This window comes from Ilumatobacter coccineus YM16-304, from assembly GCF_000348785.1.
Lineage (GTDB): Bacteria > Actinomycetota > Acidimicrobiia > Acidimicrobiales > Ilumatobacteraceae > Ilumatobacter_A > Ilumatobacter_A coccineus.
This window is the reverse complement of sequence record NC_020520.1, coordinates 573,938-631,028: the sequence shown is the minus strand read 5'-3', so window position 1 is coordinate 631,028 and position 57,091 is coordinate 573,938. Positions and strand designations below refer to the sequence as shown.

The 57,091-nt window shown below is 66.8% G+C and carries 53 protein-coding genes and 1 tRNA gene (2 of these 54 cut by a window edge); 21 read left to right on the top strand and 33 right to left on the bottom strand.

The genetic code is table 11. The features are described from left to right. From YM304_RS02865 to YM304_RS02855, 4 genes are all read left to right on the top strand, one after another. Positions 1-735: the 3' portion of an adenylate/guanylate cyclase domain-containing protein gene (locus YM304_RS02865; RefSeq protein ID WP_231897648.1), read on the top strand. It extends 309 nt beyond the left edge of the window; 735 of the gene's 1,044 nt are visible here — the last part of the coding sequence; its start codon lies beyond the left edge, outside the window; the stop codon is at positions 733-735. Between the two features lie 33 nt (positions 736-768). Then, complete coding sequence (locus tag YM304_RS24510; protein WP_154723282.1) at positions 769-909, top strand: hypothetical protein; 141 nt, start codon at positions 769-771, stop codon at positions 907-909. A gap of 63 nt (positions 910-972) precedes the next feature. Then, a complete protein-coding gene (locus tag YM304_RS02860) occupies positions 973-2,190 on the top strand; it encodes an HNH endonuclease signature motif containing protein (RefSeq protein ID WP_015440125.1) in 1,218 nt (405 codons plus the stop codon). Between the two features lie 196 nt (positions 2,191-2,386). Continuing rightward, positions 2,387-2,971, top strand: a complete 585-nt coding sequence (locus YM304_RS02855) for a YdeI/OmpD-associated family protein (RefSeq protein ID WP_015440124.1) — start codon at positions 2,387-2,389, stop codon at positions 2,969-2,971. Between the two features lie 12 nt (positions 2,972-2,983). On the opposite strand, the gene YM304_RS02850 is transcribed toward YM304_RS02855, so the two are convergent. Continuing rightward, positions 2,984-3,856, bottom strand: a complete 873-nt coding sequence (locus tag YM304_RS02850) for an alpha/beta fold hydrolase (RefSeq protein WP_015440123.1) — start codon at positions 3,854-3,856, stop codon at positions 2,984-2,986. A 74-nt stretch (positions 3,857-3,930) separates the two neighbouring features. Here YM304_RS02850 and YM304_RS02845 point away from each other — a divergent pair, with 74 nt between their 5' ends. Beyond that, positions 3,931-4,467 (top strand): TetR/AcrR family transcriptional regulator, encoded by a 537-nt coding sequence (locus YM304_RS02845; RefSeq protein ID WP_015440122.1) that lies wholly within the window; start codon positions 3,931-3,933, stop codon positions 4,465-4,467. 54 nt (positions 4,468-4,521) lie between these two features. Here the strand turns inward: YM304_RS02845 and YM304_RS02840 are convergent, their stop codons facing one another. The 4 genes from YM304_RS02840 to YM304_RS02825 form a co-directional block, all read right to left on the bottom strand. Then, positions 4,522-5,712: a serine hydrolase domain-containing protein gene (locus tag YM304_RS02840; protein WP_015440121.1), complete on the bottom strand. Its 1,191-nt coding sequence runs from the start codon at positions 5,710-5,712 to the stop codon at positions 4,522-4,524. A gap of 154 nt (positions 5,713-5,866) precedes the next feature. Beyond that, entirely contained in the window at positions 5,867-7,234 is a 1,368-nt protein-coding gene (locus tag YM304_RS02835; protein ID WP_015440120.1) for a sensor histidine kinase, read from the bottom strand. Then, positions 7,231-7,920 carry a response regulator transcription factor gene (locus YM304_RS02830; protein ID WP_015440119.1) on the bottom strand — a complete coding sequence of 230 codons (690 nt, stop codon included), beginning with the start codon at positions 7,918-7,920 and terminating at the stop codon, positions 7,231-7,233. Before YM304_RS02830 ends, YM304_RS02835 begins: the two co-directional genes overlap by 4 nt. Continuing rightward, entirely contained in the window at positions 7,917-9,506 is a 1,590-nt protein-coding gene (locus YM304_RS02825) for a CotH kinase family protein (protein WP_015440118.1), read from the bottom strand. Before YM304_RS02825 ends, YM304_RS02830 begins: the two co-directional genes overlap by 4 nt. Before the next feature lie 164 nt (positions 9,507-9,670). Between YM304_RS02825 and YM304_RS02820 the strand changes: the two genes are divergently transcribed. Then, positions 9,671-10,279 carry a DUF4956 domain-containing protein gene (locus YM304_RS02820; RefSeq protein ID WP_015440117.1) on the top strand — a complete coding sequence of 203 codons (609 nt, stop codon included), beginning with the start codon at positions 9,671-9,673 and terminating at the stop codon, positions 10,277-10,279. Next, the gene (locus YM304_RS02815; protein WP_015440116.1) at positions 10,279-11,082 is read left to right on the top strand and encodes a polyphosphate polymerase domain-containing protein; all 804 of its coding nucleotides are present in this window, start codon (positions 10,279-10,281) and stop codon (positions 11,080-11,082) included. The genes YM304_RS02820 and YM304_RS02815 overlap by 1 nt, the downstream gene beginning before the upstream one ends. Before the next feature lie 45 nt (positions 11,083-11,127). Here YM304_RS02815 and YM304_RS02810 read toward each other — a convergent pair whose 3' ends face one another. The 8 genes from YM304_RS02810 to YM304_RS02775 all read right to left on the bottom strand — a co-directional run bounded on the left by YM304_RS02810 (position 11,128) and on the right by YM304_RS02775 (position 21,706). After that, the gene (locus YM304_RS02810) at positions 11,128-11,850 is read right to left on the bottom strand and encodes an ABC transporter ATP-binding protein (protein WP_015440115.1); all 723 of its coding nucleotides are present in this window, start codon (positions 11,848-11,850) and stop codon (positions 11,128-11,130) included. Beyond that, positions 11,847-14,963 carry a branched-chain amino acid ABC transporter permease/ATP-binding protein gene (locus YM304_RS21835; RefSeq protein WP_015440114.1) on the bottom strand — a complete coding sequence of 1,039 codons (3,117 nt, stop codon included), beginning with the start codon at positions 14,961-14,963 and terminating at the stop codon, positions 11,847-11,849. Before YM304_RS21835 ends, YM304_RS02810 begins: the two co-directional genes overlap by 4 nt. 54 nt (positions 14,964-15,017) lie before the next feature. After that, a complete protein-coding gene (locus YM304_RS02800; protein WP_015440113.1) occupies positions 15,018-16,376 on the bottom strand; it encodes an ABC transporter substrate-binding protein in 1,359 nt (452 codons plus the stop codon). A gap of 140 nt (positions 16,377-16,516) precedes the next feature. Next, positions 16,517-17,101 carry a TetR/AcrR family transcriptional regulator gene (locus tag YM304_RS02795; RefSeq protein WP_015440112.1) on the bottom strand — a complete coding sequence of 195 codons (585 nt, stop codon included), beginning with the start codon at positions 17,099-17,101 and terminating at the stop codon, positions 16,517-16,519. Beyond that, positions 17,098-18,840: an N-acyl-D-amino-acid deacylase family protein gene (locus tag YM304_RS02790; RefSeq protein WP_015440111.1), complete on the bottom strand. Its 1,743-nt coding sequence runs from the start codon at positions 18,838-18,840 to the stop codon at positions 17,098-17,100. The genes YM304_RS02795 and YM304_RS02790 overlap by 4 nt, the downstream gene beginning before the upstream one ends. A 267-nt stretch (positions 18,841-19,107) precedes the next feature. Continuing rightward, a complete protein-coding gene (locus YM304_RS21830) occupies positions 19,108-19,755 on the bottom strand; it encodes a dimethylsulfonioproprionate lyase family protein (RefSeq protein WP_015440110.1) in 648 nt (215 codons plus the stop codon). A 68-nt stretch (positions 19,756-19,823) separates the two neighbouring features. Next, positions 19,824-20,810 (bottom strand): NAD(P)-dependent alcohol dehydrogenase, encoded by a 987-nt coding sequence (locus tag YM304_RS02780; protein WP_015440109.1) that lies wholly within the window; start codon positions 20,808-20,810, stop codon positions 19,824-19,826. A 158-nt stretch (positions 20,811-20,968) separates the two neighbouring features. Next, on the bottom strand, positions 20,969-21,706 hold the full coding sequence (locus YM304_RS02775; protein WP_015440108.1) for a DUF4386 domain-containing protein: 738 nt from the start codon (positions 21,704-21,706) through the stop codon (positions 20,969-20,971). Positions 21,707-21,833: 127 nt separating this feature from the next. Here YM304_RS02775 and YM304_RS02770 point away from each other — a divergent pair, with 127 nt between their 5' ends. From YM304_RS02770 to YM304_RS24505, 4 genes are all read left to right on the top strand, one after another. Then, positions 21,834-22,829, top strand: coding sequence for an AraC family transcriptional regulator ligand-binding domain-containing protein (locus YM304_RS02770; protein WP_015440107.1), 996 nt, complete (start codon positions 21,834-21,836; stop codon positions 22,827-22,829). A gap of 137 nt (positions 22,830-22,966) precedes the next feature. Continuing rightward, positions 22,967-23,395: a Fur family transcriptional regulator gene (locus tag YM304_RS02765; protein ID WP_015440106.1), complete on the top strand. Its 429-nt coding sequence runs from the start codon at positions 22,967-22,969 to the stop codon at positions 23,393-23,395. 90 nt (positions 23,396-23,485) lie between these two features. Then, entirely contained in the window at positions 23,486-25,690 is a 2,205-nt protein-coding gene (gene katG / locus YM304_RS02760) for a catalase/peroxidase HPI (protein ID WP_015440105.1), read from the top strand. 227 nt (positions 25,691-25,917) lie between these two features. Further along, positions 25,918-26,079, top strand: coding sequence for a hypothetical protein (locus YM304_RS24505; RefSeq protein ID WP_154723281.1), 162 nt, complete (start codon positions 25,918-25,920; stop codon positions 26,077-26,079). A 50-nt stretch (positions 26,080-26,129) separates the two neighbouring features. Here YM304_RS24505 and YM304_RS02755 read toward each other — a convergent pair whose 3' ends face one another. The 4 genes from YM304_RS02755 to YM304_RS02740 all read right to left on the bottom strand — a co-directional run bounded on the left by YM304_RS02755 (position 26,130) and on the right by YM304_RS02740 (position 30,030). Continuing rightward, positions 26,130-26,384, bottom strand: coding sequence for a hypothetical protein (locus YM304_RS02755; RefSeq protein WP_015440103.1), 255 nt, complete (start codon positions 26,382-26,384; stop codon positions 26,130-26,132). Then, positions 26,384-28,126: a serine hydrolase domain-containing protein gene (locus YM304_RS21825; RefSeq protein WP_015440102.1), complete on the bottom strand. Its 1,743-nt coding sequence runs from the start codon at positions 28,124-28,126 to the stop codon at positions 26,384-26,386. Before YM304_RS21825 ends, YM304_RS02755 begins: the two co-directional genes overlap by 1 nt. Positions 28,127-28,252: 126 nt before the next feature. Then, a complete protein-coding gene (locus tag YM304_RS02745) occupies positions 28,253-28,897 on the bottom strand; it encodes a response regulator transcription factor (protein ID WP_015440101.1) in 645 nt (214 codons plus the stop codon). Next, positions 28,894-30,030, bottom strand: a complete 1,137-nt coding sequence (locus YM304_RS02740) for a sensor histidine kinase (RefSeq protein WP_070105310.1) — start codon at positions 30,028-30,030, stop codon at positions 28,894-28,896. Before YM304_RS02740 ends, YM304_RS02745 begins: the two co-directional genes overlap by 4 nt. 141 nt (positions 30,031-30,171) lie before the next feature. Here YM304_RS02740 and YM304_RS21820 point away from each other — a divergent pair, with 141 nt between their 5' ends. Both YM304_RS21820 and YM304_RS02730 read left to right on the top strand, forming a co-directional pair. Then, a complete protein-coding gene (locus YM304_RS21820; RefSeq protein ID WP_015440099.1) occupies positions 30,172-31,173 on the top strand; it encodes an ABC transporter ATP-binding protein in 1,002 nt (333 codons plus the stop codon). Next, the gene (locus tag YM304_RS02730) at positions 31,170-31,886 is read left to right on the top strand and encodes an ABC transporter permease subunit (protein WP_015440098.1); all 717 of its coding nucleotides are present in this window, start codon (positions 31,170-31,172) and stop codon (positions 31,884-31,886) included. Before YM304_RS21820 ends, YM304_RS02730 begins: the two co-directional genes overlap by 4 nt. Positions 31,887-31,951: 65 nt before the next feature. Here YM304_RS02730 and YM304_RS02725 read toward each other — a convergent pair whose 3' ends face one another. Continuing rightward, entirely contained in the window at positions 31,952-32,329 is a 378-nt protein-coding gene (locus YM304_RS02725; protein WP_015440097.1) for a DoxX family protein, read from the bottom strand. A 74-nt stretch (positions 32,330-32,403) separates the two neighbouring features. Then, positions 32,404-33,393: a pirin family protein gene (locus tag YM304_RS02720; RefSeq protein ID WP_015440096.1), complete on the bottom strand. Its 990-nt coding sequence runs from the start codon at positions 33,391-33,393 to the stop codon at positions 32,404-32,406. 103 nt (positions 33,394-33,496) lie between these two features. Here YM304_RS02720 and YM304_RS02715 point away from each other — a divergent pair, with 103 nt between their 5' ends. Continuing rightward, complete coding sequence (locus YM304_RS02715; RefSeq protein WP_015440095.1) at positions 33,497-33,961, top strand: MarR family winged helix-turn-helix transcriptional regulator; 465 nt, start codon at positions 33,497-33,499, stop codon at positions 33,959-33,961. A 97-nt stretch (positions 33,962-34,058) separates the two neighbouring features. Beyond that, positions 34,059-34,700, top strand: a complete 642-nt coding sequence (locus tag YM304_RS21815) for a TetR/AcrR family transcriptional regulator (protein WP_015440094.1) — start codon at positions 34,059-34,061, stop codon at positions 34,698-34,700. 42 nt (positions 34,701-34,742) lie between these two features. Here the strand turns inward: YM304_RS21815 and YM304_RS02705 are convergent, their stop codons facing one another. Further along, on the bottom strand, positions 34,743-35,624 hold the full coding sequence (locus YM304_RS02705; RefSeq protein ID WP_015440093.1) for a hypothetical protein: 882 nt from the start codon (positions 35,622-35,624) through the stop codon (positions 34,743-34,745). Positions 35,625-35,897: 273 nt separating this feature from the next. Beyond that, positions 35,898-36,845 (bottom strand): SDR family oxidoreductase, encoded by a 948-nt coding sequence (locus YM304_RS02700; RefSeq protein WP_015440092.1) that lies wholly within the window; start codon positions 36,843-36,845, stop codon positions 35,898-35,900. A gap of 166 nt (positions 36,846-37,011) precedes the next feature. Between YM304_RS02700 and YM304_RS02695 the strand changes: the two genes are divergently transcribed. Next, the gene (locus YM304_RS02695; RefSeq protein ID WP_015440091.1) at positions 37,012-37,908 is read left to right on the top strand and encodes an AraC family transcriptional regulator; all 897 of its coding nucleotides are present in this window, start codon (positions 37,012-37,014) and stop codon (positions 37,906-37,908) included. Between the two features lie 153 nt (positions 37,909-38,061). After that, a complete protein-coding gene (locus YM304_RS02690) occupies positions 38,062-40,509 on the top strand; it encodes a hypothetical protein (protein WP_154723280.1) in 2,448 nt (815 codons plus the stop codon). A 6-nt stretch (positions 40,510-40,515) separates the two neighbouring features. On the opposite strand, the gene YM304_RS02685 is transcribed toward YM304_RS02690, so the two are convergent. The 8 genes from YM304_RS02685 to YM304_RS02650 all read right to left on the bottom strand — a co-directional run bounded on the left by YM304_RS02685 (position 40,516) and on the right by YM304_RS02650 (position 48,571). Beyond that, positions 40,516-41,655: an alpha/beta hydrolase gene (locus YM304_RS02685; protein ID WP_015440089.1), complete on the bottom strand. Its 1,140-nt coding sequence runs from the start codon at positions 41,653-41,655 to the stop codon at positions 40,516-40,518. After that, positions 41,652-42,731 (bottom strand): homogentisate 1,2-dioxygenase, encoded by a 1,080-nt coding sequence (locus tag YM304_RS02680; protein WP_015440088.1) that lies wholly within the window; start codon positions 42,729-42,731, stop codon positions 41,652-41,654. The genes YM304_RS02685 and YM304_RS02680 overlap by 4 nt, the downstream gene beginning before the upstream one ends. 73 nt (positions 42,732-42,804) lie before the next feature. After that, entirely contained in the window at positions 42,805-43,680 is an 876-nt protein-coding gene (locus YM304_RS02675; protein WP_015440087.1) for an alpha/beta fold hydrolase, read from the bottom strand. 71 nt (positions 43,681-43,751) lie between these two features. Then, entirely contained in the window at positions 43,752-44,582 is an 831-nt protein-coding gene (locus YM304_RS02670; RefSeq protein ID WP_083908553.1) for an SDR family NAD(P)-dependent oxidoreductase, read from the bottom strand. Between the two features lie 152 nt (positions 44,583-44,734). Beyond that, complete coding sequence (locus YM304_RS02665) at positions 44,735-45,778, bottom strand: zinc-binding dehydrogenase (RefSeq protein WP_015440085.1); 1,044 nt, start codon at positions 45,776-45,778, stop codon at positions 44,735-44,737. A gap of 128 nt (positions 45,779-45,906) precedes the next feature. Next, entirely contained in the window at positions 45,907-47,376 is a 1,470-nt protein-coding gene (locus YM304_RS02660) for a class I adenylate-forming enzyme family protein (RefSeq protein ID WP_015440084.1), read from the bottom strand. A gap of 48 nt (positions 47,377-47,424) precedes the next feature. Further along, entirely contained in the window at positions 47,425-47,949 is a 525-nt protein-coding gene (locus tag YM304_RS02655) for a VOC family protein (RefSeq protein ID WP_015440083.1), read from the bottom strand. Between the two features lie 10 nt (positions 47,950-47,959). Then, positions 47,960-48,571 (bottom strand): hypothetical protein, encoded by a 612-nt coding sequence (locus YM304_RS02650; protein ID WP_015440082.1) that lies wholly within the window; start codon positions 48,569-48,571, stop codon positions 47,960-47,962. Between the two features lie 82 nt (positions 48,572-48,653). Here YM304_RS02650 and YM304_RS02645 point away from each other — a divergent pair, with 82 nt between their 5' ends. Further along, the gene (locus tag YM304_RS02645) at positions 48,654-49,355 is read left to right on the top strand and encodes a TetR/AcrR family transcriptional regulator (protein ID WP_015440081.1); all 702 of its coding nucleotides are present in this window, start codon (positions 48,654-48,656) and stop codon (positions 49,353-49,355) included. Between the two features lie 184 nt (positions 49,356-49,539). Here the strand turns inward: YM304_RS02645 and YM304_RS02640 are convergent, their stop codons facing one another. From YM304_RS02640 to YM304_RS02630, 3 genes are all read right to left on the bottom strand, one after another. Beyond that, on the bottom strand, positions 49,540-50,058 hold the full coding sequence (locus YM304_RS02640) for a type II toxin-antitoxin system VapC family toxin (protein WP_015440080.1): 519 nt from the start codon (positions 50,056-50,058) through the stop codon (positions 49,540-49,542). Positions 50,059-50,440: 382 nt separating this feature from the next. Then, a tRNA-Met gene (locus YM304_RS02635) sits at positions 50,441-50,517 on the bottom strand. Positions 50,518-50,586: 69 nt separating this feature from the next. Beyond that, a complete protein-coding gene (locus YM304_RS02630) occupies positions 50,587-51,726 on the bottom strand; it encodes an ABC transporter substrate-binding protein (RefSeq protein WP_015440079.1) in 1,140 nt (379 codons plus the stop codon). Positions 51,727-52,059: 333 nt separating this feature from the next. On the opposite strand from YM304_RS02630, the gene YM304_RS02625 reads away from it, so the two are divergent. The 3 genes from YM304_RS02625 (at position 52,060) to YM304_RS02615 (ending at position 56,809) form a co-directional block, all read left to right on the top strand. After that, the gene (locus YM304_RS02625; RefSeq protein WP_015440078.1) at positions 52,060-55,053 is read left to right on the top strand and encodes a fibronectin type III domain-containing protein; all 2,994 of its coding nucleotides are present in this window, start codon (positions 52,060-52,062) and stop codon (positions 55,051-55,053) included. A gap of 109 nt (positions 55,054-55,162) precedes the next feature. Continuing rightward, positions 55,163-56,158, top strand: coding sequence for a DMT family transporter (locus YM304_RS02620; RefSeq protein WP_015440077.1), 996 nt, complete (start codon positions 55,163-55,165; stop codon positions 56,156-56,158). Between the two features lie 9 nt (positions 56,159-56,167). Continuing rightward, the gene (locus YM304_RS02615) at positions 56,168-56,809 is read left to right on the top strand and encodes a GNAT family N-acetyltransferase (protein WP_015440076.1); all 642 of its coding nucleotides are present in this window, start codon (positions 56,168-56,170) and stop codon (positions 56,807-56,809) included. A 38-nt stretch (positions 56,810-56,847) separates the two neighbouring features. On the opposite strand, the gene YM304_RS02610 is transcribed toward YM304_RS02615, so the two are convergent. Further along, positions 56,848-57,091 carry the 3' portion of a M10 family metallopeptidase domain-containing protein gene (locus YM304_RS02610; RefSeq protein WP_041297933.1) on the bottom strand. Its footprint extends 1,790 nt past the window's final position, so the window shows 244 of its 2,034 coding nt (coding positions 1,791-2,034); its start codon lies off the right edge, out of view; its stop codon occupies positions 56,848-56,850.

The following is a 57,091-nucleotide window of genomic DNA, read 5'->3' as shown; positions in this document are numbered from 1 at the left end:
CCGATGAAGCTCCTGCTCGGGCGAATGGGTGAGGCGCAGCACATCATCGAGCGCTACACCCAGCCTGCCGTGTCACGGATTCTGCGTCAGGGCCTCAACCCGCTCGACGTGCCGCTCCACAAGGCTGATCGCCTGGTGATGTTCACCGACATGGTCGCGTTCTCGGCGATCAGCGATCGGCTGCCGATCGACGACGTGTCACAACTCGTCTCGGCCTATTTCGAGATCTGCTGCACCGGTATCGCCCGGCGCGGCGGCGAGGTGACGAAGCTCCTCGGCGACGGCGTCATGGCCTACTTCGACCCCGACCTCACCGACAGCGCCATCCAGAGTTGTGCCGACATCCTCCTCGGGCTGAAGAAGGCGCGCGACGACGTTCCGCCGCACAGTCCACTTCGGTTGTTGTACAGCGGCTTCGGACTCGCGCTCGGCCCGGTGCTCGAAGGGTCGATGGGGTCGTCGGTGAAGATGGACTACACGATCATCGGCGAGCCGGTGAACACCGCGGCGCGCCTCGAGGCGTTGACCCGCACGCTCGACACGCCGGTGCTGATGACCGAGGCGGTGAAGCGGGCGGCGAAGCAGCAGTGGAGCATCACCGACGTCGGCGCGTTCGACATCGGACTCGGCAGCACGACGCAGGTGTACTCCCTCGACACCGGCGACGACACGACGGCGTTGCGAGCGACGGCAGAGCGGGCGCTCGACGTGGTGGCCACCGGCGGGCCAGGGTGAGAAGGGCGCTTCCCGAGGCGTCCGACGAACGATGTGTCGCGCATCGGCACCATCCTCTTCGACGGCGGCCTGCACGAGGAAGCGCTGCAAGCACAGCGAGACGGCCACGCCGTCCGCGCACTCCTCCCCGACATCGAGCGCGCCAGCCGCGAGTGGCGAGACCAGTACTTCTGACCACGCCGAGACCCTCGACTTCGCCCCCTCAACTCTGTGACACCCTTGCGTCATACTGGGATCATGAAGCTGCGAGCAGCGGTCGAGCGTCTGGAACGGGTGGTCGCCACCACCGGCTCGCCCGATGCCGCACCGGCCGAACTCGAAGCAGCGCTCAAGGCCACGGTCGAAGTGCAGTCGTTCATCGCCGCGCAGCGAGCCGAACTCGTCCGGGCGCTCGCCCAGCACCCGACGTCGTTCCCGGAGGCAGCGATCGCCGACACGTCGGGCTGCACCCTCGGCGCGGCGAGCAGAGAACGTGAACGTGCCGACACCCTCGACTCGGCCGCAGCGATGGCCGACGCGCTGTCCGATGGCGTCATCACCGCCGGCCACGTCGATGCGTTGACCCGAGCCACCCGTGACCTCGACGAGGCGGCCACCGCGAGCCTGCTCGGTGACGACGAGGCACTCGCCACCGCCGCCTCGCAGCGATCGATCGCCGAGTTCGACGCGTTCCTCAAGCGCGCCGCCAAGGCACTCGCCGCAGCCGACGGTGAGGCACGCCTCGAGCGGCAACGACGAGCGACTCGCCTGCGCACATGGACCGACGACGACGGCATGTTCAATCTCAAGGGTCGCTTCGATCCCGACCTCGGGAGAGAGCTCGCTCGTCGAATCAGAACAGCCACGCGTTCGATGTTCGCGCACGACGTTCCCGCCACCGCGCCGGTCGATGCACTCGAACGCACGCAGCATCTCGAAGCGCTCGCACTCGCCGAGCTCGTCATCGGCGACGGCGCCAGCGGCTCGGCTTCGGGCCCACCGGTGGTGGTGATCGACGCGACGCAGACCAACGGCGCTGGTGGCCCGGTGCTCGATTGGGGCATTCCCGTCGAGTTGCCGCTGTCGGTGCTCGACGGTGTGCTCGGCCGGTCGGATCCCGACGCCGTGATCGTGGCCAACGGCGTCGTGCTGCACGCACCGGGTCGGCTCGATCTCGGCCGCACCTCCCGCCTCGCCAACCGTGCACAACGCCGGGCGTTGCAGGGTCTGTACGCCACGTGCGCGGTGCCGGGCTGCGCCGTGCACTACGACCGCTGCCGGTTGCATCACGTCGTCTGGTGGAGCAACGGTGGCCGAACCGATCTCGACAATCTGCTGCCGATCTGCCAGCACCATCACACGCTGTTGCACGACAACGTGTGGGACGTGTCGCTCGGCCCGAACCGCGAGCTGTCGATCCGCATCCCCGACGGCACCGTCCTACGGGCGGGCCCGCCGAGACGCAGCGCCGCGTAGCGCGGGCGCGAACCGAGGAGTCACATCATCGACCGTCAGCGGTGCGGCAGCCCGCCGTTGCCGAGTGGCGCCCGCACCCGCCCAAGCGCTCCGCCGCGTGTTGCCGCGCTCGCGGCTGCCCCACGCCAGCCACATAGTGTCTGCCGGAACGTACATCGACGGCAGCAACATCGACCGAAGCTCGGAGGACATGACGATGAACGACTACCCAGATGTCGACGCCTACCTCGCCGACAGCGAGCGGTGGCCCGACGAGATCGCCGCCATCCGCCCGATCCTGCTGGGGTGCGGTCTCGACGAGACGATCAAGTGGGGCAAGCCGTGCTACCGCATCGACGACGACGTCAACGTCGCGCTGCTCCAAGAGTTCTCCGACCACCTGGCCCTGATGTTCTTCCAAGGAGTCCTGCTCGACGACCCTGCGAACCTGCTCCACGCGCAGGGTCCGAACACGCACGGCCCGAAGCGGATGAAGTTCACGTCGGTCGCCGAGGTCGAGGCGGTCGGCGACACGATTCCGTCGTACGTCGCCGACGCGATCCATCACGCGCGAGCCGGCACCGAACTCCCACCGCGACCCGCCGAAGAACTCGCACCCGAACTCCAGGAGCGGTTGGCTGCTGATGTCGACCTCGCCGAGGCGTTCGATGGCCTCACCCCCGGCCGCCAGCGCGAGTACAACCTTCACATCTCGAGCGCCAAGCAGTCGACGACACGCCACAGCCGGATCGACAAGGTCGTCGACCGCATCCTCGCCGGCAAAGGACTGCGCGACCGATAGCCGCGTCCCGACTCAGTTCGCGAGAGTGGGCAACAGTGCGGCGGCGACCTCGGCCGGGCGCTCCTCGTGGGAGAACAGTCCGGCACCCTCGATGATCTCGATGGTTGCGTCGGGGAACGTCTCGACCATCGCCTCCGCTCGCTCGACGGGGAAGAAGGGGTCCTGATCACCCCACACGAGCCGGACCGGCACGTCGATGCGCCGGTGCACATCGGGGAGGCCGGTGATCATCTCCATGTCGAGGCTGCGGAGCAGTCTGGTGGCGGCGTCTCGGTGCTTCGCACTGTTGTGCAGCGGTTGGAAGTAGAACTCGTCGGCTTCACCGTCGAGCAGGCTCCGGTCGACGAACGCGTCGCCGAGCACCATCTTGAGCCGCCGCACGCGGGGCGTGCCGGCAACCCAACCGAGACCTGCGCTGAAGCCAGGGAGACGGCGAGCGGCGATGAACGAGCGGAAGCGCCAACTCGGGTCGGGCGGCTCGGTGTTGATCAGACCCATCGCCCGCAGACGAGGGTCACCCGCCATGGCGTGGCGAGCGATCAGACCCCCGCTGTCGTGCCCGACCACGGCGACGTCGTCGAGCCCGAGAAGGTCGACGACTCGCCGAACGGTCTCGACGTGTTGGTCGATCGACATGGGTGTGTTCGCGTCGAACCGGCTCGAGCCGGCGGACGGGAAGTCGATGACATGACAGGTCACGTGGTCGACCAGGTGCGGGAGCAGCAAGCGGAACGTGGCGCCGCTGACGGGCCAACCGTGGACGAACAACACGTCGGGGCCGGTGCCGACGCATCGATGGGCGACCTCGCCGGCGCCGACGTCGAGGAACCGGTCGGGTTCGCGTCGGAACAGATCGGATGCTGCTGCTTGCGTCAAGGTCGCCATCGGGCACACTCCATCATCGAGTTGTAGTGATCACTACGAAACGGTAATTGAAGTCATCACTACAATCAACCCCTGTGGGTCACAAGCACACCAGATCCGAGATCCTCGATGGCGCGCTCGCAGCGGCACACGACGACGGGTTGAGCCAACTCACGTTCGGCCGACTCGCCAAACGACTCGGCATCAGCGATCGGGTGATCGTCTACTACTTCCCGTCGAAGATCGACCTGATCAACGAGGTGATCATCGCGATGGGGTCGGAGCTCCAGGAGACGCTGGCCCAGGCCTTCACGGAGCCCGCCGCCGATCATCTCGAGTTGGTGCGCTCAGCGTGGCCGCTCGTCACCACACCGGAGGCCGATTCCGTCTTCGCCCTGTTCTTCGAAGCGAATGGCCTCGCCGTGAGCGGGCGCGAGCCGTATCGCACGGTCGTGCCGACTCTTGTCGAACTGTGGATCGTCTGGGCCGCTGAGTTCATCCGGGGAGACCCGGACGAACAACGCATCGAAGCCGAGGCGGCGATCGCGCTGATCGACGGCCTCCTCCTGCTGCGGCAGATCGCCGGCCCCGAGTCCGCCGACCGCGCCGCTCGCCGCATCGGCATTGCCTGACCGGCCCATCGCCCGTCAGTTGTGGCGACGTGTCGCTCGGCCAGTCGGCCGATGTCAGCGGCCCTGCTGGACGGCGGCGATCTCACTCGCGATGCGCGGGAGCAGGCGGAACGGCCGCGCCGGTTCGGCGAACTGGTTGAAGGTGCCGGCGACGTGGCATCGCAGTGCTGGGATGTGGAACAGGAACGAGCCGGTCGTGCCGGAATGGCCGACCATCTCGGGAACCGGACGACGCGACATCCAGCGCGGCAGCTTGTAGCGCATCACCCCGTGGCCGTACGCGAGTGCGAAGAACACGACCCGATTCCAGTGCGGCGTCGCGCGACGTGTTCCACCCTCGAACAACTCGCCGCGGTGCCAGGCCCGACTGAAGCGCAACTGGTCGTCGAGCGTCGACACGACGGCACCGGCGCCGCGTTCGGACGCGAGCGCCAGTGGGATCGACAACGACTGCTTCCCCTGTCGCAGCACCACCGGCGCCGGGCGATGACCTCCGACCCCGAACAGGTACGTCTCGGTCAGGCCGAGCGGTTCGGTGATCCGAGCGCTCACGGCATCGGCGTACGACCCTCCGGTCGCCTCCTCGACGATCGCAGCGAGCAGCTGATAGTTGGTGTCGGAATACGACGAACGTCGCCCGCCACGATCACCGGGTGCGAACTCGGCGCCGTTGTCGCGTGCGATGTCGATCGTGTCCTGGACCGAGTACGCACGATCGTCGCCGCGGGTGAGCTGCTTCTCGATGCCACCGTTCCAGTAATCGGCGAGACCCGACGTCTGGTGGAGCAGGTGATGGACCGCGAGTTCGGCGGTGTGATCGACGCCATCGTGCCGGTGGAGACCGGCCAGGTCGAGTTCGGGAAGCAGGTCGATGACTCGGTCGTCGAGTCGCAGGCGGCCGTCGTCGACCAGCCCCAACACGAGTGCGGCGGTGAACATCTTGGTGATGCTCGCGATCGCATAGTTGTCGTCGGTCGCGGCGTCTCCGGCGGCGACCTGAACGTTGGTCGCGCCATCGTCCGACTGCACCCCGAGCGACAGACCGTGAGTCCGACGACCGCGGACCGCCCCATCGGCGAGCCGCTGCATCTCAGCACGCAGCTGCGCGACGCTCGCGCCGTCGGCGTCGTCGAAACATCCAGTGCTCGGGTCTCCGGCGTCGTCGTTGTCGGCGGCGGTGTTCGGGTCGCTGATGTTCGGGTCGGTGTTCGGGTCGGTGGTGTTCGGGTTGGTGGTGTTCGGCATCGGGCGTCCTTTCGTCGGGTGGATGCCGCCATCCTCCCTCCGGCGTAGGTGGCGGCGCCTCACCCGCTCCGGGCCATCACCCGGGTGAACCCGGGTCGAATCGCAACTCGCGCCGGGGGCACCCCGATCCCGGCGACTGGCTGAGCCGGCCGGCTCAGTCGCGCTGCGGCAACCGAATCGTGAACGTGGCCCCCTCGCCGGGCGCCGATGTCACGTCGATCTCGCCACCGTGAGCGTGGACGATCGCCTGTGCGATCGAGAGACCGAGGCCTGAACCGCCCGTGCGACGAGCGCGCGAGCGGTCGCCACGGCTGAAGCGATCGAACACGACCGCCGCCTCCTCGGGGGTGAGCCCAGGCCCTGCGTCGCTCACCGCCAACTCGACGTGGCTCGGCGTGCGGGCCGCGGTGACTCGAATGGTGGCGTCGTCGGGTGTGTGACGGGTCGCGTTGTCGACGAGCACGGCGAGCGCCTGATGCAGTCGCAACCGGTCGGCGGCGACCTCGATCTCGTCGGTTGCGTCGACGAGGATTTCACGATCGGGGTGTCCGGCGAGGGCCAGGGCGACGACGTCACGGGCCATGTCGTCGACGCGCACCGACGCGATGTCGAGTGGTTGCTCCTCGTCGAACTTCGCCAAGACGAGCAAGTCCTCGACCAACAGGTTCATCCGCTCTGCCTCGACGTGAAGGCGCCGCATCGCGTCGTCGAGTTCTCCGGGCTGGCGGAAGCCGCCGGCCGCGTACAGGTCGAGGTACCCGCGGATGGAGGTCAGCGGTGTGCGGAGTTCGTGCGACGCGTTGGAGACGAATTGACGGAGCCGTTCCTCGCCGGCGTCGCGGTCGTCGAGCATCACGTTGAAGGCGTGGCCGAGTCGCCCGGCCTCGGTCGAGAGGTCGGTCACCTCGGCGCGACGGTCACGCTCGCCCGACGAGATCGCCTCTGCGACATCGGTCATCGCGCTGATCGGGCGCAGTCCGAAGCGACTGATCCACGATGCGATGAGGATCAGCGCCAGCAGGATGAGTCCGGCGACGCCGAGGTAGGTGAGCGCCAGTTGCCGGATGGTGTCGTCGACATCGTCGACGGGAACGGCGATGATCGCGGCGAGCGAGGTGTCGGTGCTCGGCATGAAGAGCACGCGGAATTTCGACGTGCCCGCGACGCCGTCGGTCGTGACGAACGTGGTGTCGGTCGGGCGGTCGTCGACGAGCGATTGCACGTCGGGAAGATCGCTGAGCAGCTGTCCTTCGATGGCCGGGTGAACGGTGTCGTCGGGCGTGATGACGGCGACGTACACGTCGGAGACGTTCGCGTCGTCGAGCGGTTGTGCCCCGCCTCGGCCAGGGGCTCCTCCGACGGGCCGGTCACGGGTGTCGGGAGGCAGCGGCGTGCTGGTCAACCGCTCGTCGATCTGTTCGTACAGCTGGTTGCGTTGCGCGTTGACGGTGAAGACGCCGGCGGCGATCACCACGGCGAAGATCATCGCGAACCCGAACAGGACGCGTGTGCGCAGCTTCACTCGTCGGCTCGCAGGCAGAACCCGACGCCGCGAATCGTGTGGATCAGCTTGGGTTCGACGTGGTCGAGTTTGCGTCGCAGATAGCTGATGTAGGTGTCGACCACCGACGAGTCGCCGCCGAAGTCGTAATCCCACACGTGGTCGAGCAGTTGCGCGCGGGTGAGCACGCGACCGCTGTTGGCGAGGAGGTGGTGCAGCAACTTGTACTCGGTCGGCGACAGCTCGACGACGGTGCCGCCGCGGCTGACTCGGTGCGCCTCGACGTCGAGTTCGAGGTCGGCACAGCGCAGCACCGTCTGGCTCGAGGCGCGCCCGGTTTGCTGGAGGCGGAGCTGCACACGCGCCACGAGTTCGGCCACTGCGAACGGCTTGACCATGTAGTCGTCGCCCCCGGTGGTGAGGCCGCGCACCCGGTCGTCGGTCGAGTCGCGTGCGGTCAAGAAGATCACCGGTGTTCGCACGCCACTGTCGCGGAGACGTTGCAGCACCTCGAAACCGTCGAGTTCGGGCATCATCACGTCGAGCACGATGAGGTCGGGGCGAGCGTCGGCGGCCGCCTTCAGTGCCGCTCGGCCGTCGTCGGCCCCCTCGGTTTCCATGCCCGCGAGTTGGAGCGCCGACTCGACGAGGAACCGGATGTTCTCTTCGTCGTCGACGACGAGGATCTTCGGGGGCCGATCGCTCATCGGACCCTGTCGGCGTAGGCGATGAGCGCTGCGGCTTCGGTGGTGACGGTGGCCTCCGACACCAGGTCGGAGGCGTCGATGATCAGGAGGTCGGCCCAGTTCGCGATCACCTCGTCGACAGTACCGCTCGCGAAGAGGTCCTCCCTGAGTTCGTCGGTCGCTGCGGTGTAGAGCGCGGCGAAGTCGTCGACGGCCATGAACCGATCGACCAACACGTTGGCCTGGCCGCCGGGACCACCGACACCGCCCACGTCACCAGGCCGGCCGCCACCGGCGACGTCGACGTCGACGACGGTTCCGTCGAGGCCAGATTCGTCGAGGCCAGGTCGGTCGACGCTGGCATCGGCCGGCGCTCCCGGTGGCGGGCCGGTCGGACGGCCGTCCGCACCGAGGTCGGGCACGTCCTCACCGAAGTCGGGCACGTCCGTACCGTCGGGGACGCCGGGGAAGCCGCCGCGGCCGCCGACGCCACCCGCACCGAAGTCTCCGCCGCCTCCGCCGACGTTGGCGGTGGCGAAGGCGAGGTTGAGGTCCCACGACACGACGGTGAACCGGTCGGCGGTCGTGTCGTACTGCAGGTAGGAGTTGTTGCCGCGACCGTCGATGTCGTCGGAGTTGCCGATGAGATCCTGGAACGCCAGGTAGGTGGCGAAGGACTCGACGTCGAGATGGTCGTTCAACTCGGCCTCGAACGTGGCGTCGTCGACGTTGTTGATGAAGTCGAGGAAGTCGATCAACGGTTCGAGGTCGTCGTCGCCGGCCTTCTGGTCGAACACGTCCTCGTACGCCTCGGGATCGTCGCCGCGATAGCTGTAGTCACCCTCGCTGTCGGCCTTGTACAGCAACCCGTCCTCGTCGGCGAAGTTGTCTTCGTACCACTCTTCGTCCGGGTGCTCGACGGCGAGACGGAGTTCGGTCTCGCCGCCGTTGACGGTGAACGCCGTGGCGATCGGCTGCTGCGCGGCGAGCCCGGTGAGCGCGAGGAGTTGCTGCGCGACGGCCTCGTTCATCGCGGTCTCGGTCGAGTTCGACCGGATCACGATCTCCTCGTAGTCCTGGTGGTCGGCGCCATCGACGAACTCGTTGAGCCGGATCAGCCACGGCAGGTCTTCCGGGTTGCCGGACGTCGCCGAGGTGAGTCCGAAGAGCGACGAGTTGCCCTTCAGGCGGAGCCCGACGTTCTCGTAGACCTCGCCGTCGAGGGTGACGGTGGCCGAGATCCATTCCTTGTCACCCGTCGACGTGAACGTGTCGATCATCGCGTCGTAGTCGGCTTGATCGAAGTCGACGCTGATGGTGTGCACGACGGTGCTGTCGAAGAGGTCGAGCTCGCCGGCCGCCACGTCGCTGCTCGACTGGGCGTCGTCGGTCGCCGAGGTCACCGCCGACGAGGAGTCGGTGTCGGCGGCCGTCGAGTCCGGTGACGCCGCTTGCGATCCTGTGGCGCAGCCGGTGAACACGAGCAGACCGGCGGTCGTGATCGCGAGCCCGGAGCCGAACCGGCGTGGTCGGACGGGTTCGTGGTGCCGACCGGATGATGTGCCGGAGGTGTTGGAGATGTAGGAGGTGTTGGAGGTGCTGGTCATGGGGTGCTCCTGTCGGGGCGGGTCGTTCTGGTGATGTCACCACCCAAGCAACGCATCTTGCGGACGTCGTGGGAACCACTTGTGAGTCCTCTGTGAATCGCGGTCACGGAAGATCCGAAGACCATTCACACGAAGCTCACAAACTCGTTCGCTTCGATGGCGTCATGTCATCAGCAGCACTCGTCACCGCCGACCTCGTCGCCATCACCCTCTTGGTGTTCGGCCTCTACTTCCCCCGCTATCGCCGACGCGACATGGTCGTGGCGATCCTCGGGTTGAACGTCGGGGTGATGGCCGTCGCCACTGCGCTCGCAACGGCAGAGGTGAGCGCCGGGCTCGGGCTCGGACTGTTCGGCGTGTTGTCGATCATTCGGCTGCGGTCGTCGGAGCTCTCCCAGGACGAGATCGCCTACTACTTCACCGCATTGGCGATCGGGCTGCTCGGCGGCGTGAAGGTGTCGCCGGCGTGGGTGACGCCCGTGCTCATGGGTGCGATCCTGGTCATCCTGTTCGTGGCCGATCATCCTCGGCTGTTCACGAACCATCGCCACCAGACGATCACGCTCGACACGGCGTATCCCGACGAATCGGTCGCCGTCGCCCATCTCGAGTCGCTGCTCGGTGCCGAGGTCACTCGCCTCCGAGTCAAGAAGCTCGACCTGGTCCACGACACCACCGTGGTCGACGTGTGTTTCAAGCTGCGAAGAGATCAGGGGTCGGGCGACATCCCGTCCGGGCATCCCGAGTTCGCCGACACGTCGCTGGGGCTGTGATGGACTCGATCGACCAGGCGCTCGCCACGTTCGAGCCGATCTCGCTGCGCGACGCGAACGACGTCGCCGAACTCCAGACCCGAGTCGACCGGAAGTACCTCGTCGACGAGGCCACCCTCGTGGCGCTGCTCGATGCGTCGGCGCCGACCGCTCGCGTGCTCGAGATCGACGGCGAGCGCTCGTGCCGGTACCGCTCGACCTATTTCGACACCGAGGACTTCGCGCTCTACCGGGCAGCCGTGCAGGGTCGGCGGCGGCGACACAAGGTTCGGAGCCGCCGTTACGGCGCCGCCGGGCCGTGCTTTCTGGAGGTCAAGTCGAAGGGCCAGCGCGGCGCCAACGTCAAGTCACGAATCGACTACGCCCGCGGCGATCACGACACGATCACGGCGGACGGATGCGGGTTCGTCGCCGACGCCACCGGCGGCCCCGAGCTCGCCGCGGCGCTGCGACCGGTGCTCGGCACCGCGTACGACCGCAGCACCATCGTCGACACCGCCAGCCGGAGTCGCCTCACGTTCGATCGGCATCTGCGTTGCACCGACGAGATGGGTGACACCGCTGGCGAGCACGGTGACGGCGTCGTCCTCGGTGCCATCGTCGTCGAGACGAAGTCGGTTGGCACACCCAGCGCCGCCGACCGGTGGCTGTGGCACCACCACGTTCGGCCGACCAAGATCAGCAAGTACTGCACCGGCCTCGCCGCGATCCATCCCGAACTCCCCGCCAACAAGTGGCACCGCGTCCTCGCCCGCCACTGGCACACCGACGCCGGAACCGATTGCCGCCAGCCGGCACGCTGACGCCCTCTGCGGCACGTCGTCGGGCGTACTCGAGTCCGGCCGACGTCACGGCGTGGCTGCGGCTGGCATCGCACCGTGGAGGTACGACGCCTCGATCTCGTCGAGGCGGTCGCTCAGTTCGTCGGCAGGGCCGCTCAGGACGATTTGGCCCCGGTGCAACACGTACGCCCGATCGGCGTGTTTGAGGGCGAGGTGCGCGTGCTGTTCGACCAGGAGCACGCCGACCCCGCGCTGAGCAGCGGCATCTCGCGCTGCGCCGAGGAGACGTTGCACGATCAACGGGGCCAGCCCGAGTGAGAGTTCATCGGCCAGCAGAACACGCACGTCACCGGCGAGCGCACGCGCCAGCGTCACGATCTGTTGCTCGCCTCCCGAGAGCAGTCCGGCGGGGCGGTCGAGCAGCGCCTCGAGTTCGGGAAACAGCGAGAGGGCGTCGTCGACCGGACCGGGTCCGAGGCGCAGGTTGTCGAGCGTGCTCAACGAGCGGATGACCGACCGCTCCTCGGATACGTACCTCACGCCGCGTCGAGCGCGTCGGTGGAGCGGCTCGGTTGTCGGCTCGCCCATGAGTTCGACGTGCCCCTCGGCAGGCCCGAGCAACCCCGCGAGGCCCATCAGGGTGGTCGACTTCCCCGCTCCGTTGGCTCCCATCAACGCAACCACCTCGCCAGCGCGCACCTCGAGATCGAGTTGGGAAACGGCCGGGACAGTGCCGTAGCTGAGAGACAGGCCGCGTGCAGCGAGCAGAACATCGGTCTGATCGTTCATGCGATCACCTCCGCGTGTTGGGCGTCGACGACAGTGTCGTCGGACCGCTCGTCAGCGCCGGACCGTTCCTCGTCGCGCCGGTTGCCGACGTCGGGCTCGCCATCGTCCGGCTCACCGAGGTAGGACGCGATGACCGTTTCCGACCGGGCGATCTCGTCCGGGGTGCCCTCAGCGATGACGGCACCGAAGTTGAGGGCGGTGATCCGGTCACACGTACGCATCACCAAGCCGACGTCGTGCTCGATGAGCAGCACGGCCATGCCCCAGTCGTCGGCGAGCCGACGAATCAGGTGTTCGAGTTCGGTGGTGCTGGCTGCATCGAGTCCGGCCGCCGGCTCGTCGAGCAGGATGACCGAGGGTCCGGCGGCGAGCGCTCGTGCAATCGCGACCATCCGACGCTTCGCATACGGCAGTTCGCTCGGCTTCTCGTGCAGCACGTCGGCCAGGTCGAACTCGTCGATCGCGGCGATCGCCGATTCGGTGAGCTCGGGTGAGCGGGGCCAGATGAGATCGGTGATGTACGGCGTGCTGCTGCCTGCGTCGGCTGCCGTGCGGAGATTGTCGAGCACCGTCATGTCCTCGAAGAGTTCGAGCGATTGGAACGATCGAGCGATTCCGACGCGCGAACGCTTCGTCGGCGAGAACCGCGTGATGTCCTCACCATCGAGCGCGATCCGTCCCCTGGCGTCGACGAATCCGGTCACCGCTTCGATCAATGTCGTCTTGCCGGCGCCGTTCGGGCCGATGAGGCCGGTCACTTCTCCCGGCCGCACGGTGAGGCGAGCGTCGGACAGCGCCACGACGCTTCCGAAGGCGACGGTCACACCGTCGAGCGTGAGGGTTCTCGGCTCCACCCGTGTCACCGACGCCGATCGATCGAGTCGGATCACGTCCGGACGATCGCGCTCGGCGATGGTCTTCGCAACCACCATGGCGCCGCCGAACGCCGCCACCACACAGCCGGTGACGGTCCATCGCCAGGTGCCGCCCAATTCCACGTCGTCGCCGAGGCTCGCGGTCGCAGCGACACCGGCGAGGCCGACCACCGCGGTCACGACCGCCGGAACGATCTGTTTCTCACGCCGCGCTCCGATGACGGCGACCAACACGCCGAAGGCGAGCACGAACCGCACGGTGCTGACCCTCGAGAAGTCCGGTCCGCTCAGCCCCTCGGGCGTCCACGTCGTGTGGATCGCGACGAGCGAGATGACCAAGCCGAGTGCCGCAACGTTCAGGAGCTTCGACATCGTCGAACGGGTCATGGCAGCGAAATCCTTCACGACGTACGCCGCTCCGCCGTTCGGACGGAAGATCACGAATGCGACCACGAGCACCGCTGCGATCAACCTCCACCAGTCCTTCGTGTCGATGACGAGACCGACGAGATGTTCCGCAATGCCTCCGACCGCACCGGCACCAGCGGCGATCGCTCCTCCGAGATAGCCGACACCGCCGAGCACGGAGAAGAGCACGATCTCGATGTTGCGCATTCTGGGGAAGCTCGACTCGAACACCAGATTCGAGTTGGAGAACGCGATGAGTGCGCCGCCGAGCGCGGCCAGACCGGAGGCGACGGCGAAGGCGTAGGCCTTGACGTGCAGCACGCTGATGCCAAGACTCGCCGCGGCGTTCTCGTTGCCACGCACCGCGATCATCCGACGCCCGATCTGCCCGCGACGAAGATTCGCCATCATCAGGCCGGCGATGACGAACAGCACCACACCGAAGGTGGCGAAGCGCTCCGGGTGCTCCCTCGCCGTGAGGTCGATCCCGAAGATCGACGGGTCGGGAATCTTCGCGGGCACGAATCCGTCGGTCGTGTACTGATTGTTGGTGAGGATCATCGAGTCGATCACGACAGCGAGTGCCAGCGTGATGATCGCCAGGTTCACCCCACGTATTCGCAGCGCAGGTAGCGAGATCACCAAGCCGACCGGGATCGTGAGCGCCACTCCGACGATGATGGAGAGCCACGTCGGCAGCCCCCAGATGTCGGCGGCCAGGCGGCCGGCGAACAACGCCCCCATTCCTGCGACCGCCCACTGGGCGAGGCTGAGTTGGCCGGCGAATCCGACGAGCACCACCAGCGACAACGCGACGATGCCGAAGTAGGTACCGACGATGACGGAACGCGACCACGACACATCGAACGCGTGCAGACTCGCGATGGTCGCCGCACCGGCAGCAGCGACCATCCACGGCCGCACCCGCCCGGTGCCGAGTGTCGGCAGTCGATCGGCGGCGAAACTTCGCAGCGGCAGCGAACGACCGCGCACCACCAGGACGAGCACGATGGCCAGGAACGGGATCGCCGATCGCGCCCCCTTCGTGACCCCGGTCTCGTCGATGTAGAGCAGTGCGAGACTCTGCGCAGCGCCGAGCGCCAACGCACCTGCGACGACGCCGAGGTAGGAACGGAACCCGCCGAGCAGAGCAGCCGCGAGCGCCGGGATGACGATCAGGGTGTGCCCGACCGGTTCGATGCCGAGGAGTCCGAACAGGAGGGCGCCGCCAAGACCCGCAAGAGCTCCGCCGAGCGCCCAGTTCGACATCGCGATGAGGTTGGGCGACCACCCTTGCGCGGCGGCGACCTGTTCGTTCTCGGCAACGGCTGTGGTGGCCAGACCGAAGCGTGTCGATCGGAAGAAGAACCAGAGACCGACGCTGAGCGCGACAACGATCAGCAGCAACAGCAGACGGCTCTGCGGTATCAGAATGCCGCCACCGAGGTCGACCGACGCATCGGGCAGGAACTGGACGGGGGCGACCGGGTTCGGATAGACGCGGTCCCACGTCTCGAGCCCGACGGTCAGCAACGCGAGCGTGGCGATCAGCCGAGCCAGCGGCGATGACCCGCGCATCGGGCCCATCACCAGGAGCTGGATCAGGGCACCGATGACCGCACAGCCCATCGTGGCGATCACGATGGCAACCACGACAGGCGTGTGCTTGTGCGCCTCGTAGAAGAAGGCCGCCCCCGAGAGAGCGAGCGCTCCCTGCGAGAAGTTGACGACTCCCGAACCTCGGTACACGAGCACGAGACCGAGCGCGACGAGCGCATAGATCGATCCGGTGCCCATACCGAGCAACAGGAACTGGATGAAGTCGTTCATGTCTTCCCTTTCGACGGCAGTTCGCCTCGAGTCGGTGCGTTGATGCGGAGGCGCTCAGCCGCCGAACAGGCTGACGAATCCGGCGTCACTGATGACCTCTTCGCCGTCGATGATCTCGCTCGGGACCGAGCTCACGTTGCGGAGGTTGACGAGGCCGAGAGGGTTGTCGCCATCGACCGACCAGTCGAGCGGCGCCTCGGTGAGTCCGTCGGTGTCGTAGTCGACCACGACCTCGGTGACACCGGCGGTGATCGCTGCAGGGTCGTCACCCGTCTCGGCGATCACGTCGGCAGCGATCAGGACCGACAGCCATGCGCCTGCTCCGATGTCGTCGGGAACCTGCTCGGGCGCAACTGCTGCCAGGGCTGCGACGTATGCGTCCCAGCCGGTGGAGCGATGGTCGTACAGATGCGGGATCACCATCTTGTCGGCGTCGGCACCGAGGTCGGCGATGGCTTGCGCCGTGGTGGTCACGGCGCCCGACGCGGTGATCCGTCCGTCGAAACCTTGTGCCCGGAGCGCTTGGACCAGCTGGTTGTTCTGAGCAGTCGTCGACAGCGCCATGACGCAATCCGCTCCGTCGGAGATGATCTTCGCGGCGACCGGGGCGAAGTCGGCCAGGTCGACGGCCAACGGCTCTGCCGACACGAACTCGACGTCGGGGAATGCCGGCTTGACAACGCCTTCGATCAGTCCCGGGACCTGCTGGCCTGCGGGGACGTCGAGGTATGCCGCGGTGATGCCGGTGGCTCCAACCGCTGCACAGGCCGAGAACTGTCCGGCCCCACCGACGAAGGCCCCGCCGTTGGTGGCGTACACCTCCGGCACGCCGAAGTCACCACCTGTGAACAAGAAGCCGCCGATGACGACGTGTCCGGCAGCGATGATCTCAGGGTTCACGGCGTCACCGAACTGGGTGTAGTTGGCGACGAACGCGACCGCCCCGTCGTCGATGAGGGTCTGCATGCACTCGACCGCCACGTTCGGGTCGCCGCCGTCGTCGCAGCGCTGCACCTCGATGGGCCGGCCGTCGATGCCGCCGGCGTCGTTGACTGCAGCCGTCGCAGCGTCGAAGGCCAGGCCCGACGAGTCCCACGAGGAGCTTCCGCCCACCGTTGTGCCGATGAACCCGACGATCACCGGGTCACCGGCGAGGTCGGCGGTGTCCCCATCGCCGGTGTCGGTCGATTCGCTTGCTTCGGTCGACGCGGCTTCGTCGCCTGATTGCGCTTCGTCATCGGACGTGGTGTCGCCATCGGTTGTCGCTGTTGCTTCCGGTTCGGCGTCGGTCTCGGCGGGATCGGTCGCCACCGCTGTGTCGTCGCTCGTCGACGCGTCGTCATCGCTGCCGCATGCGGCGGCTGCGATGACGAGCGTGCACACGACGCCGAGGTGCTTCAGGGTTCGTTTCATGAGTCGGTCTCCGTTGTGTTCGGGCGGTGCCCGTGATTGATGTGGGTACGTGTCGATGCAGACCCTCAACGAGGGCGTGCAGCATCCAAGAGGTGCCTCCCGGCCAGCGCGAGGCGGCTGGGGGACGAGATCTGAGATCTCTACGGCTTGAGTACGGCTGCGACGAGGAGGTCGCGGAAGAGGGCTCGACGGCCCGTCTGGCCCAGGTCGTCACGCAGCAACGCGACGGCATGCACCGTGATGATGAGTTCGACGGCTCGCTCGTTCGAGAGTCCGTCGCGCACTCGCCCGGCGTCGCGAGCCCGCTCGATGAGCGGACCCCAACTCTCGACCATGCGCGCCGTGGTGGCCTCGTTGGTTCGGAGCAGGAATCGTCCGGGTGTGCCGGCGTGCTCGTGGGCGACGATCTCCGACATCAACTCGTCGGCTTCCGCTGCCTCGACGGAGAACAGCGAGCCTTCGACGAGCGCCTCTTCCAGGTCATCGAAGCGTTCGAGCCGCTTGACGACCGCCTTTCGCAATTCGAAGATCCGTTGATCGAGGATCTCTGCGATGAGCGCGGGACGTTCGTTGAACTGTCGGTACAGCGTGCGCCGGGAGATGCCCGCCTCGTCGGCGATGTCGGTCATCGACGTGCGCTGCGGCCCGTACCGCTCGAAGCAACGGACGGCTGCGTCGAGGATCTTCGCGCGCTCGTCCGAGTTGGAGTCGCCGGGCGAGGTCATGCGGCGACTCCGGTGGTGACGTGCACGACCTGACCCGGTGTCTGCCCGTTGCTGACGCCGTTCTCGTGCGTGACCTCACCGTTGACGATGATGTATCGATAGCCCCCAGCCTTGCCTCGGCGTCGCCAGTCGCCGTTGGGCATGTCGTGGACGATGTCGTAGCGGCTCATGTCGAAGAACAGGTCGTCGAGGTCGTACACCAACACATCGGCCCAGTATCCCGGAATCAGTGCCCCACGATCGGGGATGAGTACCGAACGTGCGGTCTTCAGGCTGAGCTGGAAGTGCATGTCTTCGATGGTCCGGAGGCCCTGCTCGCGAACCATCCAGATGAGGAGATCGGTCGGGTAGTGGCCCATGCCGAACGCCTTGGTGTGAGCGCCGCCGTCGGAGCCACCGCAGATGACGGCACAGTGGTCCATGTACGACATCGCCTGCTCGGGCCCGGTTGCGCCGATCGGACCTGATTTCAGCTGGAGATCGAGATCGGTGCGCAGGGCGAGATCAGCCAGAACTGCCACGACCGAGACCTCGCGCTCGCCGGCGACATCCGCGAGCGTGCGGCCGAGGAGCGGCTCGAGTTCGGCGACGCCGCCGACGTCGATGATCGTCTGGCCGTGAAGGCCCGACGCACCCGTGGCGGCCGTCGCCTCGTCGAGTTCGGCGGCGAACTCGTCGATGAACTGCTGGTCGCCGAGCAGGGAGCGGATCTCGTCGTCGTCGGCGCACGCCATGATCCGACGCACGCCTTTGAACTGCCCGCCGGCTGTGTCGAGTTCGCGAACACCGACCTCGACCCAACCTCGATTCACGAGGGCTCCGGCGGTGAGGTCTCGCCCGAGCGCTCGTTGCTCGTTCAGCCAGGCCAGGTCTTGCGGGACCATGAACTCGAGTTGATCGGACGTGAGGAACGCGTTGTGGATCACTCGGACGCCCGACCCCTGTGCCAGCTCGGCGAGGCGCTCGGTGATCGTGCGGTCGCCATAGATCGCGATCTGCGACAGCACTTGGATCACGCCTTCGCCTCGCTCGACCACGGCGCGACAGATCTCGACGATGGCGTCGTGGTCCATCGAGTCGGTCGGCATGCTCGTTCCGTCGTAGTCGACGTGCGAGTTGCCTTCGGCGCCCATCGCCGACATCGAGATGCCGATCGCACCGGCGTCCATCGCCTCGTTGATCAGCCGATGAATCTCGGCCATCTCCTGCTCGTCGGGCGTTCGGGTCTTCGCCGCGTCGACGCCCATCACGTAGATCAGCAGCGGGTTGAGCGGCAGGTACGTCAGCACGTTCAGACCCTTCGGCAGACTCTGCACACGATCCATCCAGTCAGGGAACGACTCCCAGTCCCACGGCATCGCAGACTTCTGATGAGAAACGGGAATCTGTTCGGTCGTCGACATCATCAGCATCGTTCGTTCGGCGTCTTGCGGCTTGACCGGTGCGAAGCCGAAGCCGCAGTTGGCATTGACGACCGTGGTGATGCCGTTGCCGCCCGAGTCGAGGCAGTACGGATCCCAGAACAGCGCCGCGTCGTAGTGCGTGTGCTGGGTGACGTGGCCCGGTGCCACGATCTTTCCAGTTGCGTCGATCGTGCGTGCGGCGCTCCGGCCGGCCAATCGCCCGGTCTCGGCAATCTTGCCGCCGCGGATGCCGACGTCGCCGTAGTAGCCGGGCGCACCGGTGCCGTCGACGATGAAGCCGTTGCTGATCAAGACATCAAACGAGTCATTCGACATGCTCGTCCCCCATTCCCCTTGTTGTTCCCCTGAACGCCGTTGTTCGGCGCCCGACGAGAACGTAGCAAAACGTGGCACTTGGCACAAGTGTTGTTTTCTGTGTCACGTGCCGCGTCGCAGTACAGGAGGGCCCAGCTGGGGGCACGGCGACTTGCTCGTCCGACACGCTGAGCTGCGGCGACGCGGGCATGTAGCGCTCATCCGGCCCCCTCGCCACCGCATGAAAGAAATCTCGAATCGCCGCCTCAACTCGGGACGGAAAATCGACTAGCGACGATGGCTCAGCGACGCGTCGACCTGGAACCAGACAGCGAGAAGCGGCTGAGCGGACGACCGCATCGCGTGCACGGCGCCGGGCGGTGTATGGACGACCCCGCCGGGGCCCGGCTCGTGCCAAGTACCGCCCTCGTGCCACCACTCGCCCGAGCCGAGCACCGCGTACACCTCCTCGGGCGGGTGCGCATGGTCGGGGTAGCGCACCCGTGGGGCCAGCAGGCTCAACCCGACGATGATGTCTCGGTCTCCCTCGACCGAGCGCAGGATCCGCGCGTCGGCGTGCCCGGCGACGAACTCCGGGCCGAACTGTTCGGCGTCGCCGCGGGTCCGCCACGCAAGGCTCGCCGCGACGTCGTCGATCGCGTGTGCGAGCGCCGCGACCTCACCGCCGCCCAGCCGCGCCGAGGCGATCGCAACGTCGAGGTTCCGACACGCTGGCACCTGCGCGGCCTCGTCGGCTCGGTGGGACGGCTCGAGTCGATTCGCTTCCACCGCCTCCAGCACCCGACGAACGGGTGCCTCGCTCGCTGGCGGCCGGGCCGGCGCAGCCTCGAACACGCGCCCCGCTGCACGGACGACGTCGAGCAACTGGTCGAGGTGCGCAGCGATCCGTCGACCATACCCGAGCTCCTGTTTCATCGACGCCGCGCAGAACCATCGGGGCGGGACCGCCGCTCGAGATACTTGAGCGACGTGTCGCTCCGCCGTCACCCACGCTCGGCGGGCGCAACGGTGATCGCGATCTTGCCGCTCGCTGCGCCCTGCTCCAGGCGAACGATGGCGTCGGCCGCTGCGGCGAGGGGGAAGACTCGGTCGACGACGGGAACGACGTCTCCGGTCTCGACGAGATCGGCCAGCCGTTCGAGATGCGACGAGTCCTCCCGGGCGACGAACGTGGTGAGACGTCGGCGGCTGAACAGCGACGCGACCTTCGCTCTGATCTGACGATCGGCCCCGCCGACCCAGCGGCCGCCGTTCTCTCCGCCGACGATCACGAGCGTGCCCGAAGGCGTCAGCGCGCGCCGCAGGTCGCGAATCGATCGATTCCCGCCGGTGTCGATGATGACGTCGTAGCGACTCGGCTCGGCGAGCGGATCGGCCGTTCGGTAGTCGATGACGCGGTGAGCACCCAGCCGGCGGACGAGTTCGAGCTTGCCTGCGCTCGCGACGCCGGTGACGATGCCATCCAGCGCCACGGCGATCTGGACGGCGTAGGTGCCGACGCCACCGGACGCTCCGAGCACCAAGACCTGATCGCCTGGTCGAACTCCGCCGTGGTCTTCGACCGCCTGAAGTGCCGTGGTGCCGGTGACGGCCAGCACCCCGGCTGCGGTCATGTCGAGGTTGGCGGGAACTGCCGCGAGGCAGTCTTCTGATGCTCGTGCGTACTCGGCGAACGTGCCGTGCCCGTGGCCGAACACGAGGTCGCCCTCCGCGAATCGCGTCACCTTTGCACCGACGGTGTCGACGACCCCGGCCACGTCGAGTCCAGGCACGGGGTTCCGCGGACGACGAAGTCCGAACGCGAGGCGGGTGAGATACGGCCGTCCGGTCATGAGATGCCAGACGCCCCGGTCGACACCTGCGGCGTCGACGCGGACGAGCACGTCGTGCTCGCCGAGCTCGGGACGCGGAAGCTCCCGGAGTTCGAGGGCGTCGGCATCGCCGTAGCGCTGTTGCACGATCGCCGTCATCCGGGCAGACCGAACCCGGCTCGTGGCGCCGGTCGGGGTGGGCGTGGTCGTGTGTGACGTGGTGGGCGTGGTGGTGTGTGACGGGGTGGGCGTGGTGGCGGGCGTGGTAGTGGGAGTGGCGGTGTGTGTCGTGGTCTTCATGGGGCGCCGTTGTCCTTTCAGGCTGCGACCCGAACGGGTCGGTGGGTGATGGCGTCGGTCGGGTGATCGAGGCCGCGGGTGACGAGACGGACCGCAAGGGCGCACTCGACGACGAGGGGGATGACGTAGAACGGTTCGATGACCGAACTCGCATCGGGTGCGAACACCGCCGCCGCCGAACCGATGAGGTAGACGCCACCGGTGGCGGCCATGCCCCACGCCAGCACCCGCGGCACGAGCCCGCCGACCGCCAGCAGTCGGGCCAGCACCAGGCAGCTGAACGCGAACGCGATCAGTCCGACGTCGTACCCGAGCGCGTGACGTTCGACCGCGTCGAGCGCGTCCTGCGCCGGACCGATCGCGATCGACCCATCGCTGCCTTCGGCGTCGAGCGCGGAGAAGAGCGCTCGCCACAAGAAGTTCAGGTTGGCGACGAGCACTGCGCCCTGGATCAAGCGCAGTACGGCAGCAGCGATCGCCCAGCGACGGTCGACGTGGCGGAGGAGTCCGAACAGCCCGAACGCCACGACCACGTCGAGTGCGATCATGACGACGTCTGCTCCGATTCCGATGCCGAACAGTCCGGGCGACCCGGCGATGTTCGCCGCGGTGGCGATCGGATCGTCGTCGACGATCAACGAACCCCGCACGGCGAACTCGGCGAAGATCCCGGTGACGATGATGCCCAGGTAGGCGATTCCGGTCCGGCGTGCCCGCCTCGACGGCCGCTGAACGGTGGCGGCTTCGGTGTGCATGGCGATGTCCTTTCGAGTGAGTGGCGACGTGTTCGACCGTACGGACGCGTGGGGAGCCTGGTCTTGGCTTCGGCGGCCGACCGATTGACCGATCGGGCCATCGCCGCGGTTCTGCTACAACACCGTCATGGCCTCGGTCGGCACACCAGTCGTGCGTCGCATGATCGACGTGGCCGACTCCCGACACGGCCGCGACGATCTCCTCGCCAGCGTCGGCCTGCCGCCGGGAGAGCCCGACGTGGGGTGGGCAGGGGAAGCCGTCGACGAGGGCGCGTACTACGCCCTGCTCGAACGGATCGCCGACGACGATCCGGACTTCCCGTTTCGATACGGCCGCGCGCTGCGGCCCGACGACCTCGGCGCGCTCGGCCTCGCACTGAAGACGGCAGCGACGATCGAGTCCGCGCTCGAACGCCTGCGTCGCTACGTGCTCGTCCTGAGCGACACGCTCGAGTACGAGTTCGTCGACTCGGCCGACGGTCGGGCATTCGCACTCGTCGGGCGGCCGCATCATCGTCGCGGCGCGGCGATCGCGAACGAGTGCGCCCTCTCAGCCGTCGTCTCGATGCTGCGCAGCATCATCGGCGACCCGATCGCGCCGTCGCTCGTCGAGCTGCAGCACGCTGGGCCCGACGACGACCGTCATCACCGCGAGTACTTCGGGTGTCGCGTCCGCTTCGACGCGCCGACGAACAGCATTCACCTCCCCCATGCGCTCCTGGCGCGCCGAACGCTGCTCGCCGATGACGGACTGTCGTCGTACCTGCTCGCCCGACTCGATGACCTCGCGGCGCGCAAGGCGACCCGTTCGATCGTCGACGACGTTCGAGCTGCGATCACCGACGCGCTTCCCGACGGCCAACCGAGCAAGTCGCGAGTCGCCCGCCGGCTCGGGCTCAGTGAGCGCACGCTCCACCGCCACCTCACCGACCAGGGCGAGACGTTCCAGGCGATCGCCACCCGGGCACGCCGAGAGGCCGCAGAATCCCTGTTGACCACGAGTCGCCACTCCATCGTCGACATCGCCTTCCTGACCGGGTTCGCCGACCAGACCTCGTTCACGCGTGCCTTCAAACGCTGGACCGGCACGACCCCCGCAGCATTCCGGTCACGTTCCAGTTGACCAGCCGGCCGAGGAATACAGCGGCGAGCGTCGACACCGTTCCGCGCACGTCCGATGTCCCACCGAGCCCGATCCGATCGCACTGGCGATCATCCAGTTCTTGACAGAGTCCAAAGTTCGTGCTTGTATGGATTCCGATGACCACCGACTCCGTCGCCATGCTTCGCACTCACGGATTGAACGTGACCGCCCAGCGCCTCGCTGTGCTCCGCGCCGTTTCAGCCCGCCCGCACGCCACCGCTCAAGAGCTCGCTGACGACGTCCGACTCGAGATCGGTTCGATCTCTCGGCAGTCGGTGTACGACACGCTGACCCTGCTCACCGAACGCGACCTCATCCGCCGAATTCAGCCGGCGGGTTCGTCGGCTCGGTTCGAAGACCGTGTGGGCGACAACCACCACCACCTCGTCTGCCGCCGCTGCGACCGCCTCGTCGATGTCGACTGCGCCACCGGCGAGGTGCCTTGCCTCATCCCCGTCGACTCCGGCGATTTCATCGTCGACGAGGCCGAGGTCACCTACTGGGGCATCTGCCCCGACTGCCAGGCCCTGCCCGCCGAGGCCTGATCGACACACACGCGCCACTCAGATTCTCCCCACCACCCGGTCGACCGACCGGCATCCACCCAGCACCAGCAACACCACCAAGGAGCACCGATGACCGACCAAGCTTCCCCCGCCGCAGAGTGGGGCTCTCTCACTTCCGCCGAGTTCCAGTCGAACGAGAAGTGGTGGCCCAATTCGCTGAACCTGCGAATCCTGCACCAGAACCACCCCGACTCGATCCCCTTCGGACCCGACTTCGACTATCGCAAGGCATTCGCCGGAATCGACGTCGAGGCGCTCACCGCCGACGTCGACGCGCTGATGACCGACTCACAAGACTGGTGGCCCGCCGACTGGGGCCACTACGGCGGCTTCTTCATCCGCATGAGCTGGCACGCCGCCGGCACCTACCGTGTCAGTGACGGCCGCGGCGGCGGCGGCACCGGCGCCCAGCGCTACGCCCCGCTCAACTCCTGGCCCGACAACGGCAACCTCGACAAGGCCCGACGCCTGCTCCTGCCGATCAAGCAGAAGTACGGCAAGCAGATCTCGTGGGCCGACCTCTTCGTCTTCGCCGGCAACCGCGCACTCGAGACGATGGGCTTCACGACCGCTGGCTTCGCCTTCGGTCGCGCCGACATCTGGGCACCCGAAGACGACATCTACTGGGGCCCCGAAAACGAATGGCTCGGCGACAAAGACGAGCGCTACACCGGCTCGTTCGAAGACGGCAACCGTCTCCTCGACAACCCGCTCGCCGCCGTGCAGATGGGCTTGATCTACGTCAACCCCGAGGGCCCGAACGGTGTCGCCGACGCGATGAAGTCGGCGCAGGACATCCGTGAAACGTTCAGCCGAATGGCCATGAACGACGAAGAGACCGTCGCACTGGTCGTCGGCGGCCACACGTTCGGCAAGATGCACGGCAACGGCCCGGCCGACGCCGTGGGTGCCGAACCGGAAGGTGGCGGCCTCGAAGCGCAGGGCTTCGGCTGGGCGAACACCAACGAAACCGGGCTCGGCGAGTACACCATCACGTCCGGTCTCGAAGGAGCCTGGACCCCGACACCGACCCAGTGGGACAACTCGTACCTCGAGACGATCTTCGGTCACGAGTGGGAACTCGTCCACTCACCGGCCGGTGCCCAGCAGTGGCAGCCCAAGTCGGTGCGCGACGGATTCATGGTTCCGCCCGTCGCCCCGGGTGCACCCGAGACGAAGCCGACGATGTCGACCGCCGACATGGCGATGATCACCGATCCGGCCTACCTCGAGATCTCGAAGCGCTACTACGAGAACCCCGATCAGCTCGCCGAGGCATTCGCCAACGCCTGGTTCAAGCTGTTGCACCGCGACATGGGCCCTGCGATCCGCTACGTCGGACCGCAGGTTCCGGGCGAGGAATACGTCTGGCAAGACAACGTGCCCGCTCACGAGGGTGCGCTCATCGGCGACAGCGAGATCGCCGAGCTGAAGTCGACGTTGCTCGACTCGGGTCTCTCGACCGAGCAGCTCATCTCGACCGCGTGGGCCGCTGCGTCGACCTACCGCAAGACCGACTTCCGCGGCGGCGCCAACGGCGCTCGCATCCGCCTGTCGCCGATGACCGACTGGGACATCAACGTGCAGTCCGGTGTCGGTCCGGTCATCTCGAAGCTCGAGCAGATCCAGGCCGACTTCAACGCGAAGGGCGGCGCGAAGGTGTCGCTCTCCGACCTCATCGTGCTCGGTGGTTCGGCTGCTGTGGAAGCTGCCGCCAAGGCGGCCGGCCACGACGTGTCGGTTCCGTTCACCCCGGGTCGCACCGATGCCAGCCAGGAGAGCACCGATGTCGAGTCGTTCTCGTGGCTCGAGCCGAACGCTGACGGCTTCCGCAACTACGTCAAGAAGCAGGGCAACGTTCCGACCGAGCACATGCTCATCGACAAGGCGTTCATGCTGAACCTGACCGCTCCGCAGATGACCGCCCTCGTCGGTGGTCTGCGAGTGCTCGGTGCGAGCGTGGGTGGCGACGGCTACGGCGAATTCACCGACCGCAAGGGCCTGCTGACCAACGACTTCTTCGTCAACCTGCTCGACATGGGCACCCTGTGGTCGCCGGTCGGCGAGGGCGACGACGTCTTCGAAGGCCGTGACCGTGCGACCGACGAGCCGAAGTGGAAGGGCACCCGCGTCGACCTCGTGTTCGGTGCGAACAGCCAGCTGCGTGCACTCTCCGAGGAGTTCGCCGCTGCCGGTGGCGAGAGCGACATGATCCGCCACTTCATCGACGGCTGGGTCACGGTCATGGAGAACGACCGCTTCGACCTCGACTGACCCGACTCGATTCCGAGACGTCCGGTGGGGCGCTGCTTCGGCGGCGCCCCACCGTCGCGTCCGAGCTCCCGTGGCGGCATGTCACGCCCTGTGCTGCTCCGACCAGCCGTCGTTCACCGTGCCTTCGAACGCTGGACCGGTACGGCCCCGCTGCATTCCGGTCACGTTCCAGGTGGGTGACCAGCCTGCCGAGGAATACGGCGGCGAGAGTTGGGTACGTTCCGCGCATGTCCGATGTGCCATCGAATCCCGATCCGATCATCCCCGACCCCGATCCGACGCACACGCCGACGATCCCCGATCCCGACCCCGGCCACGAGCCGGTCATCCCACCGGTGCCCGACCCGGATCCGGACGTTCCGGAGCCCGGTCCCACACCACTGACCTGAGCACTCCAATGACCTGAGCACTCCGACTCACGGCATGCACCTGCCGTCGATCATTCCGAGGTGGCACGGGACTGCGACCTCGTGCGTCTCGAGCCACGACCGATCCGCAGCGCGGCGATCGCGCCGAGCGAGATGCAGGCGGCGAGGACGACCGATGCCCGTGACCAGTCGCCGGTGACCGAGCCGACCGTGGCGCTGAGACTGCTGCCGACGCCCACCGCGGCGCCGAGCACCCAGCCGGTCGGCCGATCGGGCAAACGGTCGTGGTCGGCGGTCGAGTCGCGTGACCCCGGCAGTGCGGCCATCAGACGAAGACGCCGATGCAGTCGACGCGCGGGTGGGAAGTGGCGTCGAGACGGGTCGAGATCACGGCGTCGTTGCCGTCCGGGTCGGCGACGACGACGTGGAACGTCGTGTCGTCTTCCTGATGGATGCGGTCGAGGTCGAAGCCGTCGAGGGTGTCCTGGAGTGACGTGATCATGTCGGCCACCGTCTCGGAACCCAGCTCGTCGATGAAGCCGTCGCCGATCGACTGCTTCACGTAGTCGACGAGCATCGACCGGTCGTCGGCGTCGCTCGAGCTGTCGGAGAGCACGAGCTGGATCCAGTTGTCCATCGCACGCCCAGCCGGGGTGTCGGGGAAGTCGGCGACGAGGTCGAACCCGGCCGCTGCGTCGACAGGTGTCGGATCGAGCTCGCAGACACCATCCGCGAACAGTTCGGGCAGGAGCATGCTGGCCAGGCCGCCGCCGACGTCGAATGCCAACGGATCGGCCACGTTCGACGCGATCGAGATCGTGATGCCGTGGTCGACGAAGCGATAGAAGTCGGCGAAGAAGACACCGTTGCCACCAACGTGGGTGATCAGCGTCGTGCCGTCGTCGAACGGAACGACGTTCCATCCGTATCCGGAATGTGCCCCGTCGCCCCCGGCGACTTCGACGTGCGGCGCGAACAGCTTCGCCTTGGCATCTGCGTCGAGGATCTCGTCGCCGCGCAACGCCGCGTCCCATCGATGTAGATCGGGCATGGTCGAGAGCAGGCCGCCGTTCGCGCGCAGGTTCCATCCCGGACCATCGACAGCCCACGGCTGCTCGTTCGGACGCCCGAAGACCTCGTCGCCGACGTACCCGACGGCGATGGTTGCGTCCGTCCAGTCGGCGAGTACGTAGCCCGTGTGCAACATGCCGGCCGGCAGGAACAGCGCGTCACGCAGGTACGCCTCGTAGGAACCGCCGGTGACGGCCTCGACAACAGCGCCGAGCAGGCTGTACCCCACGTTCGAGTACGCGTACTCACCGACGGGTGACGCCGGGAACTCGGAGTTCGCGACGCGCTCGATGTAGTCGGCAAGACCGATGACCTCGTCGTCGGGCCCCAACCCATGTGGAACACCCGAGGTGTGGGTGAGCAGTTGGTGGAGGGTGATCTCACTCTGTTCGGGGGTGAGCCCGTCGACGTACTGGCCGATGTTGTCGTCGACCGAGAGCAGGCCGTCCATCTCCAGACGCACGATGGCCGCAGCGGTGAACTGCTTGGTGAGCGACCCGATGTCGTAGACGGTGTCGACGTCGTTGTCGACTCCCGCCGAGCGGTCTGCCGCACCGAAGCCGGCGCTGTACACGCCGTCGGGCGTCGTCGCCATCACTGTCCCAGTGAAGTTCTCCGCGTCGAGCTCGGCGAAGAAGTCGGCGACGATGTCGGCGTGGGCGCGTTCGCCGTCGGTATCGCTCTGGCTGTCGGCATCGGGCTGGTCGGTTTGGGTGCTGATGGGCGGAGTCGTGCGCTCGGGCGCGAGTGATGTGTCGGTCGACGCCGTGTTGTCGACGACCGTGTCGGGCGCGGTCGAGGTGGGCGTGCTGGCGGGTGGAGCGCCGGTGATGGGCGTGCTGGTGGGTGCGGCGGTCGTGGTCGTTTCCGGTGCGGTGATGCCGTTGCTCGAGCAGGCGCCGGCGGCCAGCGCGAAGCTGAGCAGCACCGGCACCGAGAGGAGTCGCAGTCGCGGGTTCGAGTCGTGGCGGGCAGCGTTGGGGGTGTGTTGTTTCATGACCTCATCGTGCGGAGGCACGCTGATTCGCACATCGGCCGGTCGGCCACGAATCGGTTCGTACGCCTGTCCGAAAGGCCAACACGCGGCCTCGCTGCGAGGTCACCTGCGAACGGCGGGGCAAGGTCAGCCGGAGAGGCCGTGCTCGTACGCCCAGATCACGAGTTCGACTCGGTTTCGGGCGTCGAGCTTCGACATCGCTGCCGCGATGTGGGCCTTGACAGTGCTGACCGACACGTGCAGTTCGGTCGCCACCTCGGCGTTCGACAAGCCCCGCGCCACGGCGGCGACCACTTCGGTTTCGCGATCGGTGAGCGGAGACTCACTCAGCGACGACGGTGCGTTCGGTGCGACCACATGGTCCAGCAGTCGCGTCGTGATTTCGGGCGAGATCAGCGAGTCTCCGTTCGCGGCGGCGCGGACCGCGGCCACGAGCAACTCGGGGGCCGCGTTCTTGAGCAGGAACCCGATCGCTCCCGCTTGGAGCGCGCCGTAGACGTACTCGTCGAGATCGAACGTCGTGATGACGACCACGTTCAACGGCTCGGCCACATCGGGGCCGGCGATCAGGGCGGTGGCTGCGAGGCCGTCGAGTTCGGGCATCCGGATGTCGAACAGGCAGACGTCGGGGCGCAGGTGCTGCGCCTTCGTGACGGCATCACGACCGTTGTCGGCTTCGCCCACCACGTCGATGCCGTCGGTGGCATCGAGGATCATGCGGAAGCCGGCGCGCACCAGGTCTTGGTCGTCGGCGATCAGCACGCGGATCATCGGCCGACCCGTGCCAGTGGGATCGACGTGCGGGTGCGCCAGCCGAGCGACGAGCGCGCCGACGACTCGAAGGAGCCGCCGAGCGCTTCGGCTCGCTCCCGCATGCCGACCTGGCCGTACCCGCTGCCGGAGTGGCGGGTGGTGGGCGCCCCGTCGTTGTCGACGGTCATGTCGACTCGGTCGGCGTGTCGTTCGACGGCGACGTCGACGAAGGTGACGTCACGGCTGTGGCGTCGAGCGTTGGTGATCGACTCCTGTGCGATGCGGAAGAGTGCTGCGCCGACCCCGGCGGGGAGTTCGTCGAGTCGCGTGTCGCCGCTCACGTGAACGGCCGGCCGCCCGTCGGGGGCTGCGAGCACGTCGAGTGTGGCGGGCGCGACGTTGCGGGTGTCGTGGTCGTCGCTCCGCAAGATGCCGACCATGCGCCGCATCTCGTCGATGGAGTCGTTGGCGATCGCTGCGATCGACTCGAGGGCCTTGGCCGCGGCGGCGGGATCGGACTCGACCACGTACTGCCCGGCCTGCGCCTGGACCGCGATCGCCGACACGTGGTGAGCGACCGTGTCGTGGAGTTCTCGGGCGAGCGAGTTGCGCTCGGCCAGACGCACCTGTTCGTGTCGGCCTTCGATCAGGCGCGCTCGGTATCTCATCGCGAGCGCGAACCCCGCCACGACGAGCCAGGGGAACACCAGGATCCAGTCCTCGCTCTGCAGGCGGCCCGCCGACCACTGGATGATCGTCTCGCTCCCGACGCTCAGGACGAAACCGGCAGCGACGCGCAACGGCGTCGACCATCGACAGAGCGCGTAGAACAGCACCACGTCGGCGAGGCCGGCAGGCGACCCGACATCGAGTGACTCCGTGTCACGGAGTGCGATCGCGACGCTGGCTGCTGCGGCGATGCTCACCGTTGCGACGGCCGTCAACGGAATGCGTCGGCGGAACGGGACGAACCCGACGGCGATCGCCGCCGGCACGGTCTGCGCCCACAGCGGGAGCGAATCGTCGACGACGACGAACCCGATCGCGGCCAGTGCCAGCAGCCCCGCGAGCACCCAGTCCCAGACTCGCCTGGGTGGGATCGGCTCGACGACGGCCACCGCGTCGAACCGGTCAGAGAGCTGCACTCGCACGTCGCCACGGTAGCCAGACGGTGGAAACAGGCCATCCGCCCAGCGGCCGATACGCCGATCGCGCAACTCGTACTTTCGGCCAGGGAAGAACAGCCGACAGGCCATGCCCGTCGTCATGACGTCGAGCGCACGATGGCACCCATGAACGCTCCTCCCCAACCCCGACCGTCCGGTTCGACCGACAGCCCGTGCGAAGTCCGCCACCTGTCGAAGCGGTACGGCGAGCACGTCGTCGTCGACGACCTGTCGTTCTCGATCCCGCGCAACCAGGTGGTCGGCCTCATCGGGCCGAACGGCGCCGGCAAGACCACCACGATGAAGATGCTGCTCGGACTCGTCCGACCGACCGGTGGCGACATCTCGCTCCTCGGACGAACGATCGGCGAACCTCGCTGGGGTGACGCCCTCCGTCGGGTCGGCTCCATGATCGAGGCCCCGCCGATCTACGACCGCCTCACCGCTCGCCAGAACCTGCAGTACCAGGCCCTCGCGGTCAGCGGCTCCGTCGACGACGACGAGGTCGACGAACTGCTCCGCCTCGTCGACCTCGCGGACCGAGCCGACGACCGACCTCGCGGCTACTCGCTGGGCATGCGTCAACGGCTCGGCATCGCGATCACGCTGGTCGGCAGCCCCGAACTCGTGATCCTCGACGAGCCCGGAAACGGTCTCGATCCGAGCGGCATCATCGAGATCCGCAGGTTGATGGGACGGCTCCCGGAGTCCGGGACGACCGTGCTGGTGTCGTCCCATCAACTCGCCGAGGTCCAACAGGCCTGCGACCAGCTCGTCATCCTCGCCAACGGCCGGACGGTCGCGCAGGGCACGACGAGCGACATTCTCTCGGGGCGTTCACAGCACGTCTTCCACGTCACCGTCGGCGACGACGAAACGGTCCGAGCCGGAGCCGCGCTCAGCGCGGCCGGTCTGGTGGTGGTCGAACGGATCGGCACGACCTTCGTGATCGAACCGCCACCCGAGGTCGGCGGACGCGACCTCAACCGTCTGCTCGCCTCGTCGGACGTCTTCGCCTCGTCGATCAATCAGCCGGTCGTGTCGCTCGAAGACGCCTTTCTCGACCTCGTTCGCCAACAGCCAGACCCCGCTCAGCACGACACCCCGACTCAGAAAGCCGCATCATGATCCGCACCGAACTGTTCAAGCTCCGCACCCACCGCACACCATGGGTGCTCCTCGCGATCCTGATCGCCTCGCTCCTGATCGCGCCGATCTACTTCGCCATCAAGTCGCCCGACGACACCACCGGGCTCATGGATGCCTACATCGGCGTGAGCGGAATCCTCACACCGCTGCTGGCCACCGTGTTCGGCGGCTGGATGATCGGGCACGAGTATCGACAGGGCACGCTTCGTCGCGTGCTCGGCAACGATGCCCGCCGCGGTCGACTCATCGCCACCAAGGCCGCCACCGGACTCGTCGCGCTGATCGCCGGCGTGTCGATCGCTGTCGGTGTCGGTGCGCTCGCATCCCTGGCGTCGGCCGCATCCTTCGGCGAGACGATCGTGTGGGACGGCGTGTTGCGCAGCGTGCTGAGCGACGGGTTCTTCGCACTCGTGATTGCGTCGATCGCGTTCATCCTCAGCATCCTGCTGCGAAGCGACACGTACGCGATGCTCGGCGCCCTCGGCGTCATGATCATCGTCGGTCCGCTGCTCACGCTCATCCCCGCGGTCGGCAAGTACACGCCGTCAGCGCTCGCGAACGACGTGACGTCGTGGATCAGCGGCACGGGAGAACTCGTCGTGTCGATCGTCCCCGCATCGCTTGGTCTGCTCGCCTCGATCGGCGTGCTCACCGCGGCGGCGACCGCCACGTTCCAACGAAGCGACATCTGAGTCTCGCCGGGCCGATCGTCGCCAGGCGCGCAGGCGTGGCCGTGCGCCGCGTCACTCGCGGGAGATCAGAACGCTTCCGGACCGAAGCGGCCGACGGCCAGGACCACGGCGAGGATGCCGAGCACGATGCTCGGCGCCAGGCTGGCCGGAGGGTCGTTGCGGCGGATGTGAAAGAACGCTGCGCCGACCATGGTCAACGCAAGACCGGCCGCGGCGATGGGGACGAGGACCGGAGCGATGTCGACGAGCGCGGGGAGGACGACCCCGAGTCCGCCGGCCAGCTCGACCGCTCCGACTGCCTTGATCTGCCCCTCGGAGAAGCCGTCGACCCACTCCATGCCGGAGCCAGCGAGGTCGGATCGGCTCTTCGCGAGCTTCATTCCGCCGGCGGCGATGAAGGCGAGGGCGAGGATGGCGGCGATGATCCAGAGTGCGATGTTCATGAGTTGGGTTCCTTGCTGAGTTTCGTGGTGCTGAGTTTCGTGGGACTGGGTGTCGTGGGACTGGGTGTCGTGGGTCAGGTGTCGTCGCCACTGCCGGGTCGGGGTGGAGCGTTCGGCGACAACTGGACTGCGGGAATCCGCCCCAAGCGACCGGTGCGGTAGTCCTCGATGGCTTGTCGGATCTCCTCGGTCGTGTTCATCACGAACGGTCCGTGGTGCACGATCGGCGCCTTGATCGGCTGTCCTCCGATGAGCAGCACGTCGAGCGGCTCGGTGTCGGACGCACTGACGACGACGTGGTCGCCGTCACCGAACATCGCGAGGTACCCGTCGTCGACGGGCTGTGCGTCATCGCCGACCGACCCGCTTCCGGTGAGCGTGTAGACGAGCGCGTTGGATCGCCGGTCCCACGGGACTTCGAGCCGGGCGCCGGCGGCCAGGGTCACGTGAGCGTAGGTGATCGGAGTGTGGGTGGCGCCGGGTCCTTCGAAGCCGGCGAGGTCGCCGGCGATCAGGCGGATCAGCGCGCCACCGTCGTGCGAGGTGAGGAGGACGACGGCGTCACGACCGATGGCCTGGTAGCGGGGCGGCGTCATCTTGAGCTCGGGTGGGAGGTTGACCCACAACTGCACGGCGTGGCTGGGGCCGCCGAGTCGGAAGTGATCGTCGGACGGGCGTTCGTCGTGCTGGATCCCGCTCCCCGCCGTCATCCACTGTGTTTCGCCGTCGCCGATGACGCCACCGCCGCCCATCGAATCCTGATGGGCGACGCCGCCGTCGAGCACGTAGGTCACCGTCTCGAACCCGCGGTGCGGATGCCACGGTGCACCTTTCGCCTCACGTGGAGCGGCAACCGCTGGTCCGACGTGGTCGAGCAGCAGGAACGGGTCGACGTCGACGAGCGGAACGATGCCGGGGAACGGACGCCGGATCGTGAAGCCGGCCCCTTCGACCGCGCGGCCCGCCTTCACGATTCGAGTGACGGGGCGAGGCAGCGAGACGCCGATGTCAGGTCGAGGGACTCTTGGAAGCACGAGTGTGTCTTCAACGGTGATCGCCGGCATCGCCGACTCCCTTCTCAGGTGGCGGGACATCGCAGCCCCTTGTTGTTGATGCATCAACAATAGGTGAAGGTTGACGCATCAGCAACCCCGCTAGGGTCGGCACATGAGTGAGACGCAATGGCTCGACCCGAGCGAGGAACGGCTGTGGCGCAGCTGGCTACGTCTGAACAGCGAGATGTCGACCGCGCTCAACAAACAGCTGACGAGCGACAGCGGCTTGTCGGCTGCCGACTACGCCATCCTCGTACCGCTCTCGGAATCACCCGACGGAGTACTGCAGTCGCGTGAGCTCCGCGAAGGGATCGCGTGGGAACGCGATCGCCTGTCGCATCAGGTGCGACGCATGGAGAAGCGAGGCCTGGTGACACGAGAGGACTGCGTCGACGATGCCCGCGCGTCGATGGTCCGAATCACCGACGCCGGACAGGCCTCCATCGCCGCAGCGGCGCCCGGCCACGTGGCCGCCACCAGGCAGGTGTTCTTCGACCACCTCAGCGACGACGATGCAGCGACCCTCACTGCCATCTGCGAGCGGCTGCTGGCCAATCTCGACGAGATGGCCGACTGACCACTCCGTCCGTCTCCGCGGCACCGCGACAGCACTCGGCCCCGCTCGACGTTTCTGCAACTCACGACGGAGACGTCACCGTGGGATGATTGCAACGATGACCAGCAGCGACGGCCAGCGCGGCCCGGGGCGCCCTGCCCGCGCCACCGAGGAGCAGGTCCTCGACACCGCCCTGAAGTCGTTCGCCGAACTCGGCTTCGAGGGAACCTCGGTTCGGGCGCTCAACAGCCAACTCGGACTGAGTCGCAACTCGATCGAGCAACGATTCGGCACCAAGGATCAGCTCTGGTATCGGGCGGTCGATCACGGGTTCGGTTCGCTCGCGTCGCAGCTGAACGCGGCGGAAGCGGCCGACGATGAACCGAGCGACGATCACCTCGTGCAGCTTCGGCGACGACTCCACCGTTTCATGAGCATAACCGTCGACCATCCGATCCTGTTGCGCCTGATGAACCTCGAAGGAATCCACGACAGCGAACATCTCGACTACATCTTCGAGACGTACATCCGTCCGGCGCTCACATCGATCGAGGAGCATCTGGTCGCCCTCCGCGCCGCGGGACGCGTCCGCCCGGTCACGATGCGGACGCTGTTCCTGCTGCTCGCACACGGCGCCGTGGCGCCGTACACCCTCATCGGCTTGAGCGACCGATTCGACGAGTTCGACGGCGCATTCGATCCGGCCGAACACATCGACGTGGCGACGGAGATCCTCGTGGAGGGACTGCTCCAACGCTGAACTCGGGTGCCGAGGCCGTCGACGCGTGATCAGCGACGGGGCTCACTCGACGTCGACGACGCTGATCATGCCTTTCAGGAAGTGGGGGATTCCGTCGTTGGGGTCGGGGATGTAGCACACGAAGACGTAGCTGCCGGATGCCACGTCGATCGGCAGGGTCTGGGACTCTCCGGGGCTGAGGAATCCGACACCGCTCAGGTCGTCGATCGGTGGCGGCGCGTCGGCCTCGGCCTGACCGGTGAGGAAGGCGACGACGTCGTCGCTGGTCGCTCCGTCGGCGAGTTCGGCCATGCCGATCTCATGAACCTGGGTTCCGGAGTTGACGACGGTGTAGACGCCGCCCGCTGCGAGCGTGTCGGGCAGGTCGAACGCCCAGTCGATCAACTCGATCCGCCCGTCGGATTTGACCAGGTCGACTCGGTTCGGGGCGTCGCTCGTGGTGCCTTCGACGGTGAACTCTTCCCACATGCCGTTACTGAGGTGGTTCTCGCCGGCTTCCGGCCCCGGCAACGAGCACAGCACGACGTAGTGGCCCGGCTCGAGGTCGACCGTCACGGTCTGCTCCTCCGCTGGCCGCACGAGTTGCACGCCGCCTCGGAGGTCGGACTCCTCCAGGGTTCCGGCCACATCGCCGAGGTACGCCTCGACGTACTCGGCAGCGGTCTGCCCCTCTGACAATCGAGCGAACACGGCTTGGTGCGTGAGCTCACCCTCGTTGAGGCCGCGCACTTCCACGAGCCCGGACGGCACCACGTCGGGCACGTCGATCGTGAAGTCTGCCATCGAGATGGTGACCGCCGCGACGGTCGGCTCCGGACCGTCGTCGCCACACGCTCCGAGCAGCAGCACGAGGAATGCTGCGCCCACCACCATGCGGAAGTCGCGGAGCAGCGGAACGACTCGACGGGCTGCTCGCCGCGCCAAAGTGCCGACGCCGTCGGCGGTTCGCGACGACCATATGGTGCGGGCCTCGGGACGAGGTGCCGAGTCGGCGGTGTGGGGTTGGGGACCCGTTGACGGGTCCGACGTGTCTACAACGGTGTTCGCCGACATGGTCGACTCCCTTCTCCGAAATCGGAACCGATTTCCGATTAGCTGATACGTCAACCATACCGAGAAGTGAGCGTATTTATTGACGATCGGCAAGTAATAGTCGGGGCGCGATGCGCTGCCGGCCCGGTCGGGGCGTTCGGCAGGTCAGAGGTTCCAGGCGAAGCCGGTCTCGCGCTCCGAGAGTTCCCAGAGCCGTTGGGTGGTCGCCTTGTCGTAGGCGAAGGGTTCGAGGGTGCCCTTGCCGACCGGGCCGACCCATTCGTTCCGGCCGGTCGGGCCGTAGAGGGCGCGCTGCTCGAGGCCGCCTTCGGTCGCGCACATCACCTCGGGGTAGGCGCCCTTCTCGGCGGATTGAACCATCGGCGACAGCGACATGAGCTTGAACATGACGCGGGTCATCAGGTTGCCGCTGGTGGTGATGAGCGAGGTGCGCGACGAGCCGGGGTGGCAGACGTAGACCTCGACGCCCGAGTTGGCTGCGGCGAGCCGGTCTTGCAGTTCGTAGGCGAACATCATCTGCGCGAGCTTGCTCTGCGAGTAGGTCTTGTTCTGGTGGTAGTTGGCGTCCCAGTTCATGTCGTCGAACTGGATCGTGCGGATCCCCATCTTGTAGCCGAGGCTGGCGACGACCACGATGCGGCCGACCGATTCCTCGATGCGCTGGAACAGCAGCCCGGCCAGGAGGAAGTGGCCGTAGTGGTTGGTGCCGAGCATGCTCTCGTGGCCGTCGACGGTGAGCTTCTGCTCGGGCACCTGCGCGATCGCGGCGTTGCAGATGAGGGCGTCGATGCGCGGGACGGTGTCGAGAATCTCGGCGGCGGCGGTGCGAACGCTGTCGAGCGAGGCGAGGTCCATCCGCACGAACGACACGTCGGCGTCGGCGCCGAACTCTTCGTGCAGCTTCGCGACAGCGGCTTCGGATCGTTCGGTGCTGCGGTTCAGCATGACGACCTTCGCGCCCTTGCCGAGGAGGATGCGGGTTGCTTCGAATCCGGCGCCGGCGTTGCCGCCGGTGATGAGGAACGTCTTGCCGTGCTGGGAGCCGAGGCGTTCGGGGGTCCAGCCTCGAGGTCCGAATGTGGTGTCTGCCATTGGTGTTGTCCTTCGTTGGTGCGGTGACGGCGATGGGCCGGCCGTGATGTCGTGATTCGACGATAACTCTCACCGATATGTCGTGCTAGACCGAATGGTCTTCAAAATATGCCTATTCGTATCGTCCTGCTTGCAGCACGGAGATCGGAGCGTTACCTTCGGTGGCGTGAGCAGGCAGGAGATCCAGCAGCTGATCGACGACCGTGTCACCGGCGACGGACTCGTCGACACCGGCGTGCCGGGCGTGCAGTTGTTCCGCGTGACCGAGGCCGTGCGCTGCACACCTGCGGTCTACGAGCCCACCCTCGTGGCGATCGTGAGCGGCAAGAAGGAAGCGATCATCGACGGGGAGTCGCACGTCTACGACAGCAGTCGCTACCTGTGCTGCGCCATCTCGCTCCCAGTGGAGGCAGGCACGCCGATGGCCTCGCCCGACGACCCGCTCCTCGGTGTGCAGATCACGCTCGACCCGAAGGTGATGACCGAGCTCGCGATCGAGATGGAGAACGCGGCCGGGGCCATCCGCGAACCGAGAGGCGGCCCGATTCCGCAGGGCTTCGCGCTCGCTCACTGGGACGACGCGTTCACCGACGCGCTGCTGCGGCTGATCCAGCTCGGCGACGACCCGACCGACACCGCGGTGCTCGGCGCCAGTCGGCTCCGCGAGGTGTACTACGCCGTCCTCAAGGGCGAGGCCGGTGCGACCGCTCGGCGTGCGTTCGGTGTGGGCAACGAGATCGCCCGGGTGATCGAGCACGTGTCAACGCACCTCGACGAATCGATCACCATCGACGACATGGCCGCGCACGTCGGCATGAGCCGCGCCGTGTTCCACCGCAAGTTCAAGCAAGCCACCACGATGTCGCCGATCCAGTTCGTGAAGGGCATCCGGCTCAACAACGCAGCCATGCGCATGGCAAGCGGCATGACCGTCAACGAAGCCGCCACCCACGTCGGCTACGCGAGTTCGTCGCAGTTCAGCCGAGAGTTCAAGCGCATGTACGGCCAGTCCCCCAAACAGTGGAGCCAGACCAAGCAACCACTCCCCGCCGGCCTGATCTGAGGCGCGGTCGGCGGTCGCCCGATCGGTCGTCCGGAGGGGTGAGACGGAGCGTCGCGACGTCGATGACGATCTGTTCGATCGCGGACGGCGAGCTGTTACCGATCTGTTAGCGAGCGGCTGGAGCCGGCGATCGTGGCGTCGTACATTTTCCCCGTGCGAACATCCCGCTTTGCCTCGATCATCACGACAGCTGCGAGTGCGCTGATCGTCCTCACCTCCGTCACGGCGACGCCCGTCGACGCACGCGTCGAGCCCGAACCACCGAAGGTGGTCGTGGCAGGCGACATCCAGAACCGGAACCACGAGATCGCCCACAACCCGGAGCGAAACGAGTACTTCGCCGTGTGGGAGGACTTCGGGACCGTGGCCGGCGAGATCTACGGACAGCGTCTCGCCGCCGACGGCTCGCCGCTCGACGCCCCGATCAAGATCGCTGCTCAGGGACACAACGACGACGGCAACCTGTTGCAGCAGTCGTTCATGCCTCCCAAGGTGGCCTACAACGCGGCCACGAACCAGTACCTCGTCGTGTTCGGGCGAGATGCGAGCGGCGCCGACGACATCGAGGATCGGCGTTTCGCGGTCGTGCTCGGACGGTTGGTGTCGGACATGGGGGCGCTCGTGGGCGGCGAGGTTCCGCTCAACCCGCCGCTCGGCACGGCGCAGACGGGGCTGGCCGGCGCGTGCTATCCGCGCTATCCCGACGTTGTCGCCGATCCGAACACCGGTGGGTACGTGCTCGCCTACACGAAGATCTTCTACGGCAACCCCGTGCGAGGTACGTGTGACGGGCTGGAGAACGAGGTGACCACCACGGTCCAGGCGCTGAGTGGGTCGCTGGGCCGCGGCACGCGTGTCGACGTGTTGACCAACTCCGAGGAGGGCACACCGATTCCGGCGCTCGGCCACAATCCCGTGACGAACCAGATCATGGTGACCCGGTCGTTCACCGAGTTGCGCGCAGGTGCCAACCGGGACGGCCGCCGATTCGAGGCCCAGATCCTCACGTCCGCGCTCACCCCGGTCGGGTCGATCCTGACCGTCGACGTCGATCCCGTCGACCCGATCTACTCGGGCCCCGTCATGCGAGCCATTCCGGTCGGCGATCCGGCGACGGGCAACTGGTTCGTCGCGTCGACCACGCGCTTCGCCGGCACGATCTGGACCAACCTGTTGGACCGCAACGGGGCCAGCCTCCGCACCGGCACGCGCAGCGACTCCGGCGTCATGCAGAGCGTCGACGCCGTCGGTGACGGCACGTTCGTGTTCTCGACCAACCGCGGTGACATCTTCCATGTCCGAGCGGATGGCTCCGAGATTCATCAGACGGCGCCGTTCTCCGGCCAGATCTACGAGACGCCGTCGGTCGCGATCGGCGCCGACGGCACCGGTGTCGCGGTCGGTGCGAAGGGAGCCGACACGGTCGCGGTCGGCTTCTCGGTGGTGGCGCCCGGCATCTTGACGTTGCCGCCGGCTCGCCTCCTCGAGACCCGATCCGGCAGTGGCGTGTCGACCGTCGACGGCGAGGCCCTCGGTGATGGTCCTGTCCCCGGCGGTCAGGTCAAGGTGCTCCAGGTCGCGGGACGCGGCGGGGTGCCCGCCGACGCCGAGGCCGTCAACCTCAACGTGTCCGCCGCACAGGCCAGCGGGGTCGGTTTCATCACCGTGTACCCGTGTGACGCCGATCAGCCGACGGCGTCCAATCTCAACTACACCTCCAGCGGGGCGGCGTCGGCTGCCGCGTTCGCCACGCTGAGCGCGGCGGGGACCGTGTGTCTGTACACATCGGCGTCGGCGCATCTGATCGTCGACGTCAACGGTTTCGTGCCCGACGGCGGCTCGGTGTCACCGTTGGTGCCGGCTCGTCTGCTCGACAGTCGACCGACGGGTGAAACGATCGACGGCGTGTCGCAACGGCTCGGACGCGTCGGGGCGAACTCGACGACGACGCTGAAGGTGACGGGTCGGGGCGGCGTGACATCCGACGCCGACGCGGTGGTCGTGAACGCCACGGCGATCAAGCCGTCGACCGGAGCGTTCTTGACCGTCTACCCGTGTGACCAGGATCAGCCCAGCGCATCGAGTCTGAATGCGGCGGCCGGTTCCATCGTGAACAACCTCGTCGTGGCGAAGGTCAGCGCGGCCGGGACGATCTGTGTGTTCTCGAGTGCGGCGACCGATCTGGTGGTCGATGTCGCTGCGTTCGTGCCGGCCGGCGGCGGCCTCTTGTCGATCGTTCCGGCTCGACTGTTGGAGACTCGGGCGGGTCTCGACACGGTGGACGGCCAGAGTGCGACGACGTCGCCGGTCGGGGCGATGTCACGCACGTCGCTGCGGGTGGCCGGTCGCGGTGGGGTGAGTGAAGATGCGACGGGTGCGGTGTTGAACGTGGCCGCGATCCGCCCCGACACGGGCGGTTTCATCACGGCCTACCCGTGCGACGAGGATCGTCCGGAGGCGTCGAACGTGAACTTCACTGCGGGCTCGATCGTGTCGAATGCGGTGGTCGTGAAGCTGAGCGCGTCGGGCGATGTGTGCCTGTACTCGACGTCGGGCACCGACCTCGCCGTCGACGTGGTCGGCTACACCGTCGACGCCTGAGGCCAGCTAGCGCATCGCGAAGTCGTGGATGAGCTGCGCGAGCTCGGCCACCATGCCGGCCTGGGCCTTGGGGTCCATGTAGTGCGTGGCGTCGAACTCGTGGTGCCCGGTGAAGCGCTCCCCCATCGCTTCCTCCCACTGCCGGAGGTAGTCGGGGTGGGCTCGGTGGTCGCCTGTCTGGACGATGCTGAGCACCGGGATCGTCGTGCGTGCCAGATCGCTCGGGCCATCGGCGTTGCTGACGCCCGTCGCCCACTGACTCAACCACGATCGCAGGCTGGTGAACCGCCCGAGGCCGTTGGCGGCGAGGTTCATCGCCTTGATGGCTTCCCGGTCGCCTTTGAAGTCGGACGTGTCGGCGAACATGAACGGGTCGGCGTTGGTGCGGTGCACGACGAAGGCCTCGTCCGCGCCGGGACCGTACACAGCTTCGAGTTCGGCGAGCCGTTGGCGCACCCACTCGGTGATTCGTTGCATTCGGGCTGCTTGGCCCTCACGGATCCGAGCGAGGAACTCGTCGGAGAACGGCGGTCCGTGTGCTGGGTCGAACACGTCGAGGGACAGGTCGACCTTGTCGAGGTCGTGTTCGTCGAGCACCGACGCGTCGAGGACGTTCTGCAGCGTCTGTGATCGTCCGAGGTGTTGTCCGAAGAGAACGATCTTGTCGGCGGGCGGTAGGTGCTCGGGGAGCAGACCGCTCGGACGACCGTCAGGCATGTGAGTGGCCGTCAGGTTCTCGGCTTGTGCTTGGTAGAAGGTCGCCAGCGAGCCACCGCCAGAAAAACCCAGCAGCACGATGTGCTCGTAGCCGCGCTCCGTCAGGAATCGAATCGCGGTTCCGAGGTCTTGTGCGCAGCGCTCCATGTTGAGCGTGGAGTCGTTGCCGAGAAAGCGAGTGGCCACCGCAAGGCACGGCAATCCCAGAGCTTTCAACGGTTCGAACATGTAGAACCCGGCGACGGGCACGGTCGGGTGGGCCATGACCGCAGCCGTCTTGTGCCCTGGGATTCCGTCGTCGGGCTCGTACAGATCGACGCGCACGGTCGGGTTGTTGTTGACCGCCGGCGGATAGACCTCCCAGGGCAGGCCCGTCTCCGCCCGCAGGAGGAACGACCGCATCTCGATGGCTCGCACCGGCCGCGTCATTCGCTCCGCTCCGTCGGGTCGAGGAACGCATCGGTCGGGCGGAGTCGTTGATAGGTGTCGATGCTGAGGCCGTTGGTCAGCCGCTGCATTCCGGCTTCTCGGATCGCGTCGTACGCGGCTCGTTCGGTGGGACCATGGGTGACCGCTTGCGGGAAGTGCCCGAGCAGGTTGACCGGCTTGCCACCCAACCGCTGGATCAAGACGAGCTCGTCGGTGTCGAGGTTGCGATGCCGCGACGGCAACTCTTCGGCTGCGGGGTCGTCGACGACCTTCATCGGCAGGAAGGGAATGATCATCGCGCCCGCAGACTCGAACAATGCCCACGACGACGGCGCGAGGTGCAGCCGTTCGCTGGTGATCGGGCGGACGTCGCGAGCGTTGATCTTGAGCGGGAAGTAGTCGCCCTTCCATCCGATGACGTCGAATGGCAGCTCGGCGTAGAAGGCCGACGTGACGTCGGTTCCGCTCTTGAGACGCACCTCCCATTCGTCCTGATCGGGCCAGTCGTATTCTTCGACCTCTGGGATACCGATGACGCCGAAGTCGATGGGTGAGTGGCGCCCGACCTGCTGGTGCTCCGTGAACGAGATCGGGTTGGTCGATTCGACGACGAGCATCGTCGTTTCGGTGTCGGGCATCAGCCGATGAGTCGTGCCCTTCGGCAGGAGGATGAAGTCGTCGGGCTCGTAGGCGAGCGGCCCGAATTCAGTGGCGATGACACCCTCGCCTTCATGGACGAACAGCAGCGTGTCGGCGTCGACGTTGCGCAGCAAGAACGGCCACGGCGTCGAGCGAACGCTGAGCGAGACCGAGATCGTGTCGTTGGTGAACAGCGGGGAAGGAAGACCGCCGGTGGTGTCTTCGTCGGGTCGAGTGAGGTCGGCGACCGCCGACATGCGAACTGCGAGTGGCCCCTCGACACGAACCGGGTCAGCCGGCCGCTGCCGGTGGTAGAGCATCGCGACCGGCCCGAAGAAGCCCTGCCGACTGACGTGTTCTTCGTTGAGGTCTTGCACGTCGACGCGGGCTTGGCGAGCGACCGTGCCGCGATGCATGTGGATCCAGGAGTTCTTCATGTTTCTCCGTGTGGGTGGGCGTTCATGTGAAGCGAACCGGTGAGCTGCAGCGTTGGATTGATGTGGGCGACCTTCACTCGGCCGATGGCGAGGCAGCGATGGACGCCAGGATGTCTGCCAGACCTGCGGGGTCAGAGTAGAACGGCGAATGGCTGGTGTTCATCTCATGAACGGTCGTTGTCGAACCGAGGGACTCGTCCACCATCTGAACCACCAGATCCTGACATGCCGGAGTCATGACGTTGTCCTGCGCGCAACGAATGTAATGCCGGTCGACCTGGCCGAAGTTCTCCGCAGTGATGTTGGAGGGCTCGGCGCCAACCTGTGCTGGTTCGTCGGAGTGCAACTTGCCCATCGCTGCCTCGAACTGGCTGTCGGTGAGATCGGCGTAGAACGCAGCCTTCACCTTGGCGAGGTACTCAGGGTCGGTCGAGCGAGTGTCGATACGTATGGCGCCAACCACTCCTGGGTCTGCCATCAAGAGACCCAGCATGTGAGAGTCGGCCATGCTTTCGTGGCCGAGCAACGCGCCGGCAATCATTCCGTTGGGCGCGAGGAACGATGCCAGGAAGACGGTGGCTTTCAGCTTTTCCGGGATGGCTTCGGTGACGACAGAGGTGGTGAGCCCACCCAACGAGTGTCCGACGAGCACGACGTCACCGTTGCCCATCGCTGCTGCAGCCTGAACGGCCTCGATGACAGCAGCAGTTCGTTCGTCCTGAGTCACGCCGGCGTTCGGCGATGGTTCCGTGCCGAAAGCGACCGGGTCGAGTGGCCGTACGTGGAGTGACTCCGGTTCCGCCGCGTTCACGCCGGCGCCGGGCAGGTCGAGCGTGACCGAGCCATGTCCGCGGGCTTCCAACTCCGGGACGAGGTCGTCCCAGGTGCCGCCGTCGTGATGGGCGCCGTGAACGAACACGAACGTTGCGTTTTCTGATGTTGAACTCATCTTGCCTTTACTTGCCTTTCTCGAGCTGGAGCCGCACGCGTGGTATCGAACGCTGGCGGCTCGCAGCGTGGTCAGTCGTCCAGCATCGTCCGCTTGAAGGTGCCCCATTGGTTGGCATCGAACCGGTGGAGACCGGCCATCCCCGCGCTGGTGAGGCCACCGTCGACGAAGAACGTCGTGCCCGTGACCCACGCGGAATCGTCCGACGCGAAGAACTCGACCGCCGGGGCGATGTCGTCGGGGGTTCCCATCCGACCCAGCGGGAAGATGAAGTCACGAGTCACTTTCGTGAGGTCGACGACGCGCTCCGCTTCCTCGAAGGAGATGCCTGCTCGCATGGCGTTCGACGCGACGATGTGGCGCCCTTCGGTCGACCCGATCGCCAGGCTGTTGAAGCGAATGTTGTCGTCGCCGAACTCGACCATCAGTGTCTTCATGAGCGACTGGAGACCGCCCTTCGCCGCGCTGTACGCCGCGATGTGCCGGTAGGCCGTGTTCGCCGTCATCGACGAGCTCACCAACACGGACCCGGATTGCTGCTCGACCATGGTCGGGAGCGCAGCCCGAATCGGCAACCACTGACCGATGAGCTCGAGTTCCAGGCACCTCGTCCAGAAATCCTTGTCTTGTTCCAATGATTCCGAGACCCATGCCTCGCCGGCGTTCGCCCAGACCATGTCGATTCTGCCGAATTTCTCGACAGCCTGTGCGACCGCGTCGTCGCAAGCTTCCTCGGAACGCGTGTCGGAGATGAGGGACAGGACCTCAGCTCCGGCCGCCCTCGCGTCGTGCGCTGACTGCTCGAGCGCGTCTTCTCGAATGTCGGTGAGGACGAGGTTTGCGCCCTGTTCCGCGCAGCGCCGGGCTGCGGCACTTCCGATCGATCCACCAGCTCCTGTCATCAGGAGGACCTTGCCGTCGAGTCGTCTCATGTGTTTGCTCCTTTGCCCGGACGAGCCGGGCGATGCTTACGTTGGATGAGCCTTGGACGAATGTGGAGACATCGCCCGCGTGTTCGGCGTCGAACGTGGTGAGACAACCGACGGTCGGGATGTCAGGGGGTCACCAGGATCTTGCAGTGGTTGTCGGGGTCGCCGAGCGCTTCGAAGGCACCAGCAACGCCGGCGAGGTCCACTTCCCCGGTGATGAGCGGGGCCACGTCGAGCTCGCCCTCGGCGATGCAGCGCAGCGTCTCGTTGAACTCCATCGGGTCGTAGGCGAAGCAGAACTGGATGTTCATCTCCTTGTTGAGCGCGAAGAACGGGTTGATGCGGTCGTGCTCCATGCACACGCCGACGACCGCGAGCCGGGTGCCGTGAGGTGCGTCGCGGAGGACGCCGTCGATGATCCCGGGCACACCGATGGCTTCGAACACGACGAGCGGGCGGCCGCCGCCGGCGCGTTGCCAGGCGTCGAAGGCGGGCTCGGTGGCCGGGTCGACGACCTCGCTGGCGCCCATCGTGGCGGCCAGTGCCCGACGGGCCGGGGAGAAGTCGGTGGCCACGATCGTCTCGACGCCCTTCAGCTTCAGTGCGCCGATCACGGCCAGACCGACGGGTCCGCAGCCGAGCACCAGCGCGCCGTCGTTCGGGGTGATTCCCGATCTGTTGACGGCGTGCATGCCGACAGCCATCGGCTCGGTGAGTGCGGCGTGGCGGAAGTCGAGCCCGTTGGGTACTTCGGTCAGTACGTCGGCCGAGAGGAGCATGCGCTCGCCGTAGCCGGCGGGCACGTCGTTGTTGTAGGTGATCGATCGTATGCCGCCGGCCGTGAGCAGAACCGGGATCGACGTGACGAGCGTTCCCGGCTTCGGGCCCACCGTGTCGGGGCCGACTTCGAGCACCTCTGCGCAGAACTCGTGACCCAGGAAGACGTCTTGGCCGAGGTCGACGTCCGGGCCGTCCAGGGTGAGCGGGGGCGCGCCCTGCATCTCCTTGGAGAGTGCGAGCCAGTCGGCGCCGTGCTCGGCGAAGTGCAGGTCGGATCCGCAGATGCCGCATGCCTTCACCTGCACGAGGATCTGTCCGGCTTCGGGCTGCGGCTCGGGGACGTCGTCGCGGACGTGGATCTGGCCGGAGTTCAACGCTGCTGCTCGCATCAGATATGCGTCCTTTCGACGGAGTTGCCGCTGTCGGTCATCGGCTGCTCGCTGGTGGATGAGTGATGGGTGGGTGGCCGAGGGATGCGGTCGTTCGGCGCCCTCGGTAGCGGTGTGTTCTCGGAGTGTCAGACATCGAGTTCGCCGAGGCTCCGGCGGAGCAACTTGCCGGTCGACGTCGTGGGAAGGTTCTCGACGAAGGCCACCTTGGCGGGGATCTTGTACGAGGCGAGGTGGGCGCGGCAGTGGCTGATGATCGTCGCCTCGTCGACGTCTGCACCTGGTCGTGGCACCACGTACGCCTTGGGAACCTCACCGAGGTCCGAGTGGGACGCGCTCCCGACAGCGACGAGTTCGACGCCTGGGCATGCGGCCACGACCCGCTCGAGTTCGGCTGGGTAGACGTTGTAGCCACCGGAGAGGATCACGTCCTTGCGCCGGTCGACCACGCGCGCGTAGCGGTGTCGATCGAGTGTGGCGACGTCGCCGGTTTTGAGCCATCCGTCAGCGGTGAACGCCTCGGCGGTTGCCGTCGGGTTGCCGTGGTAGCTGTGCATCACGATGGGGCCTGATACCTGGAGTTCGCCGGGTTCGTCCGGTGCGGCCTCGATGGCGTCATCGTCGAAGGTCGCGACGCGAATGGAGATGCCGGGCAGGGCAACGCCGATGGAGCCGTGGACGTTCGGGGCGTACAGCGGATGCGTCGTGCCGAGCCCGCAGACCTCGGTCATGCCCCACAGTTCGAGCAGGGGGGCGCCGGTCCTCGCCTCCCACTCTTCGACCACCGACGTGGCGATCGTCTGCCCGCCCACCGTGCACGCGCGGAGGGTCGAGAGGTCCGCCGCGGCGAGGTTCTCGTCTGCCGCGAGCCTGGAGTACATCGCGGGGACGCCCTCGAACAGCGTTGCGCGGTGACGGGAGATCGATTCGAGCGCTGCTGCGGGTTCGAACCGTTCGAGCAGGGCCACGGTGCCGCCGGCCATCAGCGTGCTGTTGATGGCGACGTTGCCGTAGACGTGGGCTGCTGGGAGCGCGGTGACGAGCACGTCGCGGTCGGTGCGCCCGTGCATCGTCGCTGTCAGCGCCATGTTGAGGTAGACGGACCGGTGCGTCTGGACCGCACCCTTGGGATGTCCTGTGGTTCCCGAGGTGTACGCGATGCTCGCAACTGCGTCCGGCTCGAGGCTCGGCTGGAGGGGAGCTGCAGGTTTCAGGTCGGCGAACGCGGAGAACGACAGGCTCGTGATCTCCGTCGTGGCGTCGGCGACGCGAGCCAGGCTGTCGTCCGAGCCGATCAGTGCGACGGCGTTGCAGTCCCGGAGGATGAAGTCGACCTCGTCGGCGGTGAGCAGAGCGTTGATGGGAACGACGGTCGCGCCGGCGCGGAGGATGCCGTGATAGGCGGCGACCCACTCCCAGCTGTTGAACGCGTGGAGGCCGACCCGGTCGCCCGGAGCGACACCGAGATCGAGCAGCGCCTGCCCCACAGCGGCGGAGACGGCCTCGAGTTCGGCGTAGGTGCGGGTGCCGGCGCCGTCGATGAGCGCCGGTCGATCGCCGTGGCGGCGGGCCGCTTCGTAGAGGATTCGATCAAGCATGGGATGTCTCCGACTCGGGCTCGCTGCTGGATGAGTGGTTGCAGGCGTTCAGTTGAGGAACCGCACGGGCTCGTCGCCGTCCCACGCAAGGTGGGTTTGACGTACGAGCTCGAAGCCGGCGGCGAACTCGTTGTCGTGTCCGAGATCCGCGACCTCGAGGGCGGACCCGTCGACGGAGGTGGAGCCGTAGTACATGAAGCGCATGCCGTCGCTGAGCTGTCCTTCGCAGTCCGGCTCGGCGCCGAGTTCTCGTTGTCGGGCCTGCTCGGCGTCGTAGTCGTTCACCCACGCCGAGGTGTGGTGCAGCCCCGACTGCTTTGCCGTGGCGAAGTCCCGGTACGGCGATGGGGCGTCGTTGTGTTGCTGGATCAGTTCGATCTGCAGCTCGCCGAGGTTGCCCAGGGCGATGCTCAGGTCGGGTTCGCTCTCGACGCCCTGGTAGCGGAACGAGGCCAACGGCGCGTGCCGAACGACGAAGAACGGACCAGCGCCGAAGCGTTTGGCCCAATGCAGGCAGGCCGCCTCGATGTCCTCGACGATGAAGCCGTTCTGGCGGGCGGTCCCGGTGAGCACGACGACGCCCTCAGCTGACCGGCTCGTACGCGGGCAGCGGCCGAAGGGTCGGCAGCAGTTGCTCACACGCTTCGTCGAACGTGATGAAGTCCGACTGCGGCACCTCGACTGTGGCGGAGTCGTCGTCGTGGACGTACACGTGCTCGCCGATCATTCGGCCGCGTTCGTCGTAGGGCCAGATCATCGCGAGCCGCCGCCGGTTCACGTAGAAGCGCTCGGGATCCGCATCGAACCCACCCTCGCCGCGAGCAAAGCTGGCAGCCGCTGCGGCACCGGTGACGTAGGTGTGGAAGATCGCCTCGGACGCAAAGCCCCAGTCGGCGACCGCGATGTTCTCGTCTTCGAGCACCATCACCGTGGTCTCGGTCGCGCTGAGACCCTGGTAGAAGGCCTGAACCTGGTCGAGTCCATCCAACGTCATGCTCATGCCGCCCCCGTTGACGCGGTAGACGGGGTGCTCGACGGTCATCTCCGGCGTGAAGATCTGCTGCCAGTTCCCGGTGACCTCGAGGATGGCGTGGCGCCGGTAGTTCTCCAGGATCTGCCGGTGCAGCGGATTCTCCGTCACCGCGAGCAACTCGTCGGCGGCCCGCGTGAGCATGGTGATCTCGAGTTTCGTCATCAGTACCTTCCCCCTTTAGGAACAGAATCAGATTCTGGTCCTGAATCGGGGGTTTGTCAAGTAGATTCGTCGGCTTGAAGCAATGCGAGTGCGCAACGCCGTGCGGCGAGGAGGTCTGATGTCGGGGGATTCGCTCGCTCCCAAACTCACGGGTCCGGCGGCGGGTGCCCCGCCGATGGCGGTCGACTGGACCGACAAGCAACTCCAGAGACGCTCGCGGATCGTCGAGGCCACACTCGCGCTGCTCGCCCAGCGATCAGAGAACGTCGAGGTGCGCGAAGTGGCTGGCGAGGCCAATGTCGCGCTTGCCACCGTGTACAGCTACTTCGGCTCGAAAGAGGCGTTGTTCGCCGAGGCGTATCTCACCTGGTGCACCAGACACTGGGCGGCGTTCGCCCAAGACGCAGTCGGCGACACCGACGCCGCTCGGCTCGAGAACGTGCTCCACCGGACGATCGACGCGTTCGCCCGCGAGCCCCACATGCTCCGACTCATCAACCTGACGGGACGTTCCGGCGACAGCGCCGTCACCTCGTCCCTACGCGCCAGCATCGACGGCGCAGTCGAATTGTTCGAGACGACGATGCCGGGCCAGGGAGCGCGCGACGCGCACACGATCGCCACGATCGCCTTCGCCACGCTCTACTTCGCCCTCAACCAGTGGGCTGCCGGACTGCTGCGCACCGACGAGGTGCACGACCTCATCTCCGACCTCGTGCGAGTCACTCTGGTGCCGACAGAGCCATCGCCCCACGCCGACGAACAGAGGCAGGTCGGCCGGTAGTCGGTTGTGTGCGGAAGACCGCGTTCGCTGGTGTGCCGGCCGAACGAGGTGGATGAGGTGGGTGCGGCCCGTCCCATGGCGGAGTAGCCACACAGCTTTTGCGCGAGACGCCATCGTCGAACCGATGCGTGCCGATGGCGCAACGTTTGGCCGTGCGCGTCAAACCGCGGCGCAAATCCTTGCGTCAGGGGTCGTCGGGCGAGAACCGCTCGACGGGGACACTCAAGACAGGCGCATTGGCGAGACGTCCGTCGGCGGTCGCCAGAACTGCGTTGCCGTCATGTTCGTTCATCAACTGCTCGGTGGCGGCGACGTACATGGCGTCGTACGGCGTGATGTTGTTTCGCATCTCCCACACACGAACGAGCATCGGCTGTGTCAGCTCGATCCGCTGGAACGGCCAGCTGGCCATGCTTCTGATCGCCCGGTCACAGTGCTCTTCCGTCAGTACCGGGTCGCTGCTGGCTCGGAGCAGCTTGTTCCGCAACGCTGCCGCTACTTCCAGCTTCGTCAGAGTTCGCATCACGTACGCGCGATCATCGCCGACAAGGTCAGTGAGCTTCTCTCGGTAGCGACGACCGATGTCGCCTTGGACGTCGACGAGCGTTCCTGCAAGCAGCGATGCGTCGACAACGACGTGCACGTCAGGCGTCTGGCCGTTCGCGGTCGGAACGCACAGCGGCAACCAGGTCGCGATGATCATCAGCCGTCAAGCTTGGCCCGTCGCCAGATTCGATCTCCGCGAAGAACTCGGCCAGGGACTTCTCCGGGGTGTCAGTGGGGCCGGAAGGCGAGGACATCCGTCAATACTGCCCTATGGGTGTCACAGAGTTCGCGACGAGCGGGGAATCACGCTGCAAGCTGGTGTTCAGTGGATCAGCGATCGCCGAATTCGGACAGCTCGTGCCGTAGGTCCTCAGCCTTCGAAAGAGCGGCGATGCGGCAGGCGTCAGCCCGGTACCGGTCGCCGGAGCGGATCATGCTGGGCTACTAGCGCATCACATCCGACAAAGGAATGGTTAGAAGATCGGCCCCGAGACGCGAAGAAGCCCTGGCAGATCTTGCGACCTACCAGGGCTCCCAAATGGTGGCGGGGGCAGGATTTGAACCTGCGACCTTCGGGTTATGAGCCCGACGAGCTACCGAACTGCTCCACCCCGCGACGAGGTATGGAGAACTGTAGAGCCCCTCGCACGCGAACACAACGCCGCGTCGAACACTGTCGCCGACGTCACCCGGCGATGGCAACGCCGCCCGCAACGAGACGCATCAACTCCACCACACGCGGCCCCCAACGCAGCGCCAGATCGTCGGTCAACGCGACCACCGCACCGTCGCTCACCGCACCGATCGAGTTCCAACCGGCACGGCCGGCGAGCACGTCGATCGTCACGCCGCAGCACTCGGCATCGGCCAACACGATCACGTCGGGGTCGGCGGCGATCACCTCGTCGGGCGACAGTTGCGCGAGGCCCGACGGGTCGGCGTCGGCCACGATCGACGTCAAGCCGAGCTCTCCGTAGATCGAGTCGAGGAACGACCCGGGCGACACCGTCACGAGCGACGGGTCGATCTCGTGGAAGTACGTCCGCTCACCAGCCGACGCCGAACCCGCGGGAATCGAACCGACGATCTCGTCGATCTCGGCCTGCATCGACCCGATCAACCCCTCGGCCAGATCGGGCCGGTCGACCAGCGAAGCGATGCTGCGAATCTGCGCGAACACGTCGTCGAGCGACGTCGCCGGCGGCCCACTGAACGACGCCACACCCGACTCGTTGAGTCGCCCGACGAGATCGGTCGGATCGTCACCGACGATCACCACGTCCGGATCGAGCGCCAACAGCGTCGACAGGTCGGCCGAGTCGGCGTCCAGGTCGTCGACACGAACCGCGGCCGCCTCTGCCGGGAAGTCGGACGTGTTGTTGACCGCCACCACGAACTCGCCGAGCCCGAGCGCGAACAGCGTCTCGGTGTGCGTCGACGACATCGACACGATCCGCCCGATCTCCGAAGCCTCCGGAACCGCAACGGGCGCAGCCGTCGTCGTGGTCACGTCGACCGGCGGCGCATCGGGCCCGTTCGGATCGACGGGCGGCTCGGTGGTCGGCGTCGGAATCGAACCGTCCTCGGTCTCGATGATCACGTCGTCGTCGAGCACCACGGCCGTGCCCGGAACCGGCGGGGCGGTGCCCTCCGGGTTGGCCGGGTCGAACACCGGCTCACCCGTCTCGGCATCGGTCACCACCGGCGCGGAACTCGCCGCCGAGTCGGACGAGTCGTCGCTCCCCGAGCACGATGCGACCGCAAGCGCCGCCGCCACCGGCAGCACCACGAGTCGAGAGAATGCGGAGCCCGCCGAACGAATCATCCGCCCAACGGTACCGACCACCCCCGGGCGGAAACGGCCAATCGACAACTTCAAGACACGCCTTGACGAAGCCCCGACGCCCCCTCATCGCCGCATCAGACCACCGTGGCCCACTCGACAGACCGGCAGCGAACGAGCGCGATTGGGGCGCTCCCATCGCCAGAATCGACCGGAAAACGACCGTCGGTAGACGGGTGACCACAGATGGTGAAAAACCTGACCAAGACGTGTCGGAGACTTGCCCCAACGGCCCCGAAATGGTCAATACGCTGGAATATCGATACAGCAGGCGGTTGCTGTGTCCGATACCTCACCTGTGAAAAGCGGACGGTCATGAAACAGAACACGATGCGCGGACTCCTCCTGGCGACAGCGGTCGCCGCCTCGGTGCTCGTCACCACCCCGGCGAGCTCGACGGTGCTCGCCGCCGACCCGATCCCCGACGAAGGCCTCCCGGCACTGCCTGTCGCCGCGTCGCCGCTCGTGTCGGAGCGCACCGAAGTCCTCGCTGCCGGTGTGACCGGCATGAACTCGCAGAACGACAGCTTCCCCAACACCAACATCCGCGTCGCCGCGTTCGCCGAGATCGGCGACACGATGTACGTCGGCGGCAAGTTCACCCGCGTCGAGATCGCCGCCACCGGCGAACGCTTCGACCAACCGTTCCTCGCCGCGTTCGACCGCACCACCGGCGCCTGGATCGACACGTTCCGCCCGACCGTCAACGGCAACGTCTGGGACCTCAAGGCAACCGACGACGGTCGCCTGATCGTCGCCGGACAGTTCACCAACATCAACGGCGTCGCCAACACCTCCGGCGTGGCCATGCTCGATGCCACCACCGGCGCCGTCGACCCGACGTGGCGCGTCAGCCTCACGCTCACCGGCAGCAACGCCCGCCCGCTCGCCCGCGCCCTCGACATCGAAGGCAACAAGCTCTACATCGGCGGCAACTTCACGCAGATCAAAGGCTCCGACGGCATCACCAAGAACGCCGGGCGCATCGCCCGCGCAACGCTCAGCACCGGCAACATCGACGGCGCCTTCCTGCCCGACATCAACGGCATCGTGTTCGACGTCGACGCCGACGGAGACCGCGTCTACGCCGCCGGCAACTTCTTCTACGTCAACGGCACCTGGTCGATCGGCATGGGCACCATGCACGCCAGCAACGGCCAACTCGTTCCCGACCTCGAGCCGATGGTCCGCACCTACACGGCCAACGTCTACAACTCGTACCAGCAGGCCGTTCTCTCGCTCGGCGACGAAGTGTGGCTCACCGGCGCCCAACACAGCCAGCAGGTGTACCGCGCCTCCGACTTCGGACTGCTGCGCGGCTTCATCAGCTACCCGTGGGGCGACGGCCAGGCACTCACCGAAATGAACGGCATCGTCTATCAAGGCAGCCACGCCAACGGCGACACCTACGAGTACGCCGACACCACCTCGTACCCGAACCTCAACGGCTGGACCTCGCGCAAGCCCGTCCGCTGGATGGGTGCCTGGGACGCCACCATCGGCGGCACCCACGACCACCTCACCTGGTACCCGCAGATCGGCACCGAGCGCGGCGAAGGCGCCTGGGAACTCTTCGCCGACTCGACCGACTGCCTGTGGGCGGGCGGCGACTTCAACCGCGGTAGCTACGACGGCAACACGCCCCGCTACGTCGGCGGCTTCGCCAAGTTCTGCGCTGCCGACTCCACCCCGCCCGCTCCCCCGTCGAACCCGACGGCCGAAGTGGTCAGCAACGGCGTCAACCTCGCCTGGGAGCCGTCGGCCGGCGACGACCGCGGAGGTCAGGTCCGCTACGAACTCCTGAAGAACGACTCGGTCCTCGCGTCGTACATCTCGATCACGACGTTCCGTGACGCCGAGGGCACCAGCGCCGACCGCTACTTCGTCCGGGCCATGGACTACACCGGCAACCGTTCGGCCACCACGCAGGTGTTCACGGCGACCGACGTCGACACGACCCGCCCGAGCACGCCCACCGACCTCGTCGGCGTGATCGAAGACAACGGCGACGTCACCCTCACCTGGACCGCATCGACCGACAACGTCGGCGTCACCGAGTACGTGCTGTTCCGCAACAGCGTCGAGATCGGCCGCACCGCCGACACGAGCTTCGTGGTGCCCGCCCCCGACGCCGGCGACCACTGGTATCAGGTGCGAGCCCTCGACGCCGCCGGCAACGAAGGCTTCAAGAACATCCCGATCAAGGTCACGATCCTCGGCGACGACGTCACCGCACCGACCACACCCACCGACCTGGTCGGCGTGATCGAAGACAACGGCGACGTCACCCTCACCTGGACCGCATCCACCGACGACATCGGCGTCGTCGACTACATCGTGTACCGCAACGGCGTCGTCATCGACACCGTGCTCACGCCGACCGCAGTCGTCCCCACCCCTGCAGCGGGCGACCACTGGTACCAGGTGCGAGCTCGTGACGCCGCGGGCAACGAGAGCTACAAGACGCCGTCGACGAAGATCACCATCGACGCCGGCGACATTACCGCACCGACCACACCGCGCGATCTCGTCGGCGTGATCGAAGACAACGGCGACGTCACCCTCACCTGGACCGCCTCCACCGACAACGTCGGCGTCACCGAATACATCGTGTTCCGCAACGCCGTCGAGATCGGCCGAGCCGCCGACACCACCTTCACGGTGCCGACCCCGGCGGCGGGCAACCACTGGTACCAGGTCCGTGCCGTCGACGCCGCGGGCAACGAGAGCTACAAGACGCCCTCCACCATGATCACGATCAGCGCGGGCGACACCACCGCACCGACCACGCCACGCGACCTCGTCGGCGTGATCGAAGACAACGACGACGTCACCCTCACCTGGACCGCCTCGACCGACAACGTCGGCGTCACCGAATACATCGTGTTCCGCAACGGCGTCGAGATCGGCCGTGCACCGAGCGCCACGTTCGTCGTGCCGACCCCGGCCGACGGCGATCACTGGTATCAGGTGCGAGCGGTCGACGCCGCCGGAAACGAGAGCTACAAGACCCCGTCCACCAAGATCACCATCTTGGGTGTCGATGCCACACCGCCGAACACGCCGCGGGATCTGGTCGGCGTGATCGAAGACAACGGCGACGTCACCCTCACCTGGACCGCCTCGACCGACAACGTCGGCGTCACCGAATACATCGTGTTCCGCAACGCCGTCGAGATCGGCCGTGTACCGAGCACCACGTTCACCGTGCCCACACCGGCGGCTGGTAGCCACTGGTACCAGGTGCGAGCCGTCGACGCGGCCGGCAACGAGAGCTACAAGACCCCGTCGACACAGATCGACATCTGACCCTCACGTTCCACGACGGTTTCCGGGCTGAGCGCCGGGAACCGTGGAACCGTTCCGCCGGCAACGCCCGGTGGTGACAGCGATCGGTCACGACCGATACGTTGCACGGGTGACCAGCACGACCCGAACCACGACCGCCACCGCGGCCGACGGCGACGACCTGCCGCGTGGCCTCGTCGGCGCCGGCATCGCGGTCGCCGCCTGGTCGACCGGCACCATCCTCGCGAAGTATCTCGACATGGATGCGCTGGCGATCGGCGCCTACCGGTTCGGTGTCTTCTTCATCGGCCTCGCGCTGTTCATGCGCACCCGCGGCGTCACGTTCAGCTGGAACATGATCCGCAACTCGATGTGGGGCGGGCTCGCACTCGGCGGCGACATCGTCTTCTTCTTCTCCGCCATCAAGTCGACGAGCGTCGTCAACGCCACCATCATCGGGTCGCTGCAACCCGTCCTCGTCGGGGTGATCGCCGCCCGATTCTTCGGCGAGAAGATCCGCCCGCGCGACGCGCTCTGGTCGATCGTGGCCATGGCCGGTGCGCTCGTGGTCGTCACCGCATCGACCGGCGACGGAGTACGCAGCCTGCGCGGCGACCTGCTCGCACTCGCCGCGATGTTCTCGTGGAGCGCCTACTTCATCGCCTCCAAGGAGTCGAAGAAGAAGATGACCTCGACCGAGTTCACCGCCGGCACGTCGCTGTGGACCGCCGTGATCTGCATCGGCATCGGCCTGCCGATCGGCCAGGACATGTCGTGGCCCAATGCATCGAACTGGGGCTGGCTCGCGCTGATGATCATCGGCTCCGGCATCGTCGGCCACTCGCTGATGAACTGGTCGCTGCAACGCATTCCGCTGTGGGTCGGCTCCACCTTCACGTTGTTCATCCCCGTCGCCTCGACCGCGCTCGCCTGGCTGGTGCTCGACGAGACGATCACCCTGCTCCAGGGCGTGGCGATGGCCTCGGTGATCGGCGCACTCGCCATGATCGTCGTCGGCCAGACCAAGCAACCCACGACCGGTGCAACGACCGCCGCCGTCGTCCTCGACGCGCCCACCGACTCGACGAGCGATGCGTCGACCGGTATCGACGACGGCACGGCTTAGTCTCTGCTCGTGATCGCATTCGACGGAACCGAAGTCATCGGCTACGCCGCGTCCGCGCTCGTCGTGCTGTCGCTCACGATGCGGTCGATCCTGAAGCTCCGCCTCATCTCGCTGTGCGGGTCGGTCACGTTCCTCGTCTACGGCATCCTCATCGAGTCGACGCCGATCATCATCACCAACCTGTGCATCGCCGCGATCAACGTGTGGTTCCTCCGCAAGGAGTTCGTGGTGCGCACCTCCGGCTCGGCCGACCTCGGCGTGTCGCTCATCCGCCACGACTCCCCGTTCCTCCGCGACTTCGTCGAGTACCACATCGACGACATCTGCCACTTCCAACCCGACTTCTCCATGCCCGTCGGCGATGACGTGGTCGCCATGATGCTCACTCGCGAAGGCCTCCCGGCCGGCCTGGTCGTCGGCCACATCGCCGACGACACGCTGCACATCGACCTCGACTACGTGCTGCGCGAGCACCGCGACTCACGCCTCGGCACGTGGCTCTACGGCCAGGGTGCCCAGGTGTTCCGCTCGCTCGGCGTACGACGCCTGCGCGCCGATGCCGTCACCGAAGCCCACGAGAAGTATCTCCATCGCGCCGGCTTCGAGGCCACCGCCGCGGCCCACCCGGGCGAACTCGAACTCGTCCTCTGACGCGACGCCGCCGTGCGCGGCGCACGACCCGGAGCCGGTCAGTCGGTGTGCTGCTCGTCGTGCCCGTCGTGATGTTCGTGACCGAAGTTCGACTCCGAAGCGACGAGGTGATCGCCTGCTCGCACCGCCGGCAGGCACCCCTGCGCTGCGCCGACCGTCCACAGGCCCTGCCGATCACCGGGGCCGAAGTCGTTCTGTCCGTCGAGCAGCGGCGCCATCAGTTCGTTCGGATCGGAGACGTGACCGAGGTTGAGCATGTGCGCGAGTTCGTGCGCCCACACC

What these genes read in the sequence shown, in the direction of transcription:
- YM304_RS02860 (WP_015440125.1), top strand. Translation starts at nt 973, where the DNA reads ATGAAGCTGCGAGCAGCGGTCGAGCGTCTGGAACGGGTGGTCGCCACC.
- YM304_RS02855 (WP_015440124.1), top strand. Translation starts at nt 2,387, where the DNA reads ATGAACGACTACCCAGATGTCGACGCCTACCTCGCCGACAGCGAGCGG.
- YM304_RS02850 (WP_015440123.1), bottom strand. Translation starts at nt 3,856, where the DNA reads ATGGCGACCTTGACGCAAGCAGCAGCATCCGATCTGTTCCGACGCGAA.
- YM304_RS02840 (WP_015440121.1), bottom strand. Translation starts at nt 5,712, where the DNA reads ATGCCGAACACCACCAACCCGAACACCACCGACCCGAACACCGACCCG.
- YM304_RS02830 (WP_015440119.1), bottom strand. Translation starts at nt 7,920, where the DNA reads ATGAGCGATCGGCCCCCGAAGATCCTCGTCGTCGACGACGAAGAGAAC.
- YM304_RS02825 (WP_015440118.1), bottom strand. Translation starts at nt 9,506, where the DNA reads ATGACCAGCACCTCCAACACCTCCTACATCTCCAACACCTCCGGCACA.
- YM304_RS02820 (WP_015440117.1), top strand. Translation starts at nt 9,671, where the DNA reads ATGTCATCAGCAGCACTCGTCACCGCCGACCTCGTCGCCATCACCCTC.
- YM304_RS02815 (WP_015440116.1), top strand. Translation starts at nt 10,279, where the DNA reads ATGGACTCGATCGACCAGGCGCTCGCCACGTTCGAGCCGATCTCGCTG.
- YM304_RS02810 (WP_015440115.1), bottom strand. Translation starts at nt 11,850, where the DNA reads ATGAACGATCAGACCGATGTTCTGCTCGCTGCACGCGGCCTGTCTCTC.
- YM304_RS21835 (WP_015440114.1), bottom strand. Translation starts at nt 14,963, where the DNA reads ATGAACGACTTCATCCAGTTCCTGTTGCTCGGTATGGGCACCGGATCG.
- YM304_RS02800 (WP_015440113.1), bottom strand. Translation starts at nt 16,376, where the DNA reads ATGAAACGAACCCTGAAGCACCTCGGCGTCGTGTGCACGCTCGTCATC.
- YM304_RS02795 (WP_015440112.1), bottom strand. Translation starts at nt 17,101, where the DNA reads ATGACCTCGCCCGGCGACTCCAACTCGGACGAGCGCGCGAAGATCCTC.
- YM304_RS02790 (WP_015440111.1), bottom strand. Translation starts at nt 18,840, where the DNA reads ATGTCGAATGACTCGTTTGATGTCTTGATCAGCAACGGCTTCATCGTC.
- YM304_RS21830 (WP_015440110.1), bottom strand. Translation starts at nt 19,755, where the DNA reads ATGAAACAGGAGCTCGGGTATGGTCGACGGATCGCTGCGCACCTCGAC.
- YM304_RS02780 (WP_015440109.1), bottom strand. Translation starts at nt 20,810, where the DNA reads ATGACGGCGATCGTGCAACAGCGCTACGGCGATGCCGACGCCCTCGAA.
- YM304_RS02775 (WP_015440108.1), bottom strand. Translation starts at nt 21,706, where the DNA reads ATGCACACCGAAGCCGCCACCGTTCAGCGGCCGTCGAGGCGGGCACGC.
- YM304_RS02770 (WP_015440107.1), top strand. Translation starts at nt 21,834, where the DNA reads ATGGCCTCGGTCGGCACACCAGTCGTGCGTCGCATGATCGACGTGGCC.
- YM304_RS02765 (WP_015440106.1), top strand. Translation starts at nt 22,967, where the DNA reads ATGACCACCGACTCCGTCGCCATGCTTCGCACTCACGGATTGAACGTG.
- katG (WP_015440105.1), top strand. Translation starts at nt 23,486, where the DNA reads ATGACCGACCAAGCTTCCCCCGCCGCAGAGTGGGGCTCTCTCACTTCC.
- YM304_RS24505 (WP_154723281.1), top strand. Translation starts at nt 25,918, where the DNA reads ATGTCCGATGTGCCATCGAATCCCGATCCGATCATCCCCGACCCCGAT.
- YM304_RS02755 (WP_015440103.1), bottom strand. Translation starts at nt 26,384, where the DNA reads ATGGCCGCACTGCCGGGGTCACGCGACTCGACCGCCGACCACGACCGT.
- YM304_RS21825 (WP_015440102.1), bottom strand. Translation starts at nt 28,126, where the DNA reads ATGAAACAACACACCCCCAACGCTGCCCGCCACGACTCGAACCCGCGA.
- YM304_RS02745 (WP_015440101.1), bottom strand. Translation starts at nt 28,897, where the DNA reads ATGATCCGCGTGCTGATCGCCGACGACCAAGACCTGGTGCGCGCCGGC.
- YM304_RS21820 (WP_015440099.1), top strand. Translation starts at nt 30,172, where the DNA reads ATGAACGCTCCTCCCCAACCCCGACCGTCCGGTTCGACCGACAGCCCG.
- YM304_RS02730 (WP_015440098.1), top strand. Translation starts at nt 31,170, where the DNA reads ATGATCCGCACCGAACTGTTCAAGCTCCGCACCCACCGCACACCATGG.
- YM304_RS02725 (WP_015440097.1), bottom strand. Translation starts at nt 32,329, where the DNA reads ATGAACATCGCACTCTGGATCATCGCCGCCATCCTCGCCCTCGCCTTC.
- YM304_RS02720 (WP_015440096.1), bottom strand. Translation starts at nt 33,393, where the DNA reads ATGCCGGCGATCACCGTTGAAGACACACTCGTGCTTCCAAGAGTCCCT.
- YM304_RS02715 (WP_015440095.1), top strand. Translation starts at nt 33,497, where the DNA reads ATGAGTGAGACGCAATGGCTCGACCCGAGCGAGGAACGGCTGTGGCGC.
- YM304_RS21815 (WP_015440094.1), top strand. Translation starts at nt 34,059, where the DNA reads ATGACCAGCAGCGACGGCCAGCGCGGCCCGGGGCGCCCTGCCCGCGCC.
- YM304_RS02700 (WP_015440092.1), bottom strand. Translation starts at nt 36,845, where the DNA reads ATGGCAGACACCACATTCGGACCTCGAGGCTGGACCCCCGAACGCCTC.
- YM304_RS02685 (WP_015440089.1), bottom strand. Translation starts at nt 41,655, where the DNA reads ATGACGCGGCCGGTGCGAGCCATCGAGATGCGGTCGTTCCTCCTGCGG.
- YM304_RS02680 (WP_015440088.1), bottom strand. Translation starts at nt 42,731, where the DNA reads ATGAAGAACTCCTGGATCCACATGCATCGCGGCACGGTCGCTCGCCAA.
- YM304_RS02675 (WP_015440087.1), bottom strand. Translation starts at nt 43,680, where the DNA reads ATGAGTTCAACATCAGAAAACGCAACGTTCGTGTTCGTTCACGGCGCC.
- YM304_RS02670 (WP_083908553.1), bottom strand. Translation starts at nt 44,582, where the DNA reads ATGACAGGAGCTGGTGGATCGATCGGAAGTGCCGCAGCCCGGCGCTGC.
- YM304_RS02665 (WP_015440085.1), bottom strand. Translation starts at nt 45,778, where the DNA reads ATGCGAGCAGCAGCGTTGAACTCCGGCCAGATCCACGTCCGCGACGAC.
- YM304_RS02660 (WP_015440084.1), bottom strand. Translation starts at nt 47,376, where the DNA reads ATGCTTGATCGAATCCTCTACGAAGCGGCCCGCCGCCACGGCGATCGA.
- YM304_RS02650 (WP_015440082.1), bottom strand. Translation starts at nt 48,571, where the DNA reads ATGACGAAACTCGAGATCACCATGCTCACGCGGGCCGCCGACGAGTTG.
- YM304_RS02645 (WP_015440081.1), top strand. Translation starts at nt 48,654, where the DNA reads ATGCGAGTGCGCAACGCCGTGCGGCGAGGAGGTCTGATGTCGGGGGAT.
- YM304_RS02640 (WP_015440080.1), bottom strand. Translation starts at nt 50,058, where the DNA reads ATGATCATCGCGACCTGGTTGCCGCTGTGCGTTCCGACCGCGAACGGC.
- YM304_RS02630 (WP_015440079.1), bottom strand. Translation starts at nt 51,726, where the DNA reads ATGATTCGTTCGGCGGGCTCCGCATTCTCTCGACTCGTGGTGCTGCCG.
- YM304_RS02625 (WP_015440078.1), top strand. Translation starts at nt 52,060, where the DNA reads ATGAAACAGAACACGATGCGCGGACTCCTCCTGGCGACAGCGGTCGCC.